Genomic DNA, 57,671 nt, shown 5'->3' on the forward strand with positions numbered 1-57,671 from the left:
ATTGTTTAATTGCAAAAAGCAAAGATTTTAAACTAACACCGCGTTTGGTATTCTATACTTAGTAACAAACTTTTTTAGGGTAACACAATGAAAAAATTGGTTTTGGTAGTTCTAGCCAGTGCAGTATTAGCAGGTTGTAAAACATCACCAACTGGGCGCACGCAAATTGCGCTTTACTCAGATCAGCAAATGACTCAAATGGGCACTGCCAGTTTTGCAGAGATGAAAAAAACGCAGCCGGTAAATAAAGATCCAAAAGTAAACAGTTACGTCAATTGCATTGCTGAAAAAGTAGTGGCCGTGCTTCCTACAGAATATGCATCTCAAAATTGGGAAGTGGTGGTATTTGAAGATGAATCTGCAAACGCCTTTGCATTGCCTGGCGGTTATATTGGGGTGCACACTGGGCTATTAAAAATAGCCACAAACCAAGATCAGCTTGCCACTGTTTTAGGCCATGAAGTCGGTCATGTGATTGCAGAGCACTCAAATGAACGTGTTTCACAAAGCTCTATTTTACAAACCGGAATGAAAGTGGGCAGTGCGGCGCTTGAAATGGGCAACGTGCAATACCGCAATGAAATTATGCAAGGACTTGGTCTTGGCGCTCAATATGGTGTGGTTTTACCGTTTAGTCGTTCACATGAGACAGAAGCTGACGTTATTGGTTTAGATTTAATGGCGCAAGCAGGTTTCAACCCTAAAGAGTCTGTTACGCTTTGGCAAAATATGAGTCAAGCGGGCAGTGGGGCAACGCCAGAGTTTTTATCAACTCACCCAGCACCAACAAGCCGTATTGCAAATTTACAATCGCAAATGGGTAAAGCGCTTAGTGAGCAAAAAACAGCTAAAGCACAAGGTAAAAATCCGCAGTGTAAGTTTTAACAAAACCTTATAAGCTCGTTTAACATTAGTTTGCGAGCTTAATCAAACTAACTTGTAAATGAAAACATGTGGTTTGAAGTAGGCCAAAAATAGGAAGATTCAAGGATGAAAAAAATAGTTGTAATCATTAGCGTTGTTTTGATCAGTTTAGTTATATTTTTTAGTATATTATCCAGTAAGCGTCAAAATTCAATCCTGCTTGCACCAACAGAAGCCAATGTTGGTATTAAAAAGCCAAAAGCTAATTTCGGGAATAACATAAACGCCAAAAACATTTATGTTAAACAGCCATTTCCTACTGATATCCCGAATGAGGAACAATGCAAAGAGCTAAATTATAAGCAGTATCAGTTACGAGATAATAATGAACGTGATATTGAGCTAAAAGCATCACAAGCATTTAAAAACGGGTATACAGCAAAGCAGGTCGCCGAGGCAATATGGTTTTCGAGTTACTGGTCAGTGGCTAAAACTTGGTACGATAAAGCAGCATTAGCAGAGTCAGTTGAAAAGTTGTTTCCGATTTTACAATCAATACCGAATAGTGAAAGATTAATCGCTCAATACGATTATGTTAACGCACCTGACTTAAACATAACAACTGTTGTTGATTACACTGACCTTTTGGATATACTTTGGAAAAACTTGCCCACAGATACGATTTACAAAAAGGTCAGCTCAACAAATACCTCTGCCGTTGAAATTTTTAACGAAATTGAACGGACTTTTTCAGAAATCCCATATGATGTACTTAACAATAATCAACTTTCTCCTTTAAATTCAATTTTAAATCTGTTGTTGACTAAACAGCAGCTACAATCCGCTATCATGCTTTTGCAGCGTTACCCTGATTTAAAGTTATCAGATGTAAGCTTTGATAATAAATTAGCATTGAATTTTCTCACTATTATAGGTGGTGAAGATTATGAAATTACTAATCCAACAGAGCATAAATTGTTCCTAACTCTTTTAGGGTTATTAGAGAAGCAGGTTTTTTATCAAAAAATTACACATCCCTGGTTTAGTAACGAAGAGGTTAATAAGGGGGTTGAGAAATTAAATAACGAAGGAATAGTTATTAAAATCGTTTTAGTCGATGATATAGAGAAACCGAGTCCTATATTGCAACTGAACATAAAAGAATACAATTTAACTGACGAGCAACAACTGGACCTCAAAAAGTGTCAATCAACGACGGATTGGCTTATAAGCCGTGAATTAACACCCAATGAAATTGAAACATTTAAAGACCAGCCATTTATTGCAAAGATCAAATCTTCACCTGAATTTAAGCACTGTAAAAATAAAAAAGTTTTACAGAACTCACCGTTAATAAAAAGTCAGATGACTTCAGTGAGTAAGATAATTAATCAAGCAATGGCTGATCAAAGCTCCTCGTTGGAGGAACTCGATTTAGAAAACTTAGATTTACCTGTTTTGTTACCTGAAGCAAAATCTATTTTAGCAGTTATTTTTGCTCGAGATTACCTGCAAGCAACTAGCTTAAATGAGCAAGAAATTATAGCTAGACTAAGTAATGTGGGTTTAAAACCGTTGAGTAGTCATTCGGAATTATTAGGAGGGTTGGCAGGATTAAAAGGGTTAACATTGTGGCTTAATTCATTAAATTTCGAGCAGTTAAAAGATGCGCAGAGTTTATTGAATAGTTTTGCAGCTAAAGGCGTTTTTGAACCCTTCGCTATATTAAACACTAGGCTGGGTGGCGTTGCTTATGATAATAAGAATGAATTGGATCCTCTTTATTTCTTTATCCAAAATTATTCAGAGTTTTCTATCCATTCCGGTGATCCAATGACCTATGAAAATAAGAAAAATAAAGCATTTATAGACTTTTTTACTCGCAATGGAGCTCACATTGAACCGCAACACCTTCGAGCTGCATTTGCACTCAAAATCCAATCTAAAAAAAGCTATGATAGTCTGATAACACACTTTCCTGAGTTAGAAGTAATGAGCGGGGACGACTACTTCTCAGTTAATTGTCGGTAGGTTAATACTTGGATAAAACATATATTTTTGAACTTAAAAAAGTGCGAAATGGTTCGCACTTCTTAATTTACTTTGTTCTTTAAAAGGTCCATTCTAAATGAATTTGCGGTACTGATTCGCTAACATCAGTACCAAATTTATTGTGCCAGTATTGCCATTCCATACCTAACAGTAAGGTATTTTCTTTCATTTCTAGCGCATGTCCCATATCCCATACAATAATAGGTTGGGCTAAAAACCAAGCACGCACATCGTTACCAAACTCATCTTTGCGTTCAGCAATGTACTCTGCATGGCCTTTTACGTTAAACTTTTGCGAGCCAATCATGAACGGGTAATCAAAGGCTACATCAAACATCCAGCTGTTAGTTTCAATGGGTGCACCGCCTTTTGCAACGCCTTCGCTATCATCAATGTATGCACTGATAAGGGTTGAAAAGAAATTAAAACCAGGCACATCCCAGCTTAATTTTACGCCTGGTAAATATTTAACCACTTTGGCATCGCCTGCAGCATTAATACCCATGGTTAGGCCAACATCAACAAGCGCCCCTGACGCTACTTTTTCGTCCATTACCGCAGATAAGCTAAGTGTAGAGTAACCTTCAAAGTAAAAGTCTTGATCTTGAAAGCCATCATCGTTGCTGTCGGTACTGTAATCAATAAAGAAAAAGTTATCGCCATAATCATGTCCAGAAGCATGCTCAATTGAGTACACCGTGGTATTAGATTTTTGTTCAGTAAATGGGTTTTTGTGGTTGCCGTTGTTAATATGAAGCGCCGTATTGCTCCAATTAGCAGCGGTAGCTGTTGAACTTAAGGCACACGCACTTAGTGCAACGAGAGGAAGTAAGTTTTTAATTTTCATAACCATATTTTATGTGACACGCTGAATATCACATTATAGCAAACACGGTTAATTTGTTAATTATTTATTGTGATAAACAGTGTATTAGCACACAGCTAATACACTGTAAAAAAGGAGATTATGCTTTATTGCGGCGCAAACAAATAACAGCAATAGCAGTAAAGGCTAAAATAAAGCAGTAGTAAGATGAGGTTGAAACATCCCACGGGCTAATTTTAAATGTAGCACCGAGTAATAATGCTTGCGCGCCATAAGGCAAAGACCCTTGGGTTACACAGGCAAAAATATCTAATAAACTGGCAGAGCGTTTACCACTAATTTCGCCATCATCAGCCAGTTTTTTAGCAATAGGGCCTGTCACAATAATAGACACGGTATTATTGGCAATACACATATTACTGGTGACAACTAATGCCGCGATCCCTAACTGATCGGCTACTTTACGGTGCCATTTGGCAATGACTTTAGTAATAGCTTGAATTTTTTGAGCGATATAGTCGAGGCCGCCATTAATACGAATAAACTCAGAGAGGCCACCAATAAACATAGACAGTAAAAATATTTCCTGCATGTCGCTAAAGCCTTTGTAAATATCTTTTACAAAGCTTGCACCTTCATAGCTGCCGGTAAAGCCCATTAATGCGGCAAACACAATACCGCTTAACAGCACGACAAACACATTAAAGCCCATTACCGCCAGGACTAAAATAAAGGCATAAGGAAGTACTAATAAAATATCGTAGTCTTTGGTATCAACTACTTGTGCTGCAGGCGTTAAAAATAATAGCAATGCAATAGTGAGTATGGCGGCCGGAACAGCAATTTTAAGGTTTTCTTTAAACTTATCTTTCATTTCACAGCCTTGCGTACGCGTAGCAGCAATCGTGGTGTCAGAAATTATTGATAAGTTATCACCAAACATAGCACCAGATACAATGGTACCGGCCATTAAAGCTGGATCAATTCCTGTTTTAATAGATACTGCATAGGCAATTGGGCCAATAGCACCGATAGTTCCCATTGACGTACCCATCGCAGTAGAAATAACCGCCGCTATTAAAAACAAACCAGGCAGTAATAATGAAGGAGGTATAAGTGAAAGACCAGCATTAACAACCGCATCCACACCGCCGGTTGCACCTGCAACCGCCGAAAAAGCACCCGCTAGTAAGTAAATAAGGCACATGGTAATAATATTGTTATTACCCACACCTTTAATAAAGGTCTCTACGCTTTGGTTGATACTGGTTTTATTTAAAATAAAGGCTAAAACAATCGCGGGTAAAATAGCGACCGGTGCTGGGAGTTGATAAAATGCATAATCAACCCCTTGAGATTGCAAATATAAGCCTGAGCCTAAAAAAATAGCAACAAAGGTGAGTAGGGGGAGCAAAGAAAATCTTGCTTTATTTTTATCAAATGATGGCTGCATCATAATCCTCGTTAATTATTCATAGCAATCGAAACCGATTGATATATTAAACAGCCAAAGCATCCCTCTTTTAGCTGAATTTAGTTGTTTGTTTTACTATCTAACCAGATAAGTAACTCAACAGCGCCCGCAAGCCAAAGACCAAATCGGCGCAAAAAAGGAAGTTTAAATGTATAGATGGCTAAATGCAAAGACTATCTGTTAATATTATGAGGGTCTGTTGATCTTTCAAGGTTAAATTTGCAGCAGTCTGTTTGGTATTTAGGCAAGGCAGAGCCTATGTGGTGTGGTTGTTCCCCATAAATAGGCGATAACGCAGCATCAATGCCAAACAGGCGCTGCCCGAAGGGTTCTGCCTAGGGACGATTTACTCTTTGTTGCTCGGTTTTTACTTAGCCCACTAGGTTACAAACCTCGCGCCACGATTAAACCGCTCCTAGTTTAAACAAATTTTAATCCGCAAAGGTCAACAGACCCTAAAATAATCGAAGCTTTTTTATAAGCTTTCCTGACTATTACATGAGTTTTAGATAAAATCTAGCTAACTAAAAAATACATAGGTTGTAAAAAGATGAATCGAGTAGGTGTGTTTGGTGCGAATGGCCGTATGGGCCTGGCACTTGTAGAAGCAGCAACAATCAATAAAAATTCACAATTAGCGGCGGCCTATGTGCGCAGTCAGTCACCGTTATTAGACCTGCCCGTTAATCAGCTTAATAGCGCAGCGGCAAAAGAGATTAAGTTTAGCAGTGAACAGCAGGTTGAAAATGTAGATGTGCTTATAGACTTTACTTTGCCTGAAGGCATGAGAAATCATTTAAAAACAGCCGTTGAGCAAAAAACACCTATGGTAATTGGCACCACCGGCTTAACTCATGACGATATGGCGCTATTAACGGATGCCGCTAAACATATTCCGATTGTATTTGCGCGTAATTATAGCGTGGGCGTAAATTTACTGCTTAACTTAGTGCAAACGGCAGCGACAAAACTAGGCGATGATTTAGATATAGAAATTTTTGAAGCACATCATCGTCATAAAATTGATGCGCCATCGGGCACTGCACTTGCCATTGGCGAGTCGATTGCTCAGGCAAAAGGGTGGGATCATGATGAGGTTGCCGTTTATGATCGCAACAACATAGAGCAGGCCAAATCACAAAATGAAATTGGTTATTCGGTGCTAAGGGGCGGTGATATAGTAGGTGAACACACGGCCTACTTCGCTACAATGGGCGAAAGACTTGAATTAACCCATAAAGCAAGTTCGCGAATGACCTTCGCGCTAGGTGCTATAAGAGCTGCGCAGTGGTTGAAAAATAAACCTGCAGGACTTTATGATATGCAAGATGTGCTAGATTTAAAGTAGTTAAGTTCCTTTTTTAACGCTTTGGGGTGGTTTTTTGCTATAACCACTTATTTATTACAATTTACTAATTAGCGTTAGACCTAAAAGCCAACTTCATGTAGAATGCAGCCAATTTGCCAAAAATTACTAAATGCGTGTTTCCAATTATACTCATATGGTTAGCAAAACCGGGGTTTGTGTGGGAATGAAAAGAGTTTTAGGCAAGAAAAATGAATGAAGGTTTAGTGGTTTACATCGGCATCATTTAAGACTGCGTAAAACAATTTAAGCTCACAGAAATCAGGTTTTGACCAATTATTTGGGTATTGGCGGGGTGTTAAGCAATTTGCTTACTCCCGTTTTTTACTGTTAGGAGGTTTAACTTGACTAAATCCGCTCTGTTAGTCCTAGAAGACGGCACAGTGTTTCGCGGTACTGCAATCGGCGCTGACGGCATGTCAGTCGGTGAAGTAGTATTCAATACGTCTATGACTGGTTATCAAGAAATTTTGACTGATCCATCGTACGCGGAACAAATCGTAACTTTGACGTACCCACATATCGGTAATACGGGTACCAACAGCGAAGACGAAGAAGCGAGTCACATTTGGGCTAAAGGCCTAGTGATCCGTGATTTGCCACTGCTAGCGAGTAATTTTCGTAACGAGCAATCGTTAGATGATTACTTAAAAGAACGTAATATTTTAGGTATTGCGGACATCGACACCAGAAAACTAACCCGTATTTTGCGTGACAAAGGCGCACAAAATGGCTGTATTGTTGCTGGTGACGAACTAGACGAGAAAAAAGCGCTCGAAGCCGCGCAAGCCTTCCCAGGCTTAAAAGGTATGGATTTAGCAAAAGTTGTCTCAACCAAGGAAAATTTTGAGTGGCGCGAATCAAGCTGGACATTAGGCGAGGGGTTTAAAACCTTACACGCTGATGATGAAAAGTTTCATGTTGTTGCCTACGACTTCGGTGTTAAACGTAACATTTTACGTATGCTTGTTGATCGTGGTTGTAAACTAACCGTAGTACCTGCACAAACCTCTGCCGCTGACGTACTAGCCTTAAACCCAGATGGTATTTTCTTATCAAACGGCCCTGGCGATCCTGAGCCATGTACTTACGCCATTGATGCAATTAAAACCTTTTTAGAAACCGATACGCCAATTTTTGGTATTTGTTTAGGGCATCAACTATTAGCGCTTGCCTCAGGTGCTAAAACAGTAAAAATGAAGTTTGGCCACCATGGTGGTAACCACCCAGTTAAAGATCTTGACCGCGATGTCGTAATGATCACCGCACAAAACCATGGTTTTGCTGCAGATGAAGCCACATTACCAGATAACCTACGTGCAACGCATAAATCGTTATTTGACGGCACATTACAAGGTATTCACCGTACAGATAAACCAGCATTTAGCTTCCAAGGTCACCCTGAAGCGAGTCCTGGTCCGCACGATGCAGCCCCATTATTTGACCACTTCATCGATTTGATGCAAGCGCGTAACCACTAATTTAACCGGAGTAATAATGCCAAAACGTACCGACATAAAAAGCATTCTTATCTTAGGCGCAGGCCCAATTGTAATTGGTCAAGCTTGTGAATTTGACTACTCTGGTGCTCAAGCGTGTAAAGCACTTAGAGAAGAAGGCTATAGAGTTATACTCGTTAACTCAAACCCAGCAACTATCATGACCGACCCAGAAATGGCCGATGCAACATACATCGAACCAATTCACTGGGAAGTTGTTGAAAAAATTATTGAAAAAGAAAAGCCAGATGCTGTACTGCCTACAATGGGTGGCCAAACAGCATTAAACTGTGCGCTTGATTTAGACAAGCACGGTGTATTGGCTAAGCATGGCGTTGAGCTAATTGGCGCAACAGCTGATGCAATCGATAAAGCAGAGAACCGTGAACGCTTTGATGTTGCTATGCGTAACATCGGCCTTGAATGTCCACGTGCTGAAATTGCCCATACAATGGATGAAGCGCGCGATACCATGACCCGTATCGGCTTACCGTGTATTATTCGTCCTTCTTTCACAATGGGCGGCACCGGCGGCGGTGTGGCTTACAACATGGAAGAGTTTGAAGAAATCTGTGAGCGCGGTTTAGACCTTTCACCAACCAGCGAGTTATTAATTGATGAGTCGTTAATTGGTTGGAAAGAATACGAAATGGAAGTTGTTCGTGACAAAAAAGACAACTGTATTATCGTCTGTTCTATTGAAAACTTTGACCCAATGGGTGTGCACACAGGTGACTCAATCACGGTTGCACCAGCACAGACATTAACCGACAAAGAATACCAAATTATGCGTAATGCCTCTATGGCCGTATTGCGTGAGATTGGTGTTGAAACCGGTGGTTCAAACGTACAATTTGGTGTAAACCCTGTTGATGGCCGCATGGTTATCATTGAAATGAACCCACGTGTATCACGTTCATCTGCATTGGCGTCTAAAGCAACGGGTTTCCCAATTGCTAAAATTGCAGCGAAATTAGCTGTAGGTTACACCCTTGATGAGCTTCAAAACGATATTACTGGCGGTAAAACCCCAGCATCGTTTGAGCCTTCAATCGATTACGTGGTAACAAAAATTCCTCGCTTTAACTTTGAAAAATTTGCCGGTGCAAACGACCGTTTAACAACGCAAATGAAATCAGTAGGCGAAGTAATGGCGATTGGTCGTAACCAACAAGAGTCATTACAAAAAGCATTACGTGGTTTAGAAGTAGGCGCAACAGGCTTTAACCCAATTGTGGCGCTTGACGACCCTAAAGCAAAAGAAAAAATCATTCGTGAATTACGTGAGCCAGGTGCAGAGCGTATTTGGTACATTGCCGATGCGATGCGCCATGGAATGAGCGTTGAAGATGTATTTGAATTAACTAAGATTGACCCTTGGTACTTAGTACAAATTGAAGACATCCTAAAAGATGAAGCTAAAATTTCAGAAGTCGGTATGGTCGGCTTAAATGCAGACTTCTTGCGTAAACTTAAACGCAAAGGCTTTGCAGATCCGCGTATTGCAGAAATTGCCGGTGTATCAGAAGCTGAAATTCGTAAAAAGCGCCATCAACTCAATATTGTACCTGTGTACAAACGCGTTGATACGTGCGCCGCAGAATTTAGCTCAGACACTGCTTACATGTACTCATCATACGATGAAGAGTGTGAAGCTAACCCATCTGACCGTGATAAAATCATGGTAATTGGTGGCGGACCTAACCGTATTGGTCAAGGTATTGAATTTGATTACTGTTGTGTTCATGCAGCCCTTGCGCTTCGCGAAGACGGTTACGAAACTATTATGGTTAACTGTAACCCTGAAACGGTTTCTACCGATTACGACACATCAGACCGTTTATACTTCGAACCAATTACGCTTGAAGACGTACTTGAAATTGTTCGTGTTGAAAAGCCAAAAGGCGTTATCGTGCAGTACGGTGGTCAAACGCCACTTAAACTTGCGCGTGAGCTTGAAGCTAACGGCGTGCCAGTCATTGGTACTTCACCAGATGCCATTGACCGTGCAGAAGACCGTGAGCGTTTTCAACAACTTGTTGAGCGTTTAGACTTACTGCAGCCAGAAAATGCGACGGTAACCTCTACTGAAGAAGCACTACTTAAATCAGTTGAAATTGGTTTCCCACTGGTAGTACGTCCTTCGTACGTATTAGGTGGTCGTGCGATGGAAATTGTATACGATGAGCAAGACTTACGTCGTTACATGACCGAAGCCGTATCTGCATCAAATGAAGCGCCAGTATTACTAGACCGTTTCTTAGATAACGCGATAGAAGTTGACGTTGACGCAATTTGCGACGGCGAGCAAGTGATTATTGGCGGCATCATGGAGCATATTGAACAAGCAGGCGTTCACTCTGGTGACTCAGCATGTTCATTACCAGCTCACTCGCTAACGCAAGAAGTGCAAGATGTGATGCGTAAGCAAGTAACTGATATGGCACTTGAACTTGGCGTAGTTGGTTTGATGAATACGCAGTTTGCGGTTAAAGATGGCAAAGTGTATCTAATCGAAGTAAACCCACGTGCAGCACGTACAGTTCCATTTGTATCTAAAGCAACGGGTGTAGCACTTGCAAAAGTAGCGGCACGTTGTATGGCGGGTCAATCTTTAGCAAGCCAAGGCATTACTAAAGAAGTGATTCCACCTTACTACAGCGTAAAAGAAGTGGTATTGCCATTTGCTAAGTTCCAAGGTGTGGATCCTATTCGTGGACCTGAAATGCGCTCTACGGGTGAAGTAATGGGTGTTGGTGATACTTTCGCCGAAGCGTTTGCAAAAGCACAATTAGGTGCAAGCAACACTTTACCACGTGGTGGTCGCGCGTTACTATCTGTACGTAATAGCGATAAGCCACGTATTGTAGAACTAGCTAAAACCATGACAGACCTTGGTTTTGAGCTAGATGCAACAGGTGGAACAGCTGCTGCACTTGAAGATGCTGGAATTACGGTTCGCCGTGTAAATAAAGTATACGAAGGTCGTCCGCACATTCTTGATAGAATCAAAAATGGCGAGTATAGCTATATCGTTAATACCACCGAAGGTCGCCAAGCGATTGAAGATTCGAAGGTGTTACGTCGTGGTGCATTGCAGCACAAAACCAATTATACTACGACATTGAATGCGGCATTTGCTAACTGTACTGCTAACCAAGCAGATGACCGCAGTAAAGTGACGTCTGTTCAAGAACTACACCTGCGATTGAACTAAGGAAATGTGCCAAGGCCATAACCATGGCCTTGGGATTAAGTGAGAAAAGTATGCAATCAATTCCAATGACAGTTCGTGGCGCAAAATTATTGCGCGATGAGCTTAACGAATTAAAAACTGTTACCCGTCCAAAAATTGTATCTGATATTGCTGATGCACGTGAACACGGTGACTTAAAAGAAAATGCTGAGTATCACGCTGCGCGTGAGCAACAGGGTTTTTGTGAAGGCCGTATTCAAGAAATTGAAGCAAAACTTTCAAACATGCAGATGATTGACGTAACAAAGATGCCTAATACAGGTAAAGTGATTTTTGGGACTACAGTAACCATCGTTAATGTTGAAACCGACGCTGAAGTTAAATATCAGATTGTTGGCGATGATGAAGCAGATATTAAAAGTAATTTAATTTCTGTTAATTCACCAATTGCTCGCGGCTTAATTGGTAAACAAGCGGATGACGCTGTGATTATCAAAACGCCAAAAGGTGATGTAGAGTACGAAATCATTGAGGTTGAGTATATTTAATTAGTTAACTCACTTTAACGTTTTATAAAAACCAGTGCTTAGCAATAAGCACTGGTTTTTTTATGCTTGGTTTTTATATTTGGTTTAGATACCGGTCAATTATTATTCATTGTTTGTAAATGTAGGCTATGTTGTTATGGTAGTAACCTATTCTTCAATAAGGAAATAATATGGCAAATATACTGTATCCAGCACCTTTAAAAGTGGGATCTAAAATCGCCGTGTGTTCTTTATCAGCGGGGATCAAATCAAAATATCACCCACGGTTAGACATCGTCATTAATGGCTTAAAACATCGAGGTTATGAGGTTGTTGAAGGGGAGTTTTTACGTCAAAACGAGCCGCGAACTCAACTTACTGCTAAGCAGCATGCCAAGCAACTAATGGACTTTTTATTGGATGATAAAATAGATGCGATTATGCCGCCAATGGGCGGAGAGCTGGCAATGGAAATATTGCCGTTACTTGATTTTGGCGCAATTAAAAATGCCAAACCTAAATGGTTGGTGGGTTATTCAGATGTCAGCACGATTGCCTGTGCACTGACAGCAAAATGTAATTGGGCAACACTGCATAGCGCCAATTTAATTCAGTTACACCCCGATGAAAAAGATCCGTATTGTTTACAAATTTTTGAAAGTCTAAGCTATGAGGCTAATAGTGAGTTTGAGCAAGCACCCTCGACTTACCATCAACATAGCAAGCCTGATTATGCACAAAACCCAAACGTATTATTTGATCACAGCGCGCCAACCCAGTGGCAATGTTTAAATTACACCGATAAACGCAGTATCGAAATGTCAGGGCGGTTGTTTGGTGGGTGTCTTGATACGGTTGGGCTGTTGCTTGATTCGCCTTTTTTAGCACTGCATGAGTTTAAAAAGCATAATGCCTCGCAAGGTATTGTGCTTTATTTAGAAAGCGCAGAGCTCACGCCTGCGACGGTTGCACGGTTTTTATTGTCACTCAAATTAGCCGGTATGTTTGATGATATAAACGGGGTGATTATTGGCCGCCATGTAACCTTACAGGGGCAAGATCCGGGGTTTGATTATCGCCAAGGCTTAAATGCCGCTTTTGGCGGGTGTTTATTTCCGGTGATCATTGATGCCGATATTGGTCACATCCCTCCTAATTTAAATTTAATTAATGGTGCATTATGCACTGTTACCGCAGATGTTGATCAAGGCAAAGTGACCAATGCGTCTGTGGTCACAAAACTAGCCTAATAAAGTGAGCTGCTCACTAACAATTTAAAGTGAGCAGCTTTGACTTATAAAACCTGAATTACTTGTTCTTTGCTTAAACGTGATTTTGGCAGCTTAGCATTGTAGTCTTCTTCAGCGTCATGGTAACCCAGCGCAAGTGCCACATCACAGATGTAGCCGTCTAATTCGCTTGCAAACTCTTCACCAATCAGCTGTGCATCAACGCCTTCCATCGGCGTGGTATCAATCCCTAAGCGTGCTGCTGCATGCATAGTATTGCCTAAAGCAATGTAGGTTTGTGCTTTGGTCCAGGCGGCATTATTACCTTGCTCATCGGTATTTAAATCAACAAACGCAAAGGCGCCAAAAGCTTGCTCGCGGTTTTCTTTTTGAGTTCTGCCATTCTTTATATCGGCATCAATTACGTGTCCGTAATCTTCACGAGTATATTGCGGATTATGAGCAAATAAAATAATGTGCGACGCCGCTTTAATGTGTGGCTGATTAAATTGAAACTTATTAGCAAAGGTAGTGTGCATACGCTCTTTTGCAGCGTCTGATTCAATCACTACAAATTTCCAAGGCTGCGAATTAATTGACGAAGGAGAAAGACGCATAGCATCATACAATACCGTTAAATCGTCTTGAGAAATGCGCTTTGTCGCGTCGTAACGTTTAGCAGTATGGCGGCTTTCAAGGTCGCGAATAATAGGGTGAGTCATAGTCTCTCCATAATAAAAAAGGGCTAATAAACAGTGTTCACTGAGTGTATGAGCAACATAATACAATTTGCTTTATTTAAAATAAACAGCATAATTATTGAATCATTATCAAATAAAAATAGATAATATGCAGATTGATGACTTAAAACTTATTTTAAAGGTAGCTGAGTGTCGAAGCATTACGCTAGCAGCAGCCAAGTTAGATATGCGCACAGCAACTGCCAGTGCTGCTATTAAGCGTGTAGAGTCAGCCCTTGGCTGTGAATTATTTATTAGAACAACTCGCCATTTGCGTTTATCCGGTGCAGGGGAGCGATACATCCCCCAATGCGAACAAGCGCTGGCTGTGCTTGAAACGGCAAGGCAAAACCTTAAAGGAGAACATGACGCCATTGAAGGCGAATTACGAGTAGCTACCTCATCTGATTTAGGCCGCAACTTAGTGATCCCTTGGATTGATGACATTATGGATAAGTACCCAAGTGTGAGTTTGCGCACGCACATTAGCGATAGTAATATCGATTTTTTTCGTGATTCGGTTGATATAGCACTGCGTTATGGCTCACCCAGTGATAGCAGTGTTTATGGGTTTAAAATTTGCAATGTACCGCGACTACTTTGTGCTACGCCAACTTATTTAGCTAAATATGGTGAGCCAGATCACCCGGATGATTTAGCGCAGCATCATGGGTTATTTTATCAGCTGCAAGATATTATCAATAATGTGTGGGAATTTACCGACGGGCAAAAAAAATACAAAGTTAAAATGCAGGGCAGACGAGCTTCAAACGATGGCGATTTAGTCAGGCGTTGGTGTGTTGCAGGTAAAGGTTTAGCAGTTAAATCAGCGTTAGATATTGCCGATGACTTATTAAACAAACGGGTTGTTACTGTGATGAATAATTACCAGCATACCTGTGGTGAGCTGTGGCTCATTTGCCCAAGCAGGCAATCGATTACTCCCGCTGTACTACTATTGCGTGATGTGTGCAGAGAAAAAACCGCTCACATATTGAATCAGCTAGTAAAGCAGGGGATTGTTGATAAACGTGTATTAATTAACGAGTAATAAATACACGCTTAGTAATGTTAACTTAAGTGGTTATAAAAAAATGCTAATGTACGCTGCCATGCAAGTTCGGCATTTTTTTCATCGTAGCGGCCAGTTGAATCGTTATGAAAACCATGATTAGCGCCTTCGTAAATGTGCATAGTGTACTCAACATTGTTAGCTTTTAAGCTTTTTTCATAATCAGGCCATGTAGCGTTAACGCGTTTATCAAGCTCACCTAATTGAATCATTAAAGGCGCTTTTATATTTTTGTGCAGTGACTCACTGGCAGGAGTACCATAAAAAGGCACGCCCGCGCTCAGTAAGTCACTCTCAACTGCCGCTAAGTAATTAACAATGTAACCACCAAAACAAAAGCCTACAGCTCCCAGTTTGCCGTTACTATTAGAATGACTTTTTAAAAAGTGAGCCCCAGCTACAAAATCGTTTTGAATTTTAGCTCTGTCCATGGTCTTTTGCATGGCGCGTCCTTCATCATCGTTACCAGGGTAGCCACCAAGCGGAAAGAGTGCGTCGGGTGCAAAGGCAATAAAGCCTTTTTTGGCTAAGCGCCTGGCTACATCTTTAATATATGGGTTTAAACCACGGTTTTCGTGAATAACTAATACAACCGGCAGTTCACCTTCAATTTTGCTAGGTACTGCTAAGTAGCCTTTGCCTTTACCATGCCCGTTTGGCGAATCAAATTCTTCGTAGGTGGCTTTAATATCATCATCGTTAAATGATACTTGCTCTGCAAACGCATAATTAGGTAACAGGGCACTGGTTAGTACGCTCATTGAAAAACCAAGTGCAGCTAACCCACCTAGTTTTTTCATAAATGTACGTCGGTCCATTAAACCGTGGGCGTATTCGTCGTACCAATCAAAGGCTTCTTGCGGGATATGATCTGATTGCGGGGTATTCATGGCTGCTCCTTCCATTATTATTAGTTATGTATTGTTATTTATTACCATAACGTATTAGGAGTAAAAAACGAGCAGTATTTTTCTCAATTATTAGGACTGTTGAAGTTATCCATCAAGCAAGGAAAGGAGCACATTCCTTTGTTGTGTGGAAATTAAAGAAACCATTTCAATATGATTTAAATCTTTTACCTCATACATGCTCACTTTTGAGTTGTTAAGAGTAAGCAACCTATTATATGGACTCACTTTGTCTGCATTACTTGAAAAGATGTAAGTTTGCCTAGCATGCGGGGTCTTATTTAGATTATTTAATATGTCGAGTTTAGTTAGAGGTACTCCACTTTTTTCAATTATCTTAGCCGCGACTTCGTTTAAATAATCATCGCCTAATAGTTTGCTATAAATAGGGTGTGATAAGTTAGCAATTGTGGTTAGTGCGGCCTCAAAATTAATCATTGGGGCATAAAGTATATGCTTACTAATGTTCAGCTTAGATGCAAACTCAACTCCCGCAATTGCGCCCATTGAGTAACTAATTAAGGAAATATCAGTGTAGTTTTCTTTATTTACATAATTGACTAGCACATCAAGCGAGTTTAAACCAAATCTAAACTTCTCGTATTGATTACTTGCAGGCATCACTATCACATTTTTTCCAGTGACATGGCTAAGCCATCTTGCTTGCATGGTGTAAATCAAGCTGTCTACGCCATACCCAGGAAAGATGATTAAAAGCCCGCTATTTTGGTTGTTTGGTAAATTATCTGAAGTAAGTTGGTATTCAAAAACCTCATCTTCAGTGCTTCCTTCAACAATCAAACTTAACGAAAGTGTATTACCATCGAGTAGGTAGCTTTCGATATCCTTAGGTGAGATAAACCTAAAATCAAGACAATCTACTTCGCTGCTACAGTAATGGGTTTGTACTCCAGATAAAGCGATAGAGCTCTCAAATTCTTTAGGGAGAACTTTCTGCGGAGGCTTAGTTATTTGATAAGCAATATAGCTCTGGCACCCACTTAAAAAAATAACTAAAGAAATAATCAGTATGTATAAGCGCATTAAAGTCCCTTTAATTTTCAAGCTAAAATTTTTTTGATTAATTAATGCCTGACTTCCCTTCATCTACGCCTATCAAAAAGCCGAGCCCCACAAATGTGAACGATATAGCAATGAAGCCAAATAGCATTAAGTTACGGTTATTCTTTTTAAACCAAGTGTGGTTAACACAGCAAAAACAATAAATAGAATAAGTTGTACAAGTGGCATAGTTACATCCTTTTATGCGAGGGTGTCCATATACGTGCCTAACTTACCAGCTTAAAATAATTTAAACAATTGACTTAAAAATAAAAAGCTCGGGAAGTTCCGAGCTTTTTTAGTGAGTTACCTAAGAGACGTGTTACGCCATAGCGTCGTTGGCTACAGGGTATTTAGGGTCTTCAACAATGTTAACCTCTACTAAATCACCGGCTTTTTGTAATAACTTGGCAGACTCTGGGCTCAAATGGCGCAAATGCAACGTTTTACCTAATGCTTTATAACGCTCACTTAAACCATGTATGGCTTCAATACCTGACTGGTCACACACTCTGGCATTGGCAAAATCTATACACACTTTTTGTGGGTCGTTATGTGGGTTAAACCCTTCTTTAAACGAGGTTATAGAGCCAAAAAATAGATTACCCGTTACTTGGTAGGTTTTTTCGCTTTGCGATTCATCGCTGCATTTAATACGAATTTCTTTTGCAGAGTTCCATGCATAAACCAAGGCAGAAATAACAATACCTATGCCTACGGCTACGGCTAAATCGAGCAATACGGTAACGGTAGATACCACAATAATGATAAATATTTCAGATTTTGGAACACGGCCAAATAAACGCAAAGATGACCACTCAAACGTAGCAATAACCACCATAAACATAACGCCAATTAAAGATGCTACCGGTATCATTTCAATTAAGCTGGGAAAAAACAAAATAAATACCAGCATAAATAAAGCGGTAGCAATACCTGCCGCACGCCCTCGGCCGCCTGAATTTAAACACACCATGCTTTGGCCAATCATGGCGCAGCCGCACATGCCACCAAATAAACCGCTTAAAATATTGCCCGAGCCTTGCGCTACCGACTCGCGATTACCTTGCCCGCGGGTTTGTGTTATTTCATCAATAAGCGAAAGCGTCATAAGGGTTTCTATTAGCCCCACAGCTGACAAAATAAGCGCAAGCATTAGCACGGTGATAAGCGCATCGAGCGAGTCGCTATTGGTTAAATCCCAGCTAATTTGCGGAAAGTGAAAACTCGGTAATGCACCTTTTAAACTGCCATCAAGTGGGTCAATGGTGTCTTTTAAGCCCTCAGCTACTTTTTGCGCTTCGTTAGCTTGCCATTTAGCCGTAATCTGCGCATCGGTTGGGCGCTCAAGCGCAATATTTTGCGCCACTTCGCTGTATTGCCCATGAGGTACTTGATTTTTTATAGCTGCAAAGTTTTCAGTAATGATCTCTTTTTCAATCATTGAAGTACGCTGCGTGTGCACAACATCGCTAACAAGTTTTGACTCAAGTGGTGTAAAGGTGACCAGCGCTGTACACACTGCTATTGCAGCAAGAGGGGCAGGAATTGCTTTAGTATAGCGCGGTAAAAAATACACAATTGCCATGGTTAGCGCAATTAGCCCCATCATGGTAAGCATAGCAGGGCTGGTTAGTTGCATCCAATCGCCTGCGTAGGTAAACATATCGTGTTGCTTATCGTAAACTACGCGAACGTTTTCTTTAAATTGGCCAAATTGCGCCATACCAATCACAATAGCTAAGCCATTTACAAAGCCAAGCATTACAGGGTGAGGTAACAGCCTAATAAATTTGCCCATTTTAAAAGCGCCAAACACAACTTGCAGCACACCGGTTAACACCACGGCGGCCAGCAAGTACTCGAGTCCAAACATAATAATAAAGGCGGTGGTGACTACAGCCATAGAGCCAGCAGCACCCGAAATCATACCTGGGCGGCCGCCAAACACGGCGGTAATAAAGCCAACAAAAAACGAGCCATATAGTCCCATCATTGGGTCAATTCCCGCTACAAAGGTAAACGCAACAGCTTCGGGAATGAGCGTAAGCACAGCGGTTAGGCCGGCTAATACATCATTTTTTAAATTAGCGCTGCGCTTGCTTATTAAATCAAACATAGGGTTCCTTAGGGTGCATAAATAAACTAGATGCCATAGCGCTTTAAGCGGATAGCAGTATGTTTAGGTGTTTTAAATTTACGTGTATAGGGCGTGTTGATCTTTGCGGATTGAGATTTGTTTAATCTAGGGGCGATCAAATCGCGGCGCGAGGTTTGTAACCTAGTGGGCTCGATAACTGCTCCTGCGTTATTCTAATGACTTACATCCCTGTAAGAATAAGTAAAAACCGAGCAAAGCTTCCGCGTCCTGCTCACGCCCCTTACCTACATCCATGTAGGCAACAAAGAGTTTATTGCCCCTAGGCAGAACCCAAAGGGCAGCGTATGTTTGGCATTTATGCTACCTTATCGCCCATTTATGGGGAGTAACCACACTTCATAGGCTCTGCCTTGCCTAAAAACCAAACATACTGCTGCAAATTCAAACGCCAAAGGTCAACACGCCCTCGTTATTAGAGCTAAGTGGAGGGCACTTAACTGACAAGCGGCTCAAAACCATTGCGGTGTGAGCTTAATGCTAAGCAATAAAATTATAATGCGTTAGCGATGCTTTAAATTGAGGGCGCATAATACGCTGATATAATTAAAATAATTACCCATAATTTATTTGAAACACTTTATAAAAACTATTAATAATGCAGCGCAATATTTAGGCAATAAAAAGCTCGGCGTATTAGGCCGAGCTTTAATGGTTGGGAGAGAAACTTTAATTATTTGGCAGTGGGTGTCGGTTGAACACTTATAGGCTGCGATTTACCAAGTAGCTTACGGGTAAGGCGCTTAGCGTCTTCTAAAGCTACGTATTGGCAAGGTATAAGTATTAAAGTAATTACCGTGGCAAATAGCACACCAAAGGCCAGCGATACCGCCATAGGAATAACTATTTTAGCCTGTAAGCTGGTTTCCATAATAATTGGCATTACCCCAATAAATGTAGTGATTGAGGTAAGTAATATAGCTCTAAAGCGCTTTGCACCGGCTTGCATAACGGCTTGTTTTACGGCCATGCCTTCTGCGCGTGCTTTATTTACAAAATCTACCATCACGAGTGAGTCATTAACCACCACACCGGCTACCGCAATAATGCCAAACATCGATAAGCTGCTCATGGTCATACCTAGTACCATGTGGCCAAACATGGCGCCAACCACACCAAATGGAATGACCGACATAATAATTAATGGTTGCGAGTAAGAGCGCAGAGGAATAGCCAATAATGCAAAAATTATGATCATCGATAGCGCAAAGTCACGTAATTGCTCATCAGCGCTATCCATTTCCTCTTGAATACGACCAGCCACATTACTTTGTACCCCTGGGTAGTTTTTAAGTAATGAAGGTAAGTACTCATCACGAATTTGTTGTGCAATGGCAAAGGGTTCTACTTGGTCAGTATTTACTGCAGCCCACACGTTTACTGTACGTTTTGAATTTTCACGGCGAATACGATTAACCCCATCAACTAATGAAATATTAGCAACTTCACTTAATGGTACTTCAGCGCCTGTGGGGGTGATAATACGTACGCTGTCGATATCGCTGATTGAGTTACGCTCATCTTCTGGGTAGCGGATCATCACTTTAATTTCTTCACCTTCGCGAAGAATACGTTGTGCTTCAAGACCATAATAACTAAAGCTTACTTGTGAGGCCACATCGGCAAGGGTTAGCCCCATACTGTAAGCAAGTGGTTTTAAATCTAGCTGTACTTCATCGGTAGCGCTTTGCATTGAGTCATTAACATCGCCTACGCCTTCCAGACTTTGTAACTTGGTTTTAAGCTTACCAGCGACTTCTTTAAGTACTTGTGCATTTTTACCTTCGAGTTTAAAGCTTACATCGCCATCGTCTCGACCCCCGTTCATAATACTATCTTGAATGGTTAGGGTTTTAACACCCGGTAAGTTAGGCATTTGTTCGCGCCATAAGGCACTCAGTGCAAAGGTATCAATAGGGCGCAGGTCGGGTTCAACTAAAATAGCCATAATGTTTGCTTGCGTTCGCCCACGTAAGCTAACTGATAAATCGCGGATCATCGGTTTACCGTATTGCTCTTTGAGCTGCTTATCAACGCTCAGTATTAGCTGCTCTACTTTTTTAGCTGTCTCAAGCGTTGCTTGCTCAGAAGACGCTAAGTTCATTTCTATATCAATGCGTGGAAAATCGTGCGGTATTTTAGGATTAGGCACAAATTTAACTAAACCACCGGCAAACATTCCCGCACTGACAATCAGTAAACACATAAAACCGACAATTACGGTATAGCGATAATGAATGCAGCGACCAACAAACGGGGTGTAGTAGTTATCAACAAAACTTTTTAGGCCGTTATCCATTACTTTACGTGCACGGTGAAGCGGGTTTTTTGGATTTGGTTTACGGTCTTTCATTGCCGCAATATGTGCCGGTAAAATAAGTTTTGATTCAATTAGTGAGAAAATTAAACATAAAATAATCACCCCACCAATGGCTTTAGAAAAAGCCGCACTTGGGCCTGTGGCAAGAGTTTGCGGTAAAAATGCCGCAATAGTGGTAAGTACGCCAAATGTTGCTGGCATTGCCACGCGCTTTACGCCGCGTACTACGTTATCGAGTGTATGGCCGTGTTTTTCTATTTCAGCACTAGCAGATTCGCCCACAACAATGGCGTCATCAACCACTATCCCAAGCACCAGTATAAAGGCAAATAACGAGGCTAAGTTAATGGTGACATCTAAAAAGCCAATTGGCATAAACAAAAAGGCACCTAAAAATGACACAGGTAAACCCATCATTACCCAAAAAGCTAAACGTAATGGTAAAAACAGCGCTAATACCAACATAACTAGTAAGCCACCCCAAATCATATTGTCGACCATCATATCGAGGCGACCTTCGAGGTAGTAAGTTAAATCAACAATAGGAGAGAGCTTGACACCTGCAGGCAGTTGCGATTCTTTTTCAGCCATATAGGTTTTAAGTACTTTAGCAACATCGGTAATATCTTGATCTTTAGAGGCGTTTACTTCAAACGACAATGAATTTTTACCATTGTATTTTGAGTATTGCAGGCCTTCTTCAAAGCCATCATTTATGGTGGCAACGTCACCTAAATATACTTGCGCGCCATCGGCAAGGGTGATCAGCGGTAGCTTTGCAAACTCGCTACCACGGTAGGCTTGTTTTTCAACGCGCATTGAAATATAGCCATTTTCAGAGCGAATTTGCCCAGCTGACATATTGGCAGAAAAGCTTTGCACTGCACTGGCAATATCTCTAAACGTTAATCCATAAGCACGCAGTTTGTCTGGGCTTACTTCAATACCAATTTCGTAATTAAGGCCACCATTAAAGTTAACTAAATTAATATTAGGCAGTGCCTGAAGCTCGTCTTTTATATCGTTACCGAGCTCTTTAAGTTGGTAGTTACTCATGTCACCGTAAAGGGCAAGTATCATTACTTCTTGTTCGTATTTATCGCGACGAACAATAGGGCGCTCCATACCCGCAGGAAACGTATTGATTGAATCTACTTGTACTTTAATTTCATCGAGTACTTCTTGCGGATCAAACTGCTCTTCTATTTCAATCCACGCTTGTGAAGAGCCTCTATTGGAGTAGGTGATAAGGCGCTTTATTCCCTCTATGCTCTCAAGGTTTTCCTCAACTTTTATGGTAATGCCCTCCTCAACCTCTTGCGGGGCTGCGCCAGGGTATACCGCAGAGACACTGATCCAGTTACTTTCAAATTGCGGAAACATTTGTTTGCGAATAGTAAACGCCGTTAAAATGCCACCAATAAGTATAAATATCATCAATAGATTTGCTGCAACAGGGTTGCGCGCAAACCATGCAATTAGGCCTTTTTCACGTGTAGACATAAGTTACTCCTGTTTCAGTGCAAGTTGAGTAACGTCTGGGGTTGTTACAACGTCTTCAATTTTTACCGCCATTCCCTCGGTAGGGTATTCAAGGGCTGAAGTAATTAGCTGTTCACCTTCATTGAGCCCTTGGTCTGCGATCACCATGCCGTTTTGTTCACGTATAATGTTAAGAGTTTTAAACGACAGGGTTAAATCGTCGTTTAATATCGCAATTTTATTTTCTTTGACTAAATGATGTGGCACAACAATGGCGTTATTAACTGCACGACCTCCTATGCTAGCGTTAACATAGGAGCCAAAACGCAATGGTTGAGTTTTGTTAGCATACGGGGTTGGTAATTGCGCCACTAAGTAGCTCATACGGCTTTTTTGATCTATCACCCCTTCACTGCGCACCACTTTAGCTTGCCATGTGGTTTCTTTGCCCGCGAACTGCGCACTAAATAACACTGTTGCACCAATGCCGCCATTATTTAAGTATTGCAGCTCTTTATCGGCAACCGGTAAACGCACTTCAGCGACCGAGGTGGCACTGAGTGAACCAAAGATATTACCTGGATTTACAACAGAACCCAAGCTAATGCTTCGCGCGTTAATAATCGCGTCGTAGGGGGCTTTAATATAGGTGCGTTCTAAATTACGTTTAGCACGTTTTACACTTGCTTGCGCTGAACGATAACGTGCCATTTTCTCTGCCAATTGCGGTTTACGCAAATAAAGCGCAGAAGCAGTAATATCGCTTGAGTCTGCTTTAATGCGTTCCCATTCAGCTTTAGCAACATGTGCTTGAGCACGTTCTATCTCAAGCGCTGAACTTGCTTGGGCAAGGCCTGCTTCAGCTTCAATTAAATCAGCTTCGTAATCATTTGGGTCAATTCGTGCTAAAATATCCCCTTGCTTTACGAAGGCACCTTCAACAAATTGCCCTGCAACAGAAATAACTTGGCCACTTACCTGAGCAATCAGCTCAGTGCGGTCTTTAGGTTGCACAATACCGTACGATTTAACATCGAGAGTGATTGCATCAAGGTGAATAGGTTGTGCTGCAACCAATGGGCGAGTATCTTGTTCTGGTTTTTCTTCTGGTGGTTTTTTCATTGCTGAAAAGCCCGCTGCGAGGGCGATGCCACCAACAAGGACCGCGATAGGGAGTATTATTTGTTTTTTAGTCGCCACAAGGCATTCCTTCATAAATTGTGCTGATGAACTAATGATACGCAATAAAGTGTTTACAGTGTGTTTGAAGATGTAACAAGTCATTGCACAATGCGGTTGCAAATAGAACAAATCGCTCTATTTAAATGCAAGCAGCAACAATATAATTAAAATTTATTACTGAGGTTATAATGAAAACACAATCAATGGCGTGCCGTTTAGGCTGTGGAGCATGCTGTATTGCACCAAGTATTAGCTCGCCAATACCGGGTATGCCAAATGGTAAAAAGGCCGGAGAACGTTGTATTCAGCTGGATGAGCGTAATTTATGTAAGCTATTTGGTGATGAGTCGCGCCCTAAAGTGTGTAGTGATTTTAGCGCCACTTTAGATGTTTGTGGGACAACTAATGAACACGCATTAACGTTAATTACCGAATTAGAGCAATTAACCTAATTTATTGTATTAAATACACATATATTTACAATTTATACGCTTGAAAAGTGTTGATAACCTGAACTCCGGATAATAAATCCATCTCAAGCAGCTATTTTCAGCGCTAACTGCGTTGAATTTACTTGCAATAGGCTAGCTATTGACGCGTAATTTCGCCTTGTTTTCACTAAAAATCTCTAGCTTGAGAAAATAAATATCATTTTGATTCAATATGTTAGTAAATCTCTTAACCAGAGTTCAGGTTAGATACTTACTTTGTGTTTCTAAAAGTAGTACTGAGAGAGTGCAATTAAGTATCCACTAAGCATTGTCGCTAGTGTTACCTCATTCACTTCTCTTTGCTCATACTATTTCAATTATGCATGTACACAGAGGAGGGGATTCTGCGCTTTTAGAGTACTTAGGGAGGGCTGCGAAATGAAATTTCTAATTCAGCTTTCTACTGGTCTGTTTCTTATTTTAACTTAAAAGATAAGCTCAGCGTGGAGTAAGCCCTCGCTGAGCGATAAAGTTACCAGCTGTACGTGGCACTTAGTGTATATTGCTCGCCGCGACCTGGCGTACCTGGAATTTCTTCAAACGACTCATCCCATAAGTTATCAGCCGCAAGACTAATAAAGAAGTTAGGCACAGCTGGTGGAGTTATTTTTAACGTCAGCTGAGTAAATAGTGCCTCGTCATCTGAACGGCGAAGGGCATTTTTATGCTGTTTACGCCATTCATTATCAACACGAAACTCTAACATATCCGTCGGGTTCCAAATTGCACCGAGCGTAACACGATGATCAGGAAAATTTAAGGCATAAAAGCTAGCATCAACATTTTCAGCGCCATAGGTTTCTGTTTTATGTAAGTAGGTATAGCTGGCAACAATTTCTGTATTATTAAATTGTTTAGTGGCTAAAAACTCAAGGCCTGTGGTGTCAATATCAACCGGCTGTGCAAATCGCGCTGAGCTTGAATCAAAGCTAAATGTCCAATCGGTTAGGTTGTTATCTTTACGATAAAAAAGTGCGGAATTAAGCTGCCAGCTTTGTTGCTCAAGCAATAAGCCCAGCTCTAAATTTTTAGTGGTTTCGCGCTCAAGGTTAGCGTTACTTCTGAACAACCCACCAGTCTCGCTGCCAGCAATAGCAGTATAACCGGCTACTTGGTTTGCCTCAGCATACGACAAATACAAAGTTCGCTCAGTGCCATCGTTATTTTGGGTATTGAAACTAACATCACCAATTAACGATAGGTCAGAATCATCACGACTGGTGTTATCAAACGCAGCACCTAAGCGGACGTTTAGTTGCTGGTTGCTTGCTAGTGCTGTTGTGTATTCAGGCAATACACTAAGCTTAAAGTAGTTACGTGAAGTAAAGTTATTTTCAAGGGTGGTGGAGTCAATACTGTCTTCTATATATTGCGCCGAGTAATTAACCGCAACTGACTGTGTTTGCGCATGACGACCTGAAATAGCCAATGATTTTACTTGTGTTTCATGAAATGCTTGGAACGCGCTTGGGTTCTCTCTTGAATAAACATAATGGTCGTTATGCTTGCGGTAATAAGCCGATACTTCAAATTCACTGTTGGTAGCATAGGCTTGCTTATGGTTGAGCATCCATAATTGGGTTTCTAAGTCTTCGGTTTCATTTACACCAAATGGGGTATAAAGGTTTGGCCAACCAAAAAACTTTTCTTGTAAGCCGTAAAATAAATCAGTTTGTGAATCGCTCCCAGTTAACTGCACTCTGCCAGAAGTACGGGTAAAGTCATGATCGCCAAAATCAATTGAACCATCACTTTGTGAGTGCGAATGTTCACCTTCAAAACCAATGCGCCAATTAGCGTTTGCTTCAAGTGGAGTACTCACACCTGCATGAATTGTTTGTAAGTTAAAGTCATTTGAGCCTGCGCCCAAAGAGACACTGCCACCGGTTGTTATTGGTTTCCAAGCAAACGACACAGTACCCACAGAGCTATTCATGCCATAAAGTGCATTATCGGCTCCGGTTAATACGCTGGCACCTGTTAGCATTTGTGGTGCAATAGGAATTTCTGCAAAGTAGTGACCAGACTGCGGGTCGAGTAGAGTTGCACTGCCGACTCTAAAGCCGGTATTTTCAAAAATACCACCGCGTATCGTTACATCAGCTTGTGCTTCAGCCATATTGCGTGATTGCAAGTCAACACGCGGGTCGTACTCTAAATTTGAAATAGGTGAATCAAATGTACCAACAGGTAATGTATTGGCGGTGGGTGACGCTTCAATTGTTATTTGTTCTATGGTTGCTGTTTCTTTACTCTGCTCTGCATAAGCAACAGTTGAAATACTGGCTAACACGACCGGTATAATAAGGTGCGGGGCACGATTCATATCATTATTCTCATTTTATGCAATGGCGCTAACAATTAAATACCTATCACTTTTTATCACATGATAAGGTAAGCTCACTAAGCTAGGGTGATTTTGGGCGCTATTGTACATTAATGATAAAAAACTGCATTTGATAATCAAACCTAGCGTTACAAAATAGTAACTCTGCATCCTATAAATTATTTACATTGGTCACTTTATTATGCAAACACAACAATCGAGTCATTCATTAAATCAGCACACACTTTATTTTGCTGGTGGTTGCTTATGGGGCGTGCAAGAATTTATGAAGTATTTACCCGGAGTAGTTACTACTGAGGCGGGACGTGCCAATGGCACTAGTAACACAACACAAGGTGAATACGATGGCTATGCCGAGTGCGTGAAAGTAACCTTTGATGCCCAAGAAGTAACCCTAAATGAATTAATCGGCTATTTTTTTGAGATTATTGACCCATACAGTATCAATAAACAAGGTAACGATGTAGGCGAAAAATACCGCACCGCCATTTTTAGCCAAGACAGTAATCATTTAAACATCGCCAGAGACTATATTAGCCAGCGTGATGATGCTGAAAAAATAGCGGTACAAGTAGCGCCATTGACTAATTATGTCCCTAGCGATCCCGAGCATCAAGACCGTTTAACCAATCACCCTGATGATTATTGCCATATCCCACTTGATTTATTACACAAGTATAAATAACAACTTCATTGATGCGTATTTAAATAAAAAAGGCTGGTAACTAATAAAGCTAAAATTAGCTGTTACCTCGTTTATGCTTTTTTTTAGATTTATTAGGCTTTTTCTTTTTTCGTGGGAACATATCTCTAAAAAGATAGGGCACAGCTAAAAAGTAGACCCCAGTTCCTAAATAAATAAGAAGATAAAATAGATAAGTAAACGGTGACGCTGAAAAGAAATAAACGTCAGATTCGACCCGGTAATCTGTTGGAGTCAGAATATAGCCATCATGTATAAATTTTATCGCAAATATAATAGATAAAAGGCCTAAAGCCCAAGATACTATAGAGAATGCGATTTGATTCAATAGCATTCTCGTATTACTGATATCTACATATTTTACCTTTGGTTTCTTTTTTTTATTTTTTGATTGCTTCATTTTGGCCAAAAAAAGTAATAATGATTGCTACTAATATTCCTACAAAACCAGCGCTTGAAAAAATTAGACTGTATTGACTCTTAATATTGAAGATATTTAATAGGCTGGTTATTAACAATAAAAAAATACCAATAATTTTTATAATACGTGAGTGTTTTATTCAAACAAAACCATGTTTGACAAGAAGGGCATTGTTTTTTCAATAAAAATACTATTTTTGTTAATATTATTTATATCTTTAGCTGCAAAATTACTTTTACAATTTGGGCACATTTCTTTCATTTTAATCCTTTAATTTATCTCACAACTTTAAACACTAGGTTTACTAAACGTCTTATTGATTAAGCTTTATCCCTTGTAACATGATTACTATAGCATTGAGCTATCACCTTGTTAATACGCAACTTATTACATTATAGGCAAACAGTTTTTAAGCCATAAAAAAGCCCGCGAACATGCGGGCTTTTAAATATTAATTAAAATTTATTGCTGCGCTTTAGGCGGAAAGTTGCTTAAAATATTGGCAACCGTTTCTTTAATAGCGGCTTCACGTTGTGATGGTGTTTGTTTTTTCTTTAAACGGCCATCTTTAGCACCACGCCAAATTAATTGGTTTGACTCACGATCAATAATATCGATAACTAACGTGCCTACTTCATATTCGCGTGCGCTTACATCGTGGTTAAAGCCTGTGCCCCAGTAACCCCAACGTGCACCGTAGCCTACGTTAAAGCTGTCAACTTCAAGCTCTTTATCTACACTTGCATGGTAATTAACAAGTACATCAGCTTGCGCTACGTCAACCAATTGCATACCTAATTGCTGGCTTAGTTGGTTGTTTACCGCATTGCGAACGCGTTTTTCCATCAGCCCACTGATTTGGTAGTTATTCGTGTCTTTGGTTAGGCTCGCGTTTTCTACCCAAGCAAACGTTTTGTAGTTACTAAAGTTTGCTGATTTATCGTAATCCCAATCGGGCGTTTGTGTACAGGCGGTAAGTAGCGCCAGTGCTGCGACAATAAATATATGTTTCATACCGTTTGCTCCAATAAAGTGCGTTTGTTTAAACTACCATGGGCGAGGGTAATTTAAAATCTAAAAATAAGTGTAACTGACTAAAATGAATAGCTAATTAATTCTTAGTCCAGTAGAGAGGCTTTATGTTCAACCTCAATCCAATCTTTTTCATCTACCCAGTTTTGTGCACCGTCTTTTACTGAACGAATTGGCACAATATAATCACAACTTATTTGCGGTTTAACGGAGGCAAATATTGGCACAAAGCCAAAGCTCAGGGCAGTTTCTATAATTGCCTTTTGGTTTTGCGGGTCGATATCAGCCGCTTCATCTATATAAATAGGTATACGGTATAAGTTTTGTTCCTGATCGCTTAATAAATAACGAATAAACAACATGCCACATAATAGCTTAATGGTGATACGCGTACCATTTGAGCCAGCCGAGTCTATCTTTTCAAAGTGCTCGGTTTCGCCCGCGCGGTTAACCACTTCAAAACGAATATCAAATAAATCGGTAAGGGTCAGGCCTGCTTTGTCTGAGGCGAGTTTAATTAAATGATCTTTTGCGTCGTTTACCGCACTTTCGCTGTAAGGTTCTTGGCTGAGTAAATCCAGGGTATCGCCTTGTTCAATTTGGTTAGATGTACTGATAATGGTATCAATGCTATCTACCAACATTTTGCGCGGGATAATATTAATTTTAAACGCTTGCAGGTTTGAAATGCGGTGCTGGCTTATGCCTTTATTAAAGCTATTCATTTCACGACGTAGGCGGTCTAAATCTTCACGTAAGCCTTTAATCGTGGCGGCCACTTCGGTGAGGGCAACGCGACCTTGGCGCTCAACGGCATCACGTTCGTTATCAATATTATGAAACGCGCTAATAAGTTTTTGGTATTTACTAAACTCATCGTTTTCGTTATCGAACTTGGTAATACCTGCATTGTAAATATGCATATAGGTATTACGTACATTTATATCGAAATTACGAAGCTCTTGGCAGTCTTTATTAAAGTGGTGAATTAAATCGCTTAAATTATCAAAATCGATTTTTATATCAATCATGTAAGGTGTCACTTTACCACTGTATAAATCTAACGTGTGGTCAATACGCTCGGTTTTAACTTGGCGCAGGCGCTCTGTTTGACGATTAATTTGCGCTTGTTTTGATTTAATTAACGAGCGTCTATCAGCAATTGAGCCACTGTTTTTTTGAATATCTTGTAGGTAATCGTCAACTTGTTCGCGCTCGGCTAAAAGCTGCTCTCTTAGCATCGCTTGGGCGTCAACCGACTGTTGCATCACTTCAAATTGCTCTAAGCGTTTAAGTGCGCTTTCTGCACTCATAAGCTCCTCGTATAGCGCGTCTTTTTCTTTTTGTTTATCAGCAACATTGGCGGCCACTTCACGCTGCTGTTTAAACTCTTTTAATGATTGCTCAAGCGCGGTTAACTGAGCGCTCAGTTGCTCTTTATTTTCGCCGCTTTGCATTTGTACTGGTGAGAGCTTTTTAAGTTTAATACTGGCACCAGGTAGGGTGAGTATACCGCCTTTAACATTTTCGCTCAGCTGTGATAAAAATTCACCAAAGGCATCTTCGTCATCAATGGTTATATCGCCATTGCTGGTGGTGGCAAAGGAGAGCAGATCGGGGTTTAATAGTCGTGATATTTCTTCTACCTCTTTAAGTGATAAGTCTTCACGCATACGGGTGAATAAATTAAATTCTAAGTTTTTAAGTTGTAACTTTAAGCTCTTAATTTGTTTTTGTGTTTCACCAATACGGAAATCAAGGGTGTGCAGGCTTTGCCCTTGAGCACTCGTAATAGAGTGTGACAACGACTCGTAGTCATTTTTTAACTGCCTTAGGTTACTTTTGAGAGTGGCTTTATTAACCAGCTCAAATTCACTTTTAAGAGCGTTGAAATCTAAAAACCATTGTTCAATTTGAGTTTGCTTGCGCTCTATATCGCGCGATTGTTGCACGTATAGGCTTTGTTTTTGTTCAAAATCGTGTTTTTCGTGCTCAATGTCTTCAAGGGCGATGTTGAGCTCGCTTAGTTGCTCTTCCTGGTACGTATCAAAATCAATCAGTGCTTGGTCAATTTTTGGCGCATAAGCGGCCAGTTTACCTTTAAGCACGGTTTGGTTTTCTAGCATAGATTCAAGAGCGGCTATGGGCTCTTGCATTGATTCTAGTGCTTTTAATTCGCGTTTTGCGCGGTTTACTTTATCGAATGAACGGCGCCATACTTCGTAAAAGTCGACCTTTGAATTTGACATGTGGCGCTCAAACACACGCAACATAAAGCGCTTAACGTCGTTTGCGCCTAATTTATGTAAATTAAGAATACGACGAAATATTTCTTTGTATATTGCAGAGTCTTGAACGTTGTTGAGGGGGATCATTTTTAAATTGATCTCACCGTCAAATTGCGTTGCTCCGCCTGTCAGTAGGGCGTTTAATTCTTGTGCCTTAAGCTCTATTGGGTTGTAACCTTGCTGCTTTAAGTGGTTAAACAGCTTGGTAAACTTAATAATGGTATTGCCTTGGGTGTACTGGGCTAAATCAAGCTTACCTTGATAGCAAAAGTATTGGTGCGCATAACCGGCAATTTTACCTAAGCCTGCTACACCAATGACAACTGAGCCATGGGGTAAATCGGCTTGCAGTAAAATGTACGATTGATCTGATGAAAAATAAAACTTACGGGTTTCATCTAAATCGTGGCCATCCCACTCGGTAAGGCGTAAATCGTTAATTAGCGGAAATTGCAGTGCATTAATTACTGAGCTTTTACCTGTGTTGTTAGGTGCACAAATCGAGCTACTTTTATCCAGTGGGATCACACATTTGGCATAGCCTGCGGTATTGAGTAGGGCGAGTTTACTCAGTCCGTATAAATTTTTCATTGCTCGTCCTCACTAATAAAGGTCTCTTCGTTTACTTCCATTAAGGCATCAATATAGCGATGAATAGGGGCTTGCAACATAAAGCCACCTTCTAACTCGCGGGCAAGACCTAAACGTACCATGCGTAAATACACATCTTTTCGTAAGTCAGATCCCGAAAATATCTCAAGCTGATCGAACAAATGTTTATTAAGCTGTACCAAGGTTTGCATTAGCTCTAAATCGTTTGGCTCGTCAAATAATGCGCGCATTGGGTCTTTACCTGTATTGGCAAAATGCTCTATTAAAATGTAAATAGTGAGCGCTACAGCGCGTGAAATCTTACCCATGTTTGGGGTGCTTTCATCGCTGGCAAAATAATAAAAACCACGGCTATCGTGTTTTAACTCGTGGCCTAATGCTGTAAATAAGGCAGTATAAGCGTCTATTTGTTGGTCAAGCTCTTGCCACATTACGGTGTCTTGTTCGCAAATGTGGTAACCGGCGACTAATTTTTTATTAATGGCTTGTAAGTGAGAAAGCTCATCTAAGTTTATATGGGTCATGGTAATTACTCGTGCTCGGCTTTATCAGCCTGAGGCTCTGAATTAAAGGGATATAAATTAAAGTGCTGGCCTGCAATGTTAACGCGGGCTTTTTTATCGCTTTGGCTAATTTCTAGGGTGTTATCGCTTACCAACTTTTGATACAAAAACAGCATTTCATCGGCTTCAAGCTCAGGGTAGCTTTCGTCTAAAAATTGCAGCAGAGGCTGTGGTTTTTTACGCTGCTTTTTAAAGCGTTTGGTAAACTGCGCTTTTACATCGTGGTAGTCAGGAATGTTTGGCGTGACAAACGCGGGCACATCATTTTGTTCTGGTAGCTGATATTCATGGTGTTCAAACTCAGCTAGGCTTGCCATATAGGCAATAATATGACGCTGTTGACCCAATGAATACTTTTGCGCATCGCTTACAAAATGGGGTTGCACGGCGCTGAGCATATTATCCACCCCGTTTTTACGAATTAGCCCTAATACTTTTGCTGCTTGGCGGGTAATAAGGTTATTACGGCGCAGCTCTTCACGCAGTGGCATTAGCATATCGGCACTTTTGCGTAAGCTTGTCCGGCCAACTAGGTGCATTTCGAGAATACGGGTACGTAATTGCTCAAGCATACGTTTATCGTTGTACGCCTTGCCTGAGCGTTCAATATGTTCTATTTGGGTGCTAATTTGTTGCTCAATTAGAGTAAAACAGGCATGAAAGTCGCCTCTAATATCGACCATTTCTAGCATGGGTTCTATATATTCATCAAACGCTTCTATCACGGCTTTATAGCGCTTTTGCAGCGATTGCACCGCGTTATTTGATTTGGCTTGTTCAACAATATTTAAAATGGCGTTTTCGTTGTGTAAAAACAGTTTAATTATTTTACGAACCCGATCATCCATAATGCGGCTAAAGCGGCGTAAATCATCAAAATCTTCCATTTCACCAGCATTAGATAGCCGATTACCTAAGCGAGCTAAATCATCAACCAATACGCTAATTTCTTGTGCTAAGCCTAAATGCTCTTCTTGCAGTAAAAAGGTAGCAAAGTCAGCAATAGCACGGTTAATTTCTAGTTGTGACGATTTAGCCAAGGGAATAATAATTTCTTGATTTAATAACCGATTGGTTTCTTTATAAATGCGCTCATTATTCCACGTCGGTTGCTTTTGCTTAATGGCATTTTGAAGATCTTTAATACTAAAGTCGGCCATTTTAAAGCGTTTAAATAATAGCTCTAATACACCCCAATGCTCAGTGAGGGTATTAAGTAGCTTTTTAGCTGGGATCATAAGGCGTTACAACATCCTAGTATTCGTTATTTTATATTTCTTGAGCTTATATGGTATTCGTTTTTGCGACGATTTAATAATAGTTTTTACACCCACATAGTGATAGTATCCGCGCCGAATATAGGCACATAGAATATGTGGGTATATTTTTTACATGGTTTCAATTTTTACTTAACCCCGAAGGTTGTTTAATATCATGGTTTCCTCGATTATCCTGACGCTGATAGCGATTGCATTCTTGCTTATCGTTATTGAGGATGTGATTCACGTTAACAAAGCCAAAACGACATTATTTTTTGGTACGCTTTGTTGGATTATCTCCTTTATTTTTCCTCTTAATGGGCAAAGCCCCGAAACGATTCAAACCCTCCTAGACCACAATATTTTAGAAATTGCTTCCTTATGGCTGTTTTTAATGGCCGCAATGACCTTTGTTGCCTATTTAAACTCCAAAGGACTCATCGAAAATGTTGTGAACCGGATTATGCCAACCAGCATTAGTGAGCGAAAGCTGATGTTTTTGGTGGGGAGTTTTGCGTTTCTATTTTCATCTATTTCCGACAACGTTACAGCCACATTGATTTCCTTGGCAGTGATTATGTCATTAAAGCTTGAAGCCAAAAAACTAGTTAAGTACGCCACCTTAATTGTATTTGCAGTGAACTCCGGCGGTGTTTCACTTATAACGGGTGATGTAACCACGTTAATGATTTTCCTTGATGGTAAAGTCACCATTAGTCACTTATTACTGTTAATTGTGCCAGCGTTATTAAGCGTATTATTACTGGCTACCTTGTTATCAATTGGTATGAACAAGCAGTTAGAGTTTAAAAAGACTAAATTCAAACGCATCGAAAAAACCGACATTACTATTGCTGTTATTTTCTTCACTACGGTTATTTCTACCCTCACTTTAAGTGTTTTATATAGTGTGCCGCCATTACTTACTTTTTTACTCGGCCTGTCTATTATGTTTTTAGTCGCGCAATTTTTAATGCGTAAAAAAGACATCAATAAAGATATGATCGACTTTATACGTGACATAGAGTACGACACCTTATTGTTTTTCGTAGGTGTGTTATTACTTGTTGGCGCATTAAAAGAAGTGGGCGTGCTAAGCCAATTTACAAACCTGTATACAGTGATGGCGCCAGAGTACGCTAACTACTTAATGGGTATTTTATCGGCCGGTGTTGATAACGTGCCACTAACGGCTGCGTTACTAAAAGCTGACATTGTAATGAGTCAACAGCATTGGTTGTCGTTTACGTATGCAACTGGTGTGGGTGGTTCAATGCTGATCATTGGTTCGGCGGCTGGTATTATTGCTATGAGTAAGGTTAAAGAACTTACTTTTGCAAGTTACCTTCGTTTGTCGTTGTATTTGTTAGTGTGTTACACCTTTGGTTATGCTGGCTCTTACTTTATGGGTAGTTTTATTTGATTTTATAATAAAACGACTTGACAGCTAGACGTCTAAACGATAACTTTCAAAGCCGCACTCTTAGTGCGGTTTTGTTTTATTAGCCACTGGTTAATAATACATTCAGAAGAGGTGCGATACTTAGGTACTTAATGCGAGGCAACGACAGCCTACGACCATTAAGGAGGGAAGTACTCGCCGAGGAAAACAATGGGTCGTTACTATTGTTTTTCGGTTTATGGGGCTGAATCCTCAAAACTGTCACCAATTTAGGTGGAGAGCTTCTGGCAGTAGATTTTTCTTATCTTTATTTCCTGCCAAGTTCTTCTTGTTTTATTGCGGTTTGGATGCCGCGAAAGGAGACGAAATGACTACCCAATCAGTGCCACAAGGTTTACAGAGCACAAAATCAGATTACATTGTTGCCAAATTTGGTGGCACCAGCGTGGCTAATTTTGAGGCCATGAGCCGTTGTAGCGAAATCATTGTAAACGATAACAGCGTTCGAATTGTTGCAGTGAGCGCCAGTGCCGGTGTAACTAATCACTTGGTGGCACTTTGCAAAGCCGATATTGATGCCGCAGAGCGTCAACAGCATATTGATGGTGTACTTGCGATTCAGCAGGCAATTTTAACTGATCTGACCCTAGATAATGATTTAGCGCTTGGTTTTAATAACACCCTTGATGAGTTTCAAACTCTGGCACATCAAATACTGACAACAGAGCAGCAACACGATGAGCTACTTAGCTTTGGCGAGCGTTTATCGTCGTATTTATTTACTCAAGTATTACGCTTAAAAGGCTTAAATTCGCAGCGTTTTGATGTTCGCCAGGTGCTTAAAACTGATAGCCAATTTGGTAAAGCCACGCCAAATGTAGCCGCTACAGCGCTTGCAGCTAAAGAGCATTTAATTCCTTTACTAGAGAACACGGTTATTGTTACTCAGGGTTTTATTGGCAGTGATGAAAACAATGTAACCACCACACTGGGTCGCGGTGGCTCTGATTACAGTGCCGCCTTGTTAGCTGAAGCAATTAACGCTAAAAGTGTGCATATTTGGACCGACGTAGTGGGGATTTTTAGTACCGATCCGCGTTTGTGTGCTAAAGCGACACCTATTGCGCGTTTAAGCTTTGATGAAGCGGCAGAAATGGCCACTTTTGGCGCTAAAGTGCTGCACCCAGCTACAATTTTGCCAGCCAGTCGCAGCCATATAAATGTGTTTGTTGGCTCAAGCACAGAGCCAGAGCGTGGGGGCACGTGGATTGAACGTGAAAAATCGCAGCTACCAGGTATTCGTGCGGTCACGCAACGTAAAAACCAAATACTACTGACCTTAAAAAGCCCTGAAATGCTATTAGCGAGTGGTTTTTTAGCGCGTATCTTTACTATTTTAAGTGAATGCAATATTTCGGTAGATTTGGTTACCACCTCTGAAATTAGTGTAGCAATTACCCTTGATAATGCGCCAAATGCATCACGCCCAGAGCTAGATCAAGAGTGCTTAGATAAACTGGCTGAGTTTTGCCATGTATCGGTTGAGAACAATCTAACCCTAGTAGCACTTATTGGGTCTGAAATTGTATTGCGTCAGCACGAAATGAATTTAATGCAGGTGTTGAGCGAATTTAACATTCGTCTTATTTGCCATGGTGCGAGTAAACACAACCTGTGCTTTTTAGTTGAGCAAAATGAGTCCGATGCTGTGGTTCAAGCTATTCATAGCCGACTACTTGAAGGCGAGCTGGCTGCTTAACGTTTTCAATGAGATAAATGAGCACCGCCAGTCGGTGCTTTTTTTTGCCACAACGCTTATATCAAACTGCTCGTTTACATCATTTGTTAATGTGGTGCTGGTTGCATTTAATTGCGTGTTGCCAAGCTCACAAAATACATTAGGGCTTAATAGCTGGGCAATAGGGCGGCTGGTTGCTTTTGCTAATGCCTCTTTTAATGTCCAAAGTCTGAAAAATGTCGCCGCTTTAGCAGCTGTGCACGGTTGCTTAGTTATAAGTGCCACTTCTGCAGCATCATAAAAGTGCTTTGCGAGTTTTTCAAATGGTCGTTTCAAACTGATTTTTTCTATATCAAAACCAAATAGCGAATTATTAATATTTAGGGCCACGCCTACCAAACCATGAGAGTGTGACACACAGCAACTACACACAAAGTTATTATTTATATTTAGCTCAAGCTTGCTGGTTTGTTGATTAAATTCAGAGCTGATGTTGCTCAGCGCTATATCACTGCTGTTAGGTAATACGCTTTTGACTAAATATTTTAGCAATAGTCGCGTTGCTACATACTCTTTTTTTGCTTGTGGTGTTTTACGACGCGCGATGACACTTAATTCAAACGGGCTTAAAAACTGCGTGAGTGTTAGCTCATCAACCTGCAATTGGCTGGCATCAAATAATAAAATGGTGTGGTTATTATTCTCAGCAAGCGGTGTTTGTAATAACTGATTGTCGAAGTAAGCTGAACTCATTATTGCTCGTTAAAAGTGAATACCGATTACATAGTTATCGTTATAAGCTGGATAGTTTGTGAGCGGTTGTTTGCTGTTATGTGCGCTAAGTACATTTTTATTACTCAGTCGCCCTTAAATATGGTTTAATTCACATTCGATAAAATAATAACAGATTTGTAGGTGTATGACACAAGTGCGTGATGGTTTTCAAAGTCGACTTGGTTTTGTATTGGCAGCAGCCGGTGCTGCGGTAGGTTTAGGCAATATATGGGGTTTTCCTACACAGGCTGCTAATCATGGTGGCGGCGCATTTTTATTGGTGTATTTTATTGTTATTTTTTTGCTAGCGCTGCCTGCATTATACACCGAGTTGTATTTAGGCTACAAAGCCCAAGCTAATCCGGTTAAAGCCCTAGGCCAAGCATGGCAAGACCATGCGCCTAAAGTTGGCGCTGCTGCAGGTTATATAGGCTTAGCAGGCGCAATAGTCATGTTAAGCTTTTATTCAATAGTGGCAGGTTGGATGCTTTCTTACGCCATAGAGCCTATAACCACCTTTTTAGGCTTGCAGAGCTTGAGTGAGTTTTTACATAGCGACTCTATGCTACGTAATTTTATATTTACGCCGCTGATGCTTATTTTAACCGCCAGCATTATTTTAAAAGGGGTTAAATCAGGAATTGAAACCTGGTCACGCCGTTTAATGCCATTATTACTTGTTTTATTGGTTGGCCTAATTGCTTACATTGCCACCTTAGATGGCGCAAGCGAAGGGTTTGCTGCCTATTTAGTGCCTGATTTTAGCAAAATACTCGACCCTGATTTAATTATTGCCGCAATGGGGCAAGCGTTTTTCTCATTATCACTGGGTGTGGGCTGTATGATGATTTATGGCTCTTATTTAAAGCCCGGTGCTAACTTACCAAAATTGACTGCAAGTGTTGCTTTACTCGACACCAGCGTGGCATTTTTAGCAGGACTATTAATTATACCGGCTATTTATGTGGCTCAGTTCAATGGCGTTGAAGTATTTAGCAACGGTAAACTAATCGGTGAAGGACAGCTTATTTTTGCCATATTACCTGAGTTATTTGGCACCATGGGCGAAATTGGTTTATTAGTTGGCTTACTATTTTTTGTGTTGATGTCGATTGCTTCAGTTACATCAACCATTTCATCGACTGAAATTCCGGTGGCATTCTTAGTAGAAAACCACAGTGTTGATAGAACCAAAGCCACATGGGCCGTTAGTGCCATTGTACTTATTTGTGCCAGTACTATTATTGTTAATTTTGATTGGCTATTTGGTTTGGTTATTATGGTCTTTACCCAATACCAACTACCGCTGATGGGACTATTTTACTTTGTTACAGTAGGCTGGTTATGGCAGCGTGGTAATAAGCTTCATCAAGCAAGTTCTGGTGCACATTATTGGTTTGCTCAGTACATTCGTTTTGTCTGCCCAGTGCTAATGACCTTAGTATTTGCAAACGTTGCGTTTGGCTAGAATACAGCAATAACTCATGTGTTATAGATAACAAAAAAGCGAACACTATATTTTGTTCGCTTTTTTGCTTTTTGGTTAGCAGCGCTATAGCACCTCGTTTGTTAAGCTCTTTCCTTGAGTAACCTCAAATGCATTTTGTAAGGTGATATTGGCAATTTCTGTAAGCGCTTCTTGAGTAAAAAAGCCTTGATGGCCGGTGATCAATACATTTTTAAAGCTTACCAAGCGAGAGAAAATATCGTCTTGGTTTATATCGTCACTGTGGTTTTTAAAAAACAGCTCTGATTCTTGCTCGTACACATCAAGCCCTAAATAACCTAGTTTTTGTGATTTAAGCGCTTTAATACACGCTTTACTATTAACCAAGGCACCTCGCGAAGTGTTTATTAGCATAACCCCTGTTTTCATGGCGGCAAATGCGTCATCGTCTATTAAATGATGAGTGTGCTCGTTTAGCGGGCAATGCAAAGAAATGATATCGCTTTGTGTAAGCAGGGTGTTTAAATCGGTAATAGTGTAATTACCAGCTTGTGCATTAGGGTCGCATACTAAAATGTGAGCGCCAAAACCGGTTAATATATTACACAATGCTTGGCCAATTTTACCGCAGCCAATAATACCCACCGTTTTATTATGCAAGTTAAAGCCAAGTAAGCCGTTTAAGTCAAAATTGTCTTCACGTACGCGGTTATAAGCTTTATGGGTTTTACGGCTAAGCGTAAGCATAAGTGCAATACAATGCTCTGCGACTGCCTCAGGGCTGTAAGCCGGAACGCGCAGAACACGCATACCATGCTGTTTAGCAGCGGCTAAATCTACATTATTAAAACCCGCACAGCGCAGTAAAATGGTGTTAACCCCAAATATAGCCAGTTGATCAATAACCGCTTTATCTACCGAATCGTTTACAAATACGCATACCGCATCAAATTCTTTAGCTAAAACCGCAGTGTGCGTCGATAAACTTTGCTCAAAATAGGTAATAGCGATGTTAGAAAAGCCAGTTAAGCTTTGTTCGAAAAAAGGGCGCTCGTATTTTTGAGCACTAAAAAAAGCAATCTTCATTTATTACTATCCAACTAACCTAGTTACATCAACCATAAACCATTTTTATTATAGATGCCTAACCAAAACGAGTGTTTGCTGTTTTTATAACCGGTGTTGACCCTAAACTGCTTGTTATTACGCTGTGTAATGACTCTGGTTTAGTACGCGGGGCATAGCGCGCAATTAGCTGTCCTTGAGCATTAACTAAAAACTTAGTGAAATTCCATTTTATGGCACGGTTTTGTGCAATTCCACGCGTATGTGATTTTAAATAACTAAACAGGGGATGCGTATCGGGGCCATTCACCATAACCTTATCAAATACTTCAAAATTAATTGCAAAGTGTTTTTGATAGTAGTCTTTTATTGCCATGCCCTCTAATGGTTCGTTTTTATCAAACTGATTACATGGAAAGGCTAGAATAGCAAACCCATCGCTTTTGTATTGTTGGTATAGCTTTTCAAGCGCACATAATTGCGTCGAAAAATGACATTTACTTGCTGTATTTACAATAAGAACCGTTTTTCCTTTTAACTGGCTCAAAGGAAAATCACTGTTATTACAAAGTGGTGCGTTAAATTGATAAATGCTATCCATAGATTACCTACCTAATTTCCTTATCAGGGAAATTTTAAAAGACTTTCATTCGCTTTTTTAGCGGCCGATTGACATAATCGAGCTTATGTTTCTAAGTTATCAGTTAAATAGGTCATTTTTATGTCAGTTAAAATTGCATTTATAGGTTTAGGCGTAATGGGTTACCCAATGGCAGGGCATCTAGCAAAAGCAGGGCACAGCGTATGTGTTTATAACCGCACAGCAGCTAAAGCACAAAAATGGGTCGAAGATTTTAACGGCAGTTTTGCACCTACCCCGCGTGAAGCCGCAAATGGTGCCGATATGGTTTTTATGTGTGTAGGCAATGACGACGATTTACGTTCAGTGGTATACGGCAATGACGGTGTGCTAGCAGGCATGCAGGAAAACACAATTTTAATCGACCACACAACTACTTCTGCTGAGGTAGCGCGTGAAGTTGCGGCAAAAGCGGCTTTACAGCATATCGACTTTATTGATGCGCCGGTATCGGGCGGTCAAGCTGGAGCTGAAAATGGGGTGTTAACCGTGATGGCGGGTGGCAACGAAGCAGTATTTGCTAAAGCACAACCTATCATGGCGGCATTTAGCCGTTTTAGTCAGCTTTTAGGCGAAGCGGGCTCAGGGCAATTATGTAAAATGGTTAATCAAATTTGTATTGCTGGTGTAGTGCAAGGGTTAGCTGAGGGCTTACATTTTGCTAAACAAGCGGGGCTTGATGGCGAAAAAGTAATAGAAACCATTTCTAAAGGCGCAGCCGGTTCGTGGCAAATGGAAAACCGCTACAAAACAATGTGGGCAGGCGAATACGAGTTTGGTTTTGCTGTAGATTGGATGCGCAAAGATTTAGGCATTGCCCTTGATGAAGCTAAAAATAACGGTGCAACACTGCCAATGACAGCAACGGTTGATCAATATTACGCTGATGTACAAGCTCTTGGCGGCGGGCGATACGATACCTCAAGCTTATTAGCACGTATAGAAGCACTGCATAAAAAGTAATGTAATTGGTAAAAGTAAATTATTCACAAAGAGGATAAGAGGCGCTGCGCTTTTAGAGAAAGTGATAAACATAAACAGTAAATGTTGGTTTTATGTGTTTCTCATTCGCTTCTTTTGGTGGAATTTACTTTCGCTTACCTAACTATATACAAAAAACGACGACGCTTTAATTATAAAGGGTCGCGTTTTTATGCATTATATAAACTACAGTAAATTACATGCTTTGCGCGTAGTTATATAAGGCTTTTAAAATTGTAAGATTTTTTTCGCTGTCATCATGTTCATGCGCTAAGTTTTCAAGGGTGATCATAAAATCTTGTGCGCTGATTGATGGCTGATCTTCGCCATGCATTAACTTGCTTTGGCAATATTGACGCCATTGATCAAGCTCTTGCTGGTTGAGCGTTTGTGGCCAGTTACGGGCGCGGTACCTAAATAGCAAAGTATTAAATTTAGGATCTTCAAATTCAAGTTTCAAGCTTGCTAAGTCTTCTGGCTTTGCATCACGAATAATCGCAAATTTGGCTTTATCAGCATGGCTAGTAAAGCCATCATATAATAAATAATCTACATTTGTGGTCGCGCTGTAATCGCCTTGCTCATTAAATACCTCAGTGACTTTATCGCGAAGCTCGGTATTGGCTTTTAAAATGGCTAAATTAGCTAGGCATTGCTCACGATCAATACCCAAGCGAGCAGCGTTCTCAGGCAGCAGCGTTTTAGCAGGCGCTAAAATAGGGCACTTGTTTAAATGCACTAATTTTAAACCTACGGGTAAATCACCCTCCGCTAAATCTATACGTTTGGTGTATAAACGCTTGCGTAATTGCTCTACATTTAAATCAAGTAACACCTGCGGGTTTTGGGTTAAATCAAAACAAATAACTGCGTTTTTATTTACCGGGTGAAAACTCATTGGTGCCACCCAAGTGGTACAACCTTGGGTTGCTGGAATACGAGACGAGGTGTGCACTAACGGGGTCATATTAAATACATCAACCATTTCAGCGAGTGCTTTTTTACCACGAAGGCTAAAAAAGAACTGGTACAGTTTAGGTTGCTTCTCTTTAATTAGCTTTGCCAAGGCAATGGTGGCCGTTACATCACTTAACGCGTCGTGCGCAGCGGCATGTTCAATACCATTAGCGACAGTTAAATGCTCAAGCTTAAAACTAGGGCTACCATCTTCTTTTAACGGCCATTCAATACCCTCAGGGCGCAGTGCATAGCAGGCACGCACTAAATCTATAATATCCCAACGGCTGTTATTGTTTTTATATTCACGCTCGTACGGGTCGTAAAAGTTACGATAAAAGCTATATCGGCTTACTTCATCATCAAAGCGAATACTGTTATAACCAGCCACACAGGTATTGGGCACGCTAAATTCTGCATGAATTTTTGCAATAAATTCAGCCTCAACTAAGCCTTTTTGCATCGCCACTTGTGGGGTAATACCGGTAATTAAACACGCTTCAGGATGCGGTAAATAATCCGCTTGTGGCTTACAGTACTCAATAAGCGGCTCGCCAATAATATTTAAATCAAGATCGGTGCGTACACCTGCAAATTGGCTCGGCTTATCTTTCTGTGGGCTCGCCCCCCAGGTCTCGTAGTCGTGCCAATAGATTGTTGCTTGGTTTTGCTCTTGATAAGCCATTAAAAAACCCTATAAGTTAGCTTGAAACGGTTTATATACCGCCAAGTTACTAAATTTATGAATTATTTAGATTATGGCATAGGGTCACAGAGGTTTATAGGTTTGAATAAGGAAATCTATCAGTCAAAACATGATTTAAGAGTGATTGAAGTGATTATTTATTTTTGAGGTTCTGCGTTAGAGAATTTATTTATAAACATAGTGCTTAATGCTATAAACTTAAACTAACTACTAATCTATTTTAACAATATGAAACTAATAATAAAAACGATTCTATTTTGGGTATTAATCACCTCTACCGCTGTGTTTGCTGAGCTTGCTAAAGTTAAAGTAAATGGCTTTGATATTGAATATGAAATGGCGGGTAGTGGCAAACACACTATTTTACTCGAGGCGGGTGGCTCTGCAGGGCTTAGTGATTGGGATCCCATTTATAAAGCGCTTATTAAGCATGCAAAAGTAATTCGCTATTCTCGAATTGGTAATGGCGGCTCTTCGCAAATAAAGAAAAACTATAGCTCAGAGCAGTATGCTACTGAGGCTTTGCTATTACTTAAAGCGTTAAAAATTGAAGAACCAGTAGTTTATGTGGCGCATTCTTATGGTGCTTATATCGCAAGGGTATTTGCGGCAAGCTACCCTGATAACATTAAAGCGTTAATGTTAATTGAACCGGCCTCAGAGCATGATGTTGATATTATGCGTAAGGTTGATTTACCGCGCGCTGAAAAAGAAATTGCCGCTATAAAACGCGATGATATGAAAAATGGCATGTCGAATCAGTATTTAGACTTTTGGTCGAAGCGACCTTTGCCCGATTACCCACAAATAGCTGATATTCCTGTGACGGTTATTGCCTCAGTTAAAAAATATGAAAATCCATCGGTGTTATTTTTTACTGATAAAGGGCGTGAAATGTGGGGAGAACTGCATGCAAACTGGGCTAATGCTTTTCCTCAAGGTGAGATAGTGCTAACCAGTAAAAGTTACCACTATCCACTATCCACAAAATGATGAGCCAGAGATGGTGAACGCGCAAATCCAAAAATTGCTAAAGCGTACTCATTAAATAAAAAGCTAAGGCAGTTTTTTAGATTGTTTAATCAGTTTAATTAAAATGATAGTGAGTACCACAGCTGGAAGTAACCAAATAAAATCACTCATTGTTATAACTCCTTACAGTAATTCACTTAAGCTTTAGTGTTTAAAAGTAAAGTTAGATCAAAATTTTGGACACAAAGCGTGGCTAAAGCCTTTTTCAGTTAGCAAAAAGGTAGCGCTGGGCGTTGAAAATATATACTCCTCATGAATAAGAAAGGCAATAGTGCCTTTAATTTCTTCACTTTGTTGATCTGAGGCATCGCTAATTACTTGTTTAGGATCTAACTGACTTGGGCTTGGAAAATTATTATAAAGATGCTTAAAAATTAACGTAGCAATGGTGTTAAAGGTTTCGTTATTTTTCATTATTGGAAGTCCTTAATGTATTTTTTAGCAGCAAGCTTGCTGATTTACGTATGATTTTTGCAAATAATAGCACACTATAATAGGTACATTAGCATCCTGTTATTTTTCCAACTTTAATTTTTTCAACTTACTGCTTTCATTTATAAAAATATGATTAATTCTCATGGTTACCCAGCTAAAAAGTAGTTTGTGTGTTACTGATCTGTTGCGCAAAATCATAAAGTGTAATTGAAGAGTTGTAAAAATACGTTATCATTGTAAAACAACATGTAAAATCAAGCAGGTACTTAGCTCACGCTGACCAAGTTCGAGTTAATAATATCAACAAGGCAAGCAAGGACAAATTATGACACCTATGAAACCTTTAGCACTGGCAGTGGCTATGGTTGTATTTTCACATCCGGCACATGCAGATACAGATCTCGATAAAGTAAAGCAGCAATTAAGCAGCTTACAAAAACAAGTGGAAATGCTGCAAAAGCAACTTGCAAAAGCAGAGCAAAAAAGTGAAAAATCAATCGACCGCACCATTGAAGAGAAAGAAGATATAGCCGAAACTCAAGTGGCAAAGCATGATCACAAGCCACAGGGAATTAAAGTTGGCGGCGCTGTGCGAACCAACTACAGCCATACCTCGTATGATGACGACAATAAAAATCGCGGTGGCGATTTTGATTTTGATATTTTTCGTCTAAATTTCTCAGGCGACGTTGGTGATGTAAAATTAAACGCTGAAATTCGTTTTTTTGACTACATGACTGCCGTTAAATACGCTTATGCCGCCTATGATTTTGCTGATGATTGGCAAGTCCAAGCAGGTATTACCAAGGTTCCTTTTGGTAACTGGCCATACAATTCACATAACTACTTTTTCAGCACTAACTATTATGTTGGCCTTGAAGACGATCACGATTTAGGGGTGTTATTTAAGCGTAAGATTGCTGATAACTGGCAGCTTGATCTGGGCTTTTTCAAAAATGATGAATTAGGTGGTGTTGATGGTTATGTAGATAACCGCAGCGATCGTTATTCTTACGACATTGTTGGTTTTAGAGAAGCCGGCGATGGTGTTTATGCTGAGCCAACTAATGCTATAGGCGAGTACAATACGTTCTCAGGCCGTTACGGCTATCACCTAGAACATGAAGGTGGTAAAACTGAAATTGGTGTATCAGCACTTGCTGGTGGTTTACATGATGGTGTTGACCGCGCAGGTGATTACAACGCTTGGGCATTACATTTAAACAGTAATATAGGCCCATGGAACTTACAACTTCAACACGGCGAATACAATTACGATATTGATAACGTAAACCGCATTGCTGTAGGCGCTTACTCGTTTTACGACAGCATGGCGGCAGAGGCAACAATGTCGAGTGCAAACGTAGCATACAGCGTACCGGTACAATGGGGCGCGGTGACAAACTTACAGTTTTACAACGACTACAGTGCTATTTACGACAAATCTGACAACAGCAGAGATACCTGGATGAACGTAACTGGTTTCTCGGTAGCTGCAGGTGGTTTATTCACTTACTTTGACTTAGTTCATGGTAAAAATATGCCGTTTGTTGGCGGTTCATTAGCGGGCGACAGCAGCGAAACTGAGCGTCGCTTTAACATTAATATTGGCTATTATTTCTAAGCCAATATTAATAAATACACGCCCACACATGGGCGTGTGTTGCTATTGTTTTAAATTTTATTTTTATCCTACCAATTTCAGCACTTACAAATTGATAAATCCCTAATCAACTTCTAGTATAAAAGTTCAAATGGACTTAAATAAATAATCCATATAGCTTAGCTGGAGGCTAGACATCGATGATTGTAGTTAATGAGCAGGTATTATCAGATGTAAATAAAAACTTTATTATTCCACCAAAGCCACAAATCTTAAATGAGCTTGAAATATTAGCATCTGCTCAAGAACCCTCACTTTCAGACGCCGCAGAGATCATTGCTAAAGATGTGGCTATTTCATCGGCTATTCTAAAAATTATTAATTCACCATCGTATGGCTTAGTGCGCAGTGTGTCTGATATTAAACAGGCCATTATGTTTTTAGGTTGGAACGGTATTGAGGCGCTAGTACCAAGCTTAAAATTAAAGCAAATGTTCACCCAAAAAGAATGCTGCATTAGCTTAGAACGCTTTTGGGATACCGCCACCGAAATTGCAGAGGTAAATATGATTGTTGGCCAATGTATAAAAGATAAAGTGCCAATAGAATATTTGTATACGCTGGGTTTATTTCATGATTGTGGCATTGTGCCGATGGCAGTTAAATTCGATAACTACGTGAGTGCTTTGCATACTTCAAATAATACTCATAAAGAAAGCTTGATAGATATAGAAGAGCGTTTATTTGGAACTAATCATGCCACTGTGGGTTATTACTTAGCGACCAGCTGGCATTTACCCATAGATATTTGTCAGCTTATTTTACGTCATCACGATTTGAGCATGCTAAGTAACATAACTGGAAGTAACCAACAATTGTGTTATAGCGTTTTAAAAATGTCTGAAAATTTGGTCAATAGTGTTTTACGCGGCGACACCACCAAAGATTGGGATGATATAGAAAAACGCGTATTAGCAACACTAAATATGTCAGAAGATGATTATATTGATGTGCAAGAAGAGGTGATTGATTTTTTGAACTGTTAAACGCTTTTTATCAGCGTAAAGTCTATAGGTTAGTTTTTTCACTTATTGGTTTGTTTTTAATCGTTTGTCGAAATGAAGTAAAAACTCTAAAGTTCAGTTGTCGGCAACAAGCACGACTAACCAAATAGGAAATTAATCATGAAACGCTCACTTATCAAAACCATCGCTCTTGGCTCTTTATTAACTTGCTCAGCTGCTGTAATGGCTGATCAAAGTGATTACAAGTTAATGGTTATTGAAGAGGCTAAAACAGCCCCTCAAGAATTCGAAGTTGCATTTAACGACTGCGCATTAAATGTAAAATCAAAAAATTACAGCCAAGCTGAAGCAATCTGCTCAAAAGCAATTACTTTATTACAACAAAGCACTGGCCCACGCTTTAAAGTACGTGAGCTTACGTCATTTGCTTTAAGTAACCGTGGTGTAGGACGTTTAATGGCTAAAAACGAAACGGCTGCATTATCAGACTTTTACGAAGCACAGCAAATGTCTGGTAACGAGTTAGTGTCGCACAACTTAACACGCGCTAAGCAAGACCTCGCACTGTAATATTTATTACTGATTCAAAAAGCCCATGCTGTTTTAGCATGGGCTTTTGCGTTTTTAAGGGTTAAATATTATTTAGTATAATTTGGGTCAGCTGTTTTAAGCCTTTACCTTTGTTTGTTATTTTCCATGCAAGGTATAAGTCTTGAATAGGGCGTGGTTCGGTAAGTTCCACAACATGCAGTTTGTTAGCTTTTACATGTTCAGCAATAAGGTTTGCAGGTAAATAACCAATGCCAATAGCAGATAAAATAGCGGTTATTTTTTGGCTTACAGAACTTACATAAAAAACGTTGATTACCTTCGATTAAATTAGCTGACCACGGAATACTTTGTTTTGCAGAATCATGTACTATAACCGTAGTGTATTGACCAAGTTCGCTGGGCTCAATAGGCCTTTTTAGTTGCGCTAGCGGGTGGCTAGGGTGAACCACCAGAACATTTTGAATATCGGCTATTTTTACCGCTCTGATCCCCTTTTGATTTGGAACCGGAGCTGGTGCACCAATCACTAAGTCAACGTCATCCTCAATTAAAGCCTCCCAAGTGCCATTAAGTACTTCTTCTTTAATATCTATCTCAATATTTTTATGCTCATTTAAAAATAGCTGCAAATTGTTAAATACGTGACTTATTTCAAAAATAGAGTCATAAGCAATACGTATTCGAGGCTCCCAGCCATTAGCTATAGTTTGTGTTTGCTCCGATAAATTATTTATAGCATTGAGTACTTTACGCCCCTCGAACAGTAAATGTTTACCTGCGGGGGTTAAAACCGCGCGTCGACCTTGACGCTGAAACAAAGTTACATTTAATTGCTCTTCAAGTTTATTAACAATATACGACAAGGCTGAGGGCACTTTATTAAGTTGCTCAGCGGCGGCTGCATAACTGCCACGATGCTCAATGGCGTCTAATACCAATAGAGCTTCTATGCTGATAGGGGGTGTATTCATAATGATACCCAAAATTAACTGTTCAAAATATTTGAACATATAGAGCAAATAATAGGAGTTATTTAATTTTAATTCAACTTATACAATAGCTGCATACTCAATTGGAGCAATACAGGTTAAAACTATGACGATTAAAAATATCACAGCTGCCATCACAAAAACTGAACAGTCTTTTGCAACACTACCATTAAGGCTTATTGCGGGGTTAGTGTTTAGTGCTCATGGCGCTCAAAAATTGTTTGCGTGGTTTGGTGGCTACGGATTAGAAGGCACGGGGCAATGGATGGAATCGATTGGCTTAGCACCGGGCTATTTAATGGCATTAATGGCCGGTGGCGCAGAATTTTTTGGTGGGTTACTACTCATCGTTGGTTTACTGGTTCGTCCTGCGAGTTTTGTACTGGCTATCACTATGGTGGTTGCTATTTTTACCACGCACATAGATAACGGTTTATTTATGAGCAATAACGGTTATGAATTTGCGTTATCGCTGTTAGCCATTACCCTAGCTCTACTGATCCAAGGAGCTGGAAAGCTATCTGTTGATGGAAAGATTCATAACAAATTAAATTAATAAGCGGATCACATAAGTGATTAAACTTTAAGCTGCCAATCTGCGTAAGGTTGGCACATTCTATAAACTAAGGAGACGGACATGGGATTACTTGTTAACGGTGAATGGGTCGATAAATGGTACGACACCGAAAAAAGCGACGGTAAATTTGTACGCCAAGATAGCCGCTTTAGAGATACGATTTCATCAGCGCAAAACAGTAAATTTAAACCAGAAGCGGGTCGTTATCATTTATATGTGTCGTTGGCTTGTCCTTGGGCGCACCGCACCATTATTTTTCGTAAATTAAAGCAGCTCGAAGACATCATTTCTATGAGCATTGTTGAAGCTCCGATGATGGAAAACGGCTGGGAATTTGGCGAGCAGGGCGATCCACTTTATAACTTAGATTACGCTTACCAATTGTATTTAAAAGCCGACCCTAGCTATGAAGGGCGTGTTACCGTGCCTATTTTATGGGATAAAAAAACGCAGACTATTGTAAACAACGAATCAATAGAAATAATTCGCATGTTTAATAGCGCGTTTAATGAGCTTACAGGTAACACCGACGATTATTATCCAGATGCGCTACGTGAAGAAATAGAAATAGTGAATACCCGTGTTTATAACACCATTAATAATGGGGTGTATAAAGCCGGGTTTGCTACAACTCAAAAAGCGTATAACGAAGCTTATATTGCCTTGTTTGATAGCTTAGATTGGTTAGAAGCACGATTAGCAAAACAGCGTTATTTAGTAGGCGACACACTCACTGAAGCCGATTGGCGATTATTTACCACACTTATTCGATTTGATGCGGTGTATCACGGGCACTTTAAGTGTAATCGAGAAAAGTTAAGCGAGTTTCATCATATTAGTAACTACATTAATGAGCTTTACCAAGTACCTGGGATAAAGGAAACGGTCGATTTAGAATACACAAAGGTGCATTACTACGTAAGTCACGTAACCATTAACCCAACGCAAATTGTGCCTTTAGGTGCTAAACACACGTTTGATGCTGCCCATGATCGAGACCGTCAGTACTAAATGACGCAGAGATAACGTATAGGAAAAAATATGCTTACTCATTACCCAAAAAATAGCTTAGGCCATGCTGATCATGGTTGGCTCAAGTCAAAGCACCACTTTAGTTTTGCGAATTACTATAATCCTGCGCGTATGGGATTTGGCACTTTGCGTGTAGTTAATGATGACTGGGTAGCCCCAGGTATGGGGTTTGGTGCGCACCCGCATAGAAATATGGAAATTATTAGTTTTATCCGCAGTGGTGCCATTACTCACCAAGATAGTATGGGCAATAAAGGGATCACCGAGCAAGGTGAGGTGCAGGTAATGAGTGCAGGCACCGGCATTACCCACTCAGAATATAACCTAACAGATGAACCACTAACGTTTTATCAAATTTGGATTCAGAGTAATCAACATAATGTTGAGCCGCGCTGGGAAAGCAAGAAGTTTCCTACACAAGCGGCAAGCACCCTTAGCTTACTGGTTTCGGGTTATCCAAAAGATGCCGATAGTGCACTGTTTATTAATCAGCAGACGCGTATTTACGGTGGAAAGCTGGCAAAAGGCACTTCAATAACACAACCGATTGATTATCAAGCCTACGTACTGGCATCGGCAGGGGAGTTTATTATTAATGATGAGTTAGCCTCAATTAATATGAACGAAGGTGACGGCGCAGAAGTTACAAAGGTTAAAAACATCACCTTAACAGCAACTACTGAATGTGAACTGATTATTATTGATACGAAAAATTAGGCCTTAATAAAGCGGCTTGTTAATTATTAAGCCTAATTAAAACTCAAATAATGATGCAGCAGCTACTGCATCATTATTTATCTTTATATTTATTACACTTACATACACTATTCCCTTAAAATACGGCTAATTGGTTCATTTTTATAAAGGAATTCTGCCGTAAATGAATTCTATTCAGCCTAGTGTATTTGGCCGCATTTTTACTGCGCATCGCTTTTTAGACATAAACCCACAAGGTTTAGTGCTCAGCAACAAAACACAAACAACCACACTGAGTTGGCGTGATTTAACGTCGCCCATTCGCTATGAATACGGTGTGCTTGGGCAAACACTGCGCTTGAATACCGAGTCTAAGCAGTATCGTATTTGGATGAGGGCCTATGGCAGTAATAGGGTATTTAAAGCGCATACCGATATGCTGTGGGTTAAAAGCAATATTGCTGTGCTTAATGAGGTGTTGAGTGAAATAAACCAATTTGCTCATACTCAGTTTTTGCGCCAATCATATGTGGCTGATATAAAAAAACAGGTAGATGAGCAATATAAACGCTGGCTACCTTGGATAAAAAGCAGCGATGTTTTAGCACCAGTCAGCACACAAATAAAATTGCTTGAGCAATACAGCCAGTGGAGCGATTCACTCACTCGCTTTTTTCAGCATAAATACACCCAGTCACAATTAAAGCACTACCACGATTTTTTTAATGGCGTTGAAACAAATCCACTCACTGAGCAACAACGCCGAGCTTGCATAATAGACGACGATAATAACTTAGTGCTAGCAGGGGCAGGTACAGGAAAAACCAGTGTGTTAGTGGCTCGAGCGGGCTATTTGGTTAACAGTAAACAGGCTAATTACAACGATATTTTATTACTCGCCTATGGTAAGCAAGCCGCTTGCGAAATGGACGAAAGAATTAAACAAAAGCTGGGCACTGAGTCCATTAAAGCGGCCACGTTTCATAGTGTGGGTTTAACTATTATTAGCGATGTTGAGGGCAAGCCGCCTAAAATATCTAAACTTGCTGAAAACGAAAAAGCTAAAATAAAGTGGGTGGAAGGGTGTTTGGAATCGCTAGCCAATGCTAAACCACAGTATGCTAAAGCATTGGTAAATTACATTAGTAACACTCTTTATGCCGTTAAAAGCGATTTAAAATTTAGTGCTGCAAAGCCTAACCATATAGCGCTTTTAAAAGAGATAAAAGCCAGTGGTCATTTAACTAAATTAGCGACTGTGTTTAGCCAGTTAATAAGTGCGTATAAAACCGCAAATATAACACTTGAGAGCGATTCAAAGCAGATACAGCAAGCGTGGAAATTATTAAAGCCGTTGTTTGCCAACTACAACCATTATTTACGCACACAAGGCGAAATAGACTTCGACGACATGATCATTAAAGCCCTCGATTATGTAAACACAAAAAAATTTACATCGCCTTGGCGTTATATCATGGTGGATGAATTTCAAGATATATCGCCGCTGCGAGCTACACTTGTAAAAGCGCTGCGCGATAATAAATCGAATAGTTCACTGTTTGCAGTAGGAGACGATTGGCAAGCTATTTACCGTTTTAGTGGCGCAGATATGCGACTTACTACCGAGTTTGCCGCACATTTTGGCTTTACAACACAAACTCTATTAGATAGGACCTTTCGCTTTAATAATAAAATTGGCGAGGTTGCCGCAGGTTTTATTATGAAAAACCCAGCGCAGTTAGCTAAAAACATTCACTCAGTTGCAAAGGTAACTAAACCCGCCGTTAGCGTGCTCAAAACGCTAAATAGTGGCTCAGCTAAAAACACCAAAATAGCGGAGCTAAATAATGGTGCAATTAAGCATTTACTACAGGGGATTAAGGGTCATTCAGGCAAGCCTGTCACTGTGTATTTACTTGTACGGTTTCGATTTCAGTTACCTTCACTGGCCGATATAAGTGCTTTACAGCAAGAGTTTTCAGCACTGCATATTGAGTGTGATACGTTCCATGGCTCAAAAGGCAAAGAAGCCGATTATGTCATTATATTAGCAATGAATGGCGGGGCGTATGGATTTCCAAGCATTAAGCCAACGTCTCAAATTTTAGAGGCATTATTACCCGCAAAAGATAATTTCGCACACAGCGAAGAGCGTCGCTTATTTTATGTGGCGCTCACTCGCGCTAAACATAAAGTGTACATAATAACTGATGATAGTAACCGCAGCAGCTTTGTTGATGAACTTATAAACGAGCATAAAATTGAAGTACTTGAGTTAAAAAATAAAGCAGTCGCGAAAGCGATTACTCAAGTGCAAACCGCTTAATACCGTAACCAGCATTAAGCGGCTTTTAGCATTAGCTAGCCAGCAACCGGAGTGTTACCTGTGGGTATTTTTTCATACTTTTTATAAGCATGTAAATACAGGTAGTAATTAAACAGCCACCTAAGTAAATAAGCACACCATGGCTTTTATCTGAAAAGTGGGTGGCCATAAGCGGCCCAAGAACCGAGCCCACACTGTAACTTAATAGCATTATTTCGGTGGCTGAGACTATTTTTGCCATAGGCAGTGAGTCGCACGCCAACGTAATAGCAATTGGGTAAAGTGCAAAGCTGCATGCACCCAGTATAAAATAACTACTCACTAGAGCCGCAAAGCTATTTGCATGTAAAATACCCACCACACTGGCGGTGCCAATAAAGCAAAAAATCGCCATTAATAAGCTTTTAATAATGCGGGTTGATAAATAGCTCACTAAAGGCTGAACTAACATGCCACCTAATATAATCACCGCCATAAGTAACCCAGTATAGTGTGCCTGCTCTGATTGCGCCGCAATATACACAGGCAGTAAGCCGTAAATAGGCCCAAGTAACAATCCCGACACTAAACAGCCCAAAATAGCGGGGCGGCTCAGGGTTTTAAGCTCTTTAAGGGGGAGTTTTTGTAAATTTTGCGTATTAGGTTGCCCTTGGGTAATTAATAGCGGCGCTAAAATCGCAACAGCTAACAAAGCAATAACAAATAAATAGGGCATGGCATCTGTCGTTCCTAATGGTTTAATAGCAAGTTGCCCTACGGCACTGCCACCGTATAGGGAGGTCATATATAACCCCAAGCGCTTTGCTCGCGCTTTTGCGGTGTTGGCCATTAACAACCACGACTCTACCACCACAAATACGCCAGCTACTGCCATGCCAGCCACAAATCGCGCGACTAACCACATAGTGGCAGTTGGGCTGATCAACTGGGCAACAACACTAACAATTAGTAAGGCTAAAAACCCGATAAAAGCCAACCTATGACCGATTTTCACCACTACGCGCTCTATACATAAAGCACCAATTAGTAAGCCCAAATAAAACACACTGGCAAGCCATGGAGCTAAATCAATATTTAAGTTAAATGCATTAAGTGATAACGGGATCAGGCTCATTAAAAAGCCCGACGCAATAGCAAAAAACGATAAGCCAATAACCGGCGCTAAGGGGTTATTTGATTTACTATCAGCGGCAAGTTCCACCATTAGATTGTTCCGATAAAAGGGGGTTAAATAATTACTGACTTTAGGGGGATAGATAAAGCAATTATTTTAAGCAGGTTAATTTTGCGGCGAATGTAGGCTGGTTTGACAACGAAGTAAAGAGATTTTTAATTGCTAAATGAAAATAGTATTTAAAATGTTTTTTTACGTAAATTAAACGCTTACATGCTATTTTTTTGTAGAAGTAAGTTAGCTTTATTGTTTTAAAATTGTTGTATTTTTAAGCCTTGTTTTAAATTAAATAACACTGCTTATAAAACCAAAAAAAGCCCACTTTGGGCTTTTTTGATAAAGACTATTTAACCTGAGCTCTAGATAAGAGATTTATTATCCAGAGTTTATATTATTTAACTTATGGCTACGGCGAGTTGGTGATACAAACCAATTCCCACAATAACATTAAATGGAAAGGTGACACCTAACGAGCTGAGCATGGCAAGACCAATATCCGCTTTGGGAATAGCTGCTTTTATGGCCGCAGGTGCGGCAATGTAAGAGGCACTCGCCACTAAGCTGCCCAGTATAACCACCGAGCCTAATTCTAAATTAAGCCAGGTGCCAACAATAACGCCAATGGTGCCTAAAAATAATGGTGTAATAATGGCAAAAGCAGCCAATTTCCATTGTTGCCAAGGGAAAGGGCGAAGCGTTTGTGCAGCTACTAAGCCCATTTCTAGCAAAAACAATGCCAGTACCACTTTAAAGCTATTGGTGAGCAAGCTGGTAACTTGGCTACCTTGCTGGGTGCCATACATCATACCAATAATTACACCGCCAACGAGCAAAATCACACTCTTATTGGTGAGCGTTTCGTGCCACAGCGCTTTTAACGATAAGTTAGTGTTTTCACTGTGTGCTTTGTCGAGCTTACGATACAGCAGTAAACCCACAATGATAGCGGGTAATTCAAGCATCACCAGATACAAGGTAACTTCTGCGCCCACTTCTAATTTAGCCGATTCTGCATACGCTAAGGCTACCGCAAATGTACCTGCACTAACCGAACCATAGTGAGCCGCAATGCTTGCGCTATTAGCTACGCTTAGCCTAACAACGTATTTTAAAATAGGGTATAAAGTCAGTGGAATAAGCCCACCAAGTAACATTACCGAGGCCATTTCGGGCAGTAATTGCCAGCTTAAATTGCCATGAAGGACCATACCACCTTTTAGGCCTATGGTAAGCATGAGTAGCAAACTGAGGGTGTCATATGTAGCTTTGGGTATAGCTAAATCAGAGCGAAGGATACCCGCCACTAATCCTAAAATAAAAAACATCACTACAATATCAGGCACGCTGTTCTCCTCTTTGTTTTCGTTGTTACTAATTCATTTTGTTGAGCGGCGCCATTATAGGCAAATCTTTATATAGTAAATAATAAAATGAATGCTACCATCCTATAGATAAAAATCTATGAGGTGTGTATGAACATAAGGCAACTTTCTTTTAGACTACTTGAAGTATTTATGAGTGTAGTAAAAACCGGCTCTATAAGCGAAACGGCGCGCAGGCTTCATTTGACTCAGCCTACGGTTTCTTTACAAATTAAACGCTTACAAGAAGCGGTAGGTGAGCCGTTAATAATTATGCAGCAACAAAAGTTGCAAATAACCGAAGCCGGCATGGCCTTGTTTAGAACCTGTCAGCAGGTTTTTGGTCATTTTGAAGACTACCAAGATTACCTAGCGGAGCTAAAAGGGGGGGAACGTGGACGATGTAAAATTGCCATGGTTAATACCGCCCAATATATTTTACCTAAGTTGCTAGGGCCATACAGTAATGAACACCCGCATGTAGAGCTGCCACTTGAAATAGGTAATCGCTCTGCTGTTTTAGCACGCTTTGAACGCGGAGAAGATGATATTTATGTATTTAGTCACCCGCCATCATTAGAGCATGCCCAAGCAGCTAGGTTTTTACATAATCCTTTAGTGTTTATAGTGCCGCTAAATCATCCGTTAGCCGATAAAACCGCGTTGACACTGGCTGATTTAGTTCCGTATCGTTTTTTACTACGCGAGACAGGCTCCGCAACGCGCATGTTATTTGAGAGCGAGCTGCAAAGTAGAGGCTTGGTATTAAGTGACAGTGTGCAAATGGCCAGTAATGAAGCGATTAGAGTGGCGGTGGCTTCAGGTATGGGGATTGCGGTGCTTTCTCAGCATGTGCTACCTAAAGGTGATAATAGCTTTAAAGTGCTTAATGTTACCGACACCACTTTAGCCAGTCATTGGTATTTTGTGGTGCGTACAGACCGACACATATCACATGCTGCACGCAGTTTTTTAAAGTTTGCTGAACAACACTTAGAGCAATATTTAGATGAAAAATGGGTGCGAAATGAGCTAAGTGGGCTTAATTTGAAATAAAAATATCAATTGGTATCAAAGTTGCTGTGTTATTACAGTTAAGCAAAATGGATTTCAGCTAATGACATCAATAACCTTTAAAAATCAATATAGTAGTTATAACAGCCCCGTTAACAAAGCGGCAAAAGCGAGTGATGTTGTGCCGACGTCTGCCGCTGCGGCAACAACCAGTGCCGCTGAAAATCAAGCACCCCCCAATTTTATCGCTAAGCCAGCAGACAAAAGCTTTTTAGAAAATGCGCAACAGGCATTAATTTATCAACGTTTAGGTGTTGATAAAGAAAAAATAGCTGAGCTAAAGGCAGCAATAGCAGCGTTGGCAGAAAAACTAGAAGAGCAAGGTGCTGATGTAGACGCCATAAAAGAGCAGATTGCCGAACTACAAAAAATGTTAGAGCAAGAATTCGAAAAAGGCACTCAGCGAATGGCA

Annotated in this window: 43 protein-coding genes, 3 pseudogenes and 1 riboswitch (1 of these 47 running past the window's edge); of the genes and pseudogenes, 24 read left to right on the plus strand and 22 right to left on the minus strand. The window is 40.3% G+C overall.

The genetic code is table 11. The features are described from left to right. Window positions 1-87 precede the first annotated feature (87 nt). A complete protein-coding gene (locus P20439_RS00630) occupies window positions 88-885 on the plus strand; it encodes a M48 family metallopeptidase (RefSeq protein ID WP_008113135.1) in 798 nt (265 codons plus the stop codon). A gap of 105 nt (window positions 886-990) precedes the next feature. Next, complete coding sequence (locus P20439_RS00635; RefSeq protein ID WP_008463952.1) at window positions 991-2,895, plus strand: hypothetical protein; 1,905 nt, start codon at window positions 991-993, stop codon at window positions 2,893-2,895. A 79-nt stretch (window positions 2,896-2,974) separates the two neighbouring features. Here the strand turns inward: P20439_RS00635 and P20439_RS00640 are convergent, their stop codons facing one another. Continuing rightward, entirely contained in the window at window positions 2,975-3,763 is a 789-nt protein-coding gene (locus tag P20439_RS00640; RefSeq protein ID WP_036932644.1) for a nucleoside-binding outer membrane protein, read from the minus strand. A gap of 118 nt (window positions 3,764-3,881) precedes the next feature. Then, window positions 3,882-5,195 carry a Na+/H+ antiporter NhaC family protein gene (locus P20439_RS00645; RefSeq protein ID WP_008113129.1) on the minus strand — a complete coding sequence of 438 codons (1,314 nt, stop codon included), beginning with the start codon at window positions 5,193-5,195 and terminating at the stop codon, window positions 3,882-3,884. 571 nt (window positions 5,196-5,766) lie between these two features. Between P20439_RS00645 and dapB the strand changes: the two genes are divergently transcribed. The 5 genes from dapB to P20439_RS00670 all read left to right on the plus strand — a co-directional run bounded on the left by dapB (window position 5,767) and on the right by P20439_RS00670 (window position 13,054). Then, window positions 5,767-6,564, plus strand: coding sequence for a 4-hydroxy-tetrahydrodipicolinate reductase (dapB, locus tag P20439_RS00650; RefSeq protein WP_008463955.1), 798 nt, complete (start codon window positions 5,767-5,769; stop codon window positions 6,562-6,564). Window positions 6,565-6,926: 362 nt separating this feature from the next. Further along, complete coding sequence (gene carA / locus P20439_RS00655) at window positions 6,927-8,063, plus strand: glutamine-hydrolyzing carbamoyl-phosphate synthase small subunit (protein ID WP_008113125.1); 1,137 nt, start codon at window positions 6,927-6,929, stop codon at window positions 8,061-8,063. Between the two features lie 16 nt (window positions 8,064-8,079). After that, complete coding sequence (gene carB / locus P20439_RS00660) at window positions 8,080-11,298, plus strand: carbamoyl-phosphate synthase large subunit (RefSeq protein ID WP_008113122.1); 3,219 nt, start codon at window positions 8,080-8,082, stop codon at window positions 11,296-11,298. Window positions 11,299-11,348: 50 nt separating this feature from the next. Beyond that, a complete protein-coding gene (gene greA / locus P20439_RS00665) occupies window positions 11,349-11,825 on the plus strand; it encodes a transcription elongation factor GreA (protein ID WP_010388635.1) in 477 nt (158 codons plus the stop codon). 170 nt (window positions 11,826-11,995) lie between these two features. Next, window positions 11,996-13,054 (plus strand): S66 peptidase family protein, encoded by a 1,059-nt coding sequence (locus tag P20439_RS00670; protein ID WP_008463957.1) that lies wholly within the window; start codon window positions 11,996-11,998, stop codon window positions 13,052-13,054. Between the two features lie 44 nt (window positions 13,055-13,098). Here the strand turns inward: P20439_RS00670 and P20439_RS00675 are convergent, their stop codons facing one another. Then, window positions 13,099-13,755, minus strand: a complete 657-nt coding sequence (locus P20439_RS00675; protein ID WP_008109298.1) for a nitroreductase family protein — start codon at window positions 13,753-13,755, stop codon at window positions 13,099-13,101. A gap of 127 nt (window positions 13,756-13,882) precedes the next feature. Between P20439_RS00675 and P20439_RS00680 the strand changes: the two genes are divergently transcribed. Then, window positions 13,883-14,824: a LysR family transcriptional regulator gene (locus tag P20439_RS00680; protein WP_008463959.1), complete on the plus strand. Its 942-nt coding sequence runs from the start codon at window positions 13,883-13,885 to the stop codon at window positions 14,822-14,824. Window positions 14,825-14,844: 20 nt separating this feature from the next. On the opposite strand, the gene P20439_RS00685 is transcribed toward P20439_RS00680, so the two are convergent. The 5 genes from P20439_RS00685 to P20439_RS00705 form a co-directional block, all read right to left on the minus strand. Next, window positions 14,845-15,735, minus strand: a complete 891-nt coding sequence (locus tag P20439_RS00685; protein ID WP_008109294.1) for a dienelactone hydrolase family protein — start codon at window positions 15,733-15,735, stop codon at window positions 14,845-14,847. Window positions 15,736-15,840: 105 nt separating this feature from the next. Further along, window positions 15,841-16,860, minus strand: a complete 1,020-nt coding sequence (locus tag P20439_RS00690; protein ID WP_008109292.1) for an alpha/beta hydrolase — start codon at window positions 16,858-16,860, stop codon at window positions 15,841-15,843. Window positions 16,861-17,137: 277 nt separating this feature from the next. Continuing rightward, window positions 17,138-18,934 carry a SulP family inorganic anion transporter gene (locus tag P20439_RS00695; RefSeq protein WP_008109290.1) on the minus strand — a complete coding sequence of 599 codons (1,797 nt, stop codon included), beginning with the start codon at window positions 18,932-18,934 and terminating at the stop codon, window positions 17,138-17,140. 712 nt (window positions 18,935-19,646) lie between these two features. After that, window positions 19,647-22,796: an efflux RND transporter permease subunit gene (locus P20439_RS00700; protein ID WP_008109288.1), complete on the minus strand. Its 3,150-nt coding sequence runs from the start codon at window positions 22,794-22,796 to the stop codon at window positions 19,647-19,649. A 3-nt stretch (window positions 22,797-22,799) separates the two neighbouring features. Beyond that, window positions 22,800-23,975, minus strand: a complete 1,176-nt coding sequence (locus tag P20439_RS00705; protein WP_008109287.1) for an efflux RND transporter periplasmic adaptor subunit — start codon at window positions 23,973-23,975, stop codon at window positions 22,800-22,802. Window positions 23,976-24,145: 170 nt separating this feature from the next. On the opposite strand from P20439_RS00705, the gene P20439_RS00710 reads away from it, so the two are divergent. Then, a complete protein-coding gene (locus tag P20439_RS00710; RefSeq protein WP_008109286.1) occupies window positions 24,146-24,409 on the plus strand; it encodes a YkgJ family cysteine cluster protein in 264 nt (87 codons plus the stop codon). Window positions 24,410-24,920: 511 nt separating this feature from the next. On the opposite strand, the gene P20439_RS00715 is transcribed toward P20439_RS00710, so the two are convergent. Continuing rightward, window positions 24,921-26,774 carry a TonB-dependent siderophore receptor gene (locus P20439_RS00715; protein WP_008109284.1) on the minus strand — a complete coding sequence of 618 codons (1,854 nt, stop codon included), beginning with the start codon at window positions 26,772-26,774 and terminating at the stop codon, window positions 24,921-24,923. A 202-nt stretch (window positions 26,775-26,976) separates the two neighbouring features. On the opposite strand from P20439_RS00715, the gene P20439_RS00720 reads away from it, so the two are divergent. Then, window positions 26,977-27,480, plus strand: coding sequence for a peptide-methionine (S)-S-oxide reductase (locus P20439_RS00720; protein ID WP_008109281.1), 504 nt, complete (start codon window positions 26,977-26,979; stop codon window positions 27,478-27,480). A gap of 55 nt (window positions 27,481-27,535) precedes the next feature. Here the strand turns inward: P20439_RS00720 and P20439_RS00725 are convergent, their stop codons facing one another. The 5 genes from P20439_RS00725 to P20439_RS00750 form a co-directional block, all read right to left on the minus strand. Continuing rightward, window positions 27,536-27,898: a hypothetical protein gene (locus tag P20439_RS00725; protein WP_036932614.1), complete on the minus strand. Its 363-nt coding sequence runs from the start codon at window positions 27,896-27,898 to the stop codon at window positions 27,536-27,538. Window positions 27,899-28,381: 483 nt separating this feature from the next. Further along, window positions 28,382-28,933 (minus strand): DUF4136 domain-containing protein, encoded by a 552-nt coding sequence (locus P20439_RS00735; protein ID WP_008109277.1) that lies wholly within the window; start codon window positions 28,931-28,933, stop codon window positions 28,382-28,384. Between the two features lie 104 nt (window positions 28,934-29,037). Continuing rightward, complete coding sequence (locus P20439_RS00740) at window positions 29,038-31,830, minus strand: ATPase (RefSeq protein ID WP_008463967.1); 2,793 nt, start codon at window positions 31,828-31,830, stop codon at window positions 29,038-29,040. Beyond that, window positions 31,827-32,375 (minus strand): hypothetical protein, encoded by a 549-nt coding sequence (locus P20439_RS00745; protein ID WP_008109273.1) that lies wholly within the window; start codon window positions 32,373-32,375, stop codon window positions 31,827-31,829. The genes P20439_RS00740 and P20439_RS00745 overlap by 4 nt, the downstream gene beginning before the upstream one ends. Window positions 32,376-32,380: 5 nt before the next feature. Continuing rightward, window positions 32,381-33,652, minus strand: coding sequence for a hypothetical protein (locus P20439_RS00750; protein WP_008463968.1), 1,272 nt, complete (start codon window positions 33,650-33,652; stop codon window positions 32,381-32,383). 196 nt (window positions 33,653-33,848) lie between these two features. On the opposite strand from P20439_RS00750, the gene nhaD reads away from it, so the two are divergent. After that, window positions 33,849-35,096 carry a sodium:proton antiporter NhaD gene (gene nhaD / locus P20439_RS00755; protein ID WP_008109270.1) on the plus strand — a complete coding sequence of 416 codons (1,248 nt, stop codon included), beginning with the start codon at window positions 33,849-33,851 and terminating at the stop codon, window positions 35,094-35,096. Window positions 35,097-35,194: 98 nt separating this feature from the next. Beyond that, a riboswitch (Lysine riboswitch) is annotated at window positions 35,195-35,367 on the plus strand. Between the two features lie 75 nt (window positions 35,368-35,442). Then, complete coding sequence (gene lysC / locus P20439_RS00760; protein ID WP_008109268.1) at window positions 35,443-36,834, plus strand: lysine-sensitive aspartokinase 3; 1,392 nt, start codon at window positions 35,443-35,445, stop codon at window positions 36,832-36,834. Here lysC and P20439_RS00765 read toward each other — a convergent pair. Next, on the minus strand, window positions 36,808-37,566 hold the full coding sequence (locus tag P20439_RS00765) for a 4'-phosphopantetheinyl transferase superfamily protein (RefSeq protein WP_008109266.1): 759 nt from the start codon (window positions 37,564-37,566) through the stop codon (window positions 36,808-36,810). The genes lysC and P20439_RS00765 overlap by 27 nt on opposite strands. Window positions 37,567-37,732: 166 nt before the next feature. On the opposite strand from P20439_RS00765, the gene P20439_RS00770 reads away from it, so the two are divergent. Then, window positions 37,733-39,055 carry a sodium-dependent transporter gene (locus P20439_RS00770; protein ID WP_008109265.1) on the plus strand — a complete coding sequence of 441 codons (1,323 nt, stop codon included), beginning with the start codon at window positions 37,733-37,735 and terminating at the stop codon, window positions 39,053-39,055. An 84-nt stretch (window positions 39,056-39,139) separates the two neighbouring features. On the opposite strand, the gene P20439_RS00775 is transcribed toward P20439_RS00770, so the two are convergent. Both P20439_RS00775 and P20439_RS00780 read right to left on the minus strand, forming a co-directional pair. After that, the gene (locus tag P20439_RS00775; RefSeq protein ID WP_008109263.1) at window positions 39,140-40,120 is read right to left on the minus strand and encodes a 2-hydroxyacid dehydrogenase; all 981 of its coding nucleotides are present in this window, start codon (window positions 40,118-40,120) and stop codon (window positions 39,140-39,142) included. 58 nt (window positions 40,121-40,178) lie between these two features. Continuing rightward, complete coding sequence (locus P20439_RS00780; RefSeq protein ID WP_008109261.1) at window positions 40,179-40,700, minus strand: glutathione peroxidase; 522 nt, start codon at window positions 40,698-40,700, stop codon at window positions 40,179-40,181. A 120-nt stretch (window positions 40,701-40,820) separates the two neighbouring features. Between P20439_RS00780 and P20439_RS00785 the strand changes: the two genes are divergently transcribed. Continuing rightward, on the plus strand, window positions 40,821-41,702 hold the full coding sequence (locus tag P20439_RS00785) for an NAD(P)-dependent oxidoreductase (RefSeq protein ID WP_008109259.1): 882 nt from the start codon (window positions 40,821-40,823) through the stop codon (window positions 41,700-41,702). Window positions 41,703-41,916: 214 nt separating this feature from the next. Here P20439_RS00785 and sbcB read toward each other — a convergent pair whose 3' ends face one another. Next, window positions 41,917-43,362 (minus strand): exodeoxyribonuclease I, encoded by a 1,446-nt coding sequence (gene sbcB, locus P20439_RS00790; protein WP_008109257.1) that lies wholly within the window; start codon window positions 43,360-43,362, stop codon window positions 41,917-41,919. A gap of 249 nt (window positions 43,363-43,611) precedes the next feature. On the opposite strand from sbcB, the pseudogene P20439_RS00795 reads away from it, so the two are divergent. Next, a pseudogene (locus tag P20439_RS00795) lies at window positions 43,612-44,431 on the plus strand (alpha/beta fold hydrolase). Window positions 44,432-44,583: 152 nt separating this feature from the next. On the opposite strand, the gene P20439_RS00800 reads toward P20439_RS00795, so the two are convergent. Further along, window positions 44,584-44,829: a hypothetical protein gene (locus P20439_RS00800; RefSeq protein ID WP_008109253.1), complete on the minus strand. Its 246-nt coding sequence runs from the start codon at window positions 44,827-44,829 to the stop codon at window positions 44,584-44,586. Window positions 44,830-45,175: 346 nt separating this feature from the next. Between P20439_RS00800 and P20439_RS00805 the strand changes: the two genes are divergently transcribed. From P20439_RS00805 to P20439_RS00815, 3 genes are all read left to right on the plus strand, one after another. Continuing rightward, on the plus strand, window positions 45,176-46,474 hold the full coding sequence (locus tag P20439_RS00805; protein WP_008463969.1) for a porin: 1,299 nt from the start codon (window positions 45,176-45,178) through the stop codon (window positions 46,472-46,474). A 179-nt stretch (window positions 46,475-46,653) separates the two neighbouring features. Then, a complete protein-coding gene (locus P20439_RS00810; protein ID WP_008109250.1) occupies window positions 46,654-47,499 on the plus strand; it encodes an HDOD domain-containing protein in 846 nt (281 codons plus the stop codon). A gap of 138 nt (window positions 47,500-47,637) precedes the next feature. Next, window positions 47,638-48,048 carry a hypothetical protein gene (locus P20439_RS00815; protein ID WP_008109249.1) on the plus strand — a complete coding sequence of 137 codons (411 nt, stop codon included), beginning with the start codon at window positions 47,638-47,640 and terminating at the stop codon, window positions 48,046-48,048. Window positions 48,049-48,109: 61 nt separating this feature from the next. Here the strand turns inward: P20439_RS00815 and P20439_RS00820 are convergent. Further along, window positions 48,110-49,001, minus strand: a pseudogene (locus P20439_RS00820) (LysR substrate-binding domain-containing protein). 124 nt (window positions 49,002-49,125) lie between these two features. On the opposite strand from P20439_RS00820, the gene P20439_RS00825 reads away from it, so the two are divergent. The 4 genes from P20439_RS00825 (at window position 49,126) to helD (ending at window position 53,650) form a co-directional block, all read left to right on the plus strand. Next, the gene (locus tag P20439_RS00825; RefSeq protein ID WP_008109247.1) at window positions 49,126-49,575 is read left to right on the plus strand and encodes a DoxX family protein; all 450 of its coding nucleotides are present in this window, start codon (window positions 49,126-49,128) and stop codon (window positions 49,573-49,575) included. Window positions 49,576-49,656: 81 nt separating this feature from the next. Next, entirely contained in the window at window positions 49,657-50,607 is a 951-nt protein-coding gene (locus P20439_RS00830; protein ID WP_008109246.1) for a glutathione S-transferase family protein, read from the plus strand. Window positions 50,608-50,637: 30 nt separating this feature from the next. After that, window positions 50,638-51,345, plus strand: a complete 708-nt coding sequence (locus P20439_RS00835; RefSeq protein ID WP_008109245.1) for a pirin family protein — start codon at window positions 50,638-50,640, stop codon at window positions 51,343-51,345. Between the two features lie 163 nt (window positions 51,346-51,508). Continuing rightward, on the plus strand, window positions 51,509-53,650 hold the full coding sequence (helD, locus tag P20439_RS00840) for a DNA helicase IV (RefSeq protein WP_008109244.1): 2,142 nt from the start codon (window positions 51,509-51,511) through the stop codon (window positions 53,648-53,650). Between the two features lie 35 nt (window positions 53,651-53,685). Here helD and P20439_RS00845 read toward each other — a convergent pair. Beyond that, window positions 53,686-54,854: pseudogene (locus tag P20439_RS00845) on the minus strand (MFS transporter). A gap of 365 nt (window positions 54,855-55,219) precedes the next feature. After that, entirely contained in the window at window positions 55,220-56,167 is a 948-nt protein-coding gene (locus P20439_RS00850; RefSeq protein WP_008463973.1) for a sodium-dependent bicarbonate transport family permease, read from the minus strand. Window positions 56,168-56,296: 129 nt separating this feature from the next. On the opposite strand from P20439_RS00850, the gene P20439_RS00855 reads away from it, so the two are divergent. Next, window positions 56,297-57,241, plus strand: coding sequence for a LysR family transcriptional regulator (locus tag P20439_RS00855; protein ID WP_008109240.1), 945 nt, complete (start codon window positions 56,297-56,299; stop codon window positions 57,239-57,241). Between the two features lie 61 nt (window positions 57,242-57,302). Further along, window positions 57,303-57,671, plus strand: the 5' portion of a protein-coding gene (locus tag P20439_RS00860) for a hypothetical protein (protein ID WP_008109239.1). 48 nt of this gene lie beyond the right edge of the window; 369 of the gene's 417 nt are visible here — the first part of the coding sequence; it begins with the start codon at window positions 57,303-57,305; the stop codon falls past the right edge of the window.

Source organism: Pseudoalteromonas sp. BSi20439 (assembly GCF_000241165.1).
In the GTDB taxonomy this organism is placed as follows: Bacteria; Pseudomonadota; Gammaproteobacteria; order Enterobacterales; family Alteromonadaceae; genus Pseudoalteromonas.

Excerpts from the sequence above, each read along its gene's own strand:
- P20439_RS00630 (WP_008113135.1), top strand. The coding sequence starts at position 88 with ATGAAAAAATTGGTTTTGGTAGTTCTAGCCAGTGCAGTATTAGCAGGT.
- P20439_RS00635 (WP_008463952.1), top strand. The coding sequence starts at position 991 with ATGAAAAAAATAGTTGTAATCATTAGCGTTGTTTTGATCAGTTTAGTT.
- P20439_RS00640 (WP_036932644.1), bottom strand. The coding sequence starts at position 3,763 with ATGAAAATTAAAAACTTACTTCCTCTCGTTGCACTAAGTGCGTGTGCC.
- P20439_RS00645 (WP_008113129.1), bottom strand. The coding sequence starts at position 5,195 with ATGCAGCCATCATTTGATAAAAATAAAGCAAGATTTTCTTTGCTCCCC.
- dapB (WP_008463955.1), top strand. The coding sequence starts at position 5,767 with ATGAATCGAGTAGGTGTGTTTGGTGCGAATGGCCGTATGGGCCTGGCA.
- carB (WP_008113122.1), top strand. The coding sequence starts at position 8,080 with ATGCCAAAACGTACCGACATAAAAAGCATTCTTATCTTAGGCGCAGGC.
- greA (WP_010388635.1), top strand. The coding sequence starts at position 11,349 with ATGCAATCAATTCCAATGACAGTTCGTGGCGCAAAATTATTGCGCGAT.
- P20439_RS00670 (WP_008463957.1), top strand. The coding sequence starts at position 11,996 with ATGGCAAATATACTGTATCCAGCACCTTTAAAAGTGGGATCTAAAATC.
- P20439_RS00675 (WP_008109298.1), bottom strand. The coding sequence starts at position 13,755 with ATGACTCACCCTATTATTCGCGACCTTGAAAGCCGCCATACTGCTAAA.
- P20439_RS00680 (WP_008463959.1), top strand. The coding sequence starts at position 13,883 with ATGCAGATTGATGACTTAAAACTTATTTTAAAGGTAGCTGAGTGTCGA.
- P20439_RS00685 (WP_008109294.1), bottom strand. The coding sequence starts at position 15,735 with ATGAATACCCCGCAATCAGATCATATCCCGCAAGAAGCCTTTGATTGG.
- P20439_RS00690 (WP_008109292.1), bottom strand. The coding sequence starts at position 16,860 with ATGAAGGGAAGTCAGGCATTAATTAATCAAAAAAATTTTAGCTTGAAA.
- P20439_RS00695 (WP_008109290.1), bottom strand. The coding sequence starts at position 18,934 with ATGTTTGATTTAATAAGCAAGCGCAGCGCTAATTTAAAAAATGATGTA.
- P20439_RS00700 (WP_008109288.1), bottom strand. The coding sequence starts at position 22,796 with ATGTCTACACGTGAAAAAGGCCTAATTGCATGGTTTGCGCGCAACCCT.
- P20439_RS00710 (WP_008109286.1), top strand. The coding sequence starts at position 24,146 with ATGAAAACACAATCAATGGCGTGCCGTTTAGGCTGTGGAGCATGCTGT.
- P20439_RS00715 (WP_008109284.1), bottom strand. The coding sequence starts at position 26,774 with ATGAATCGTGCCCCGCACCTTATTATACCGGTCGTGTTAGCCAGTATT.
- P20439_RS00720 (WP_008109281.1), top strand. The coding sequence starts at position 26,977 with ATGCAAACACAACAATCGAGTCATTCATTAAATCAGCACACACTTTAT.
- P20439_RS00725 (WP_036932614.1), bottom strand. The coding sequence starts at position 27,898 with ATGAAGCAATCAAAAAATAAAAAAAAGAAACCAAAGGTAAAATATGTA.
- P20439_RS00735 (WP_008109277.1), bottom strand. The coding sequence starts at position 28,933 with ATGAAACATATATTTATTGTCGCAGCACTGGCGCTACTTACCGCCTGT.
- P20439_RS00740 (WP_008463967.1), bottom strand. The coding sequence starts at position 31,830 with ATGAAAAATTTATACGGACTGAGTAAACTCGCCCTACTCAATACCGCA.
- P20439_RS00745 (WP_008109273.1), bottom strand. The coding sequence starts at position 32,375 with ATGACCCATATAAACTTAGATGAGCTTTCTCACTTACAAGCCATTAAT.
- P20439_RS00750 (WP_008463968.1), bottom strand. The coding sequence starts at position 33,652 with ATGATCCCAGCTAAAAAGCTACTTAATACCCTCACTGAGCATTGGGGT.
- nhaD (WP_008109270.1), top strand. The coding sequence starts at position 33,849 with ATGGTTTCCTCGATTATCCTGACGCTGATAGCGATTGCATTCTTGCTT.
- lysC (WP_008109268.1), top strand. The coding sequence starts at position 35,443 with ATGACTACCCAATCAGTGCCACAAGGTTTACAGAGCACAAAATCAGAT.
- P20439_RS00765 (WP_008109266.1), bottom strand. The coding sequence starts at position 37,566 with ATGAGTTCAGCTTACTTCGACAATCAGTTATTACAAACACCGCTTGCT.
- P20439_RS00770 (WP_008109265.1), top strand. The coding sequence starts at position 37,733 with ATGACACAAGTGCGTGATGGTTTTCAAAGTCGACTTGGTTTTGTATTG.
- P20439_RS00775 (WP_008109263.1), bottom strand. The coding sequence starts at position 40,120 with ATGAAGATTGCTTTTTTTAGTGCTCAAAAATACGAGCGCCCTTTTTTC.
- P20439_RS00780 (WP_008109261.1), bottom strand. The coding sequence starts at position 40,700 with ATGGATAGCATTTATCAATTTAACGCACCACTTTGTAATAACAGTGAT.
- P20439_RS00785 (WP_008109259.1), top strand. The coding sequence starts at position 40,821 with ATGTCAGTTAAAATTGCATTTATAGGTTTAGGCGTAATGGGTTACCCA.
- sbcB (WP_008109257.1), bottom strand. The coding sequence starts at position 43,362 with ATGGCTTATCAAGAGCAAAACCAAGCAACAATCTATTGGCACGACTAC.
- P20439_RS00800 (WP_008109253.1), bottom strand. The coding sequence starts at position 44,829 with ATGAAAAATAACGAAACCTTTAACACCATTGCTACGTTAATTTTTAAG.
- P20439_RS00805 (WP_008463969.1), top strand. The coding sequence starts at position 45,176 with ATGACACCTATGAAACCTTTAGCACTGGCAGTGGCTATGGTTGTATTT.
- P20439_RS00810 (WP_008109250.1), top strand. The coding sequence starts at position 46,654 with ATGATTGTAGTTAATGAGCAGGTATTATCAGATGTAAATAAAAACTTT.
- P20439_RS00815 (WP_008109249.1), top strand. The coding sequence starts at position 47,638 with ATGAAACGCTCACTTATCAAAACCATCGCTCTTGGCTCTTTATTAACT.
- P20439_RS00825 (WP_008109247.1), top strand. The coding sequence starts at position 49,126 with ATGACGATTAAAAATATCACAGCTGCCATCACAAAAACTGAACAGTCT.
- P20439_RS00830 (WP_008109246.1), top strand. The coding sequence starts at position 49,657 with ATGGGATTACTTGTTAACGGTGAATGGGTCGATAAATGGTACGACACC.
- P20439_RS00835 (WP_008109245.1), top strand. The coding sequence starts at position 50,638 with ATGCTTACTCATTACCCAAAAAATAGCTTAGGCCATGCTGATCATGGT.
- helD (WP_008109244.1), top strand. The coding sequence starts at position 51,509 with ATGAATTCTATTCAGCCTAGTGTATTTGGCCGCATTTTTACTGCGCAT.
- P20439_RS00855 (WP_008109240.1), top strand. The coding sequence starts at position 56,297 with ATGAACATAAGGCAACTTTCTTTTAGACTACTTGAAGTATTTATGAGT.